This window comes from Roseburia sp. OF03-24, from assembly GCF_003463035.1.
In the GTDB taxonomy this organism is placed as follows: domain Bacteria; phylum Bacillota; class Clostridia; order Lachnospirales; family Lachnospiraceae; genus Roseburia; species Roseburia rectibacter.
The window spans coordinates 1,273-58,943 of record NZ_QSCK01000011.1 but is presented as its reverse complement, the minus strand read 5'-3'; the positions used below and the strand labels follow the sequence as shown (position 1 = coordinate 58,943).

The following is a 57,671-nucleotide window of genomic DNA, read 5'->3' as shown; positions in this document are numbered from 1 at the left end:
TATTACTCAGAATGTCAAAGACCTTTTGAGCAGCCGTGAGGTGGAGAACATCTTTGAAAACTCGGACTTCGTGTATATGCTCAACCAGGCAGGCGGAGACCGTCAGATTTTGGCGAAGCAACTGGGCATTTCCACACACCAGCTTAGCTATGTGACCCACTCCGGTGAGGGCGAGGGCCTGCTGTTCTATGGCTCCACAATTCTGCCTTTCGTGGACCACTTCCCGAAGAATACCGAGCTGTACCGCATTATGACCACCAAACCCCAGGAACTGAAAAAGAAGGAGGATGAATGATGATGAACCCCAACATTTTGAATCAAAACCCGTTGATGTTTTTTGACAGGGCGGTAAATGCCCAGCGCAGCCAGCTGCTTACAGTCATGGCCGATGCGGTAAGTGAGTGCCGCACGGCGGCAGATCAGGCAGCCGAACTGAATGAGACCGGTCAGGTGGGGCTGCTCCGTCTGGCAGAGGTCTGGAGCACCATCCGTGCCAAGGAAGGTATGGGTGGTCTGGTTCTGGAAGGAACCGAAGCGAAAATCCTGTCCGATGTGGTGGCACAGTTTTACGCCTACCTGTCCGGTTGTATGTTCAACGATCCTGTGGGAATGGCCATTTATGCAGAGCTGCACTACATGATGTCCTCCCTCATGCTGGGAGAATGGTTTGAATAAGGAGCCGCGCCTGCGCTTTACTGATGAGGAACGGTCTGACCCTGCACTAGAAAAGCCGATCCGTAAAGCGGAGAAAGCTGCGGCCAGAGCAGATAAGGCGCAGGCCAATATCCCAAAGAAAAAGGTCAGGCAGACGGTCATTGACCCGGATACCGGAAAAAAGACCTCGAAGCTGACCTTTGAGGACAAGAAAAAGCCACCTTCCAAAGTTTCTCAAGGAGTCAGGGAAGCTCCCGTCCATCTGGTCGCAGGCAAGCTCCACAAAGAGATCCGGGAAACAGAGCAGGACAATGTGGGCGTGGAAAGCGCCCACAAGTCCGAGGAAGCGGTGGAGACCGGCGCTTATCTGGTGCGGGAGGGCTATCGCAGCCACAAGCTGAAGTCGTACCGCAAAGCAGCCCAGGCAGAGCGTCAACTGGAAAAGGCAAATGTAAATGTTCTGTACCAGAAATCTTTGCAGGAAAATCCCCAGTTTGCCAGCAACCCTCTTTCCTGCTGGCAGCAAAAGCAGGCCATCAAAAAGCAGTATGCCGCCGCCAAACACGCCGGTCAGACTGCCGGAAATACCGCCCAGGCTGCATCCAAAACCGGAAAAGCCGCAAGGACGGTAAAAGAAAAGGTACAGCAGGCAGGGGCATTCGTCATGCGCCACAAGAAGGGTTTCCTGATGGCAGGGGTTTTGTTCCTCATTACCTGTATGCTGATGAATACCATGTCCTCCTGCTCCATGATGGCGCAGAGCATCGGTTCCGTTCTCTCCGGCACCACCTATCCGTCAGATGACTCGGAAATGCTGGCGGTGGAGGCAGATTATGCAGCCAGAGAAGCCCAGTTGCAGGAGGAAATCGACAACATCGAAAGCAGTCACCCAGGGTATGACGAATATCGCTATGACCTGGATATGATTGGTCATGACCCCCATGAGCTTGCGGCCTTTCTCTCTGCTGTCTTGCAGGGCTATACACGCCACAGCGCACAGGCAGAGCTGGATCGTGTGTTTGATGCACAGTATCAGCTGACGCTTACTGAGGAAGTGGAGATTCGTTACCGCACGGAGACCTCCACCGACCCGGAGACCGGTGAGACCACCTCAGAAGAAGTTCCCTATGAGTATTACATTTTGAATGTGAAACTCGCCAGCAAGCCCATTTCCGCTGTGGTGTCGGAGCTTCTGACCCCGGAGCAGATGGAAATGTATCAGGTCTACCGACAGACCATGGGCAATAAGCCGTTGTTGTTTGGCGGCGGTTCCCCTGATACCAGCGGCTCGGAAGATCTGTCCGGTGTGCAGTTCATTAACGGTACCCGCCCCGGCAATCCTCAGCTGGTGGAGCTGGCCAAGCGTCAGGTAGGCAATGTGGGCGGTTATCCCTACTGGAGCTGGTACGGCTTTGACTCCCGTGTGGAATGGTGCGCCTGCTTCGTATCCTGGTGCTATAACCAGGCAGGAAAAAGTGAACCGCGCTTTGCAGGCTGTGAGTGGCAGGGCGTTCCGTGGTTCCAGTCTCATGGACAATGGGGTGCAAGAGGCTATAACAATCTGGCTCCCGGAGATGCAATTTTCTTTGATTGGGATTTGGATGGGACAGCAGACCATGTGGGTATCGTGATCGGTACGGATGGCAGCCGTGTTTATACCGTGGAGGGAAATTCCGGCGATGCCTGCAAGATTAAAAGTTATGACCTGAATTATCAAAGCATTAAGGGCTACGGCCTGATGAACTGGTAACAGAGATTTTTAAGAAGGAGTGATAGACGATGGCAAAGAACAAAATTGAGCGCATTGACCAGGAGATTACAAAGGTCCGCGAGAAGATCGCAGAGTATCAGGAAAAGCTCAAGGCGCTGGAAGCACAGAAAACCGAGGCAGAAAATCTGGAGATCGTCCAGATGGTGCGCGCCTTGCGTATGACCCCGACCCAGTTGAGCGCCATGCTGTCCGGCGGCACAGTCCCCGGCAGTTTGGCTGATGACAACAACGAACAGGAGGAAAACAGCTATGAGGAATAAACGATTGCTCCGAACACTTTCCGCCCTTTGCCTGACAATGGTTGTGGCATTTGGCTTTACGATCCCTGCTTTTGCACAGGGGTCAGAACAGGCTCCGGCGGCACCGGCAGAGGATTCTACCAATGACAGCAACGTGATTGTGGAAGAAACAGAACCAGCACCGGCACTTACACCGGAGGGGAATGCGGCACTGGTGGATGATTTTGGAGGCAATAAGCAGCTCATTACCGTTACCACCAAGGCTGGCAACTATTTTTACATTTTGATCGACAGGGCGAATGAGGATAAAAAGACTGCTGTTCATTTTCTGAACCAGGTGGATGAAGCGGATTTGATGGCACTGATGGAAGATGAAAATGTCAAAGAGAAGCCGGCTGCGGTATGCAGATGCACGACAAAATGTGAAGCAGGGGCAGTCAATACGGCTTGTCCGGTCTGTGCAACTGATAAGAGTAAATGTACGGGCAAAGCACCGGAACCTCCGGCAGAAACACCGGAGCCGGAAAAAGAGAAGCCTGCCGGACTGAACCCGGCTGCGATAGTCCTTTTGCTGGCTCTGCTTGGTGGCGGTGGCGTATTTGCCTATTTGAAGCTCGTTAAGAACAAGCCTAAGACCAAGGGCAATGACAGTCTGGGCGATTATGATTATGGCGAGGAAGATTCCGAGGAATGGGAAACCGAGGATGAGGAGTCGGACGAGCCGGACGCTGATGGGGGCAGCACAGAAGAAGATGATGAGGACAGTGTGAAATGACCCGTTTCACAGACAGTCCCTATGAACGCATGATGACACGCAGGCCGGAGGGCGGGAAGGAAACTTCCCGTCCTCCTTCTTTACCCCACAACCACCCCTGCTATGGCTGCGGGAATTATGGAAGTCCCTGCGTAGGTATCTGCCATCGTGAGATGGAACGCTGGCTCAAAGAAAGGAAACGAAAAAAATGAGTGTTCTGATTATATTTATCAAGCTGATTGCTGTTTTTGACCTGCTGGTGATCGCCGTGTATTTTGGCGGCGACATTCTTTCTACCATGTTAAACAAACTTCGGAGAAAGCCAAAGCAAGATGACCCCTTTGATTTCTCCTTAGATACCGTGACAGTTTCATTGTCCATAGATTCTATCCGTCAGCTTTATTCCGGTGACGCGGCAGAGTTTGTGGAAGAAAAGATCCTGCCAAATGCGGAGAAAACAATGGCCGTTTTGACGGAACAAGAACAGACGGCGACTCGTCTGCTCTTATCTGCTCTGATCGGTTTTCTTGCTGCAGAAGCTCCTATGGATGAACAGAGCTTTCCTTTGATGATGGAACTTCTGAACTGCATGGAAGGGGAAAAAGAAGATGGTTGCCAGGATGCAGTAGATAGTTTACTTGAAGATGCCGCCTGCAATACCCGCCGTCACGAAGAATATTACAGCAATTATCAACGCTACCAGCTGATGCAGGTGGATAAAACCCGTGTCATTTTGGCTTGTCGTATCATCATTAATGACCTGCTGGGGAAACTGTACCGCTATGACTACCGGTTTGGTTATAACCTGCTACTGGATGAGGAAAACAGCATAGAGAAAAAACTGCACACGCCTGTGCGGGAAAAATGGGAGGCTGAAGATTATGAATTTAGTGATTGCTGAAAAACCATCGGTTGCACAAAGTCTGGCCACGGTAATCGGTGCAACTGCTCGTAAGGATGGGTATCTGGAGGGTAACGGCTGGCGTGTCAGCTGGTGCGTGGGCCATCTGGCCGGTCTTGCAGATGCAGACAGCTATGATCCCAAGTATGCCAAGTGGCGATATGATGACCTGCCTATCCTGCCGGAACATTGGCAGATGGTAGTGGGAAAGGATAAGAAAAAGCAGTTTGATATTCTGAAAAAGCTGATGAACGCCCCGGATGTGACGGAGGTGGTAAATGCCTGCGATGCCGGACGCGAGGGTGAGCTGATCTTCCGCAGCGTCTATGAGCTGGCAGGTTGCAAGAAGCCGATGAAAAGGCTCTGGATTTCTTCGATGGAGGACTCCGCCATAAGGGAAGGCTTTGCAAATCTGCGCCCCGGTGCGGATTATGACGGACTTCGGGATGCTGCCCTCTGCCGTGCCAAGGCCGACTGGCTGGTGGGAATCAATGCCACAAGGCTTTTTTCCGTGCTGTATCACCGAACCCTCAACATCGGGCGCGTGATGTCCCCGACGTTGGCGCTTATTGTCCAGCGAGAAGCTGAGATCGACACCTTTCAGCCGATTCCCTTTTATACCGTGGCGCTGGAGCTGCCCGGTCTTACCGTATCCGGGGAGCGCATGGCGGATAAGGTTGCTGCTGAGCAGCTGAAAGAAGCCTGTCAGGGTGCAAATGTCACAATCAAAAAGGTGGAGTGCAAGGAAAAGTCCGAAAAGCCGCCTGCCCTCTATGACCTGACTACCCTGCAAAGAGATGCCAACCGCCTGCTTGGATTTACAGCCCAGCAGACCCTGGACTATCTGCAAAGCCTGTATGAAAAGAAGCTCTGCACCTATCCCCGTACTGACAGCCGCTATCTGACCGGTGATATGGCAGACAGCCTGCCGGTGCTGGTGAATCTGGTTGCCAATGCTATGCCGTTTCGCAAAGGAATCGCCATTACCTGTGATCCGCAGACGGTAATCAACGATAAGAAAGTAACCGACCACCACGCAGTAATCCCTACCAGAAATCTCAAGGATGCAGACCTTTCTGCCCTTCCTGCGGGAGAAAAAGCGGTGCTGGAGCTGGTGGCCCTGCGTCTGCTGTGCGCCGTAGCCCAGCCCCATATCTATTCGGAAACCGTTGTGATTGCAGCGTGTGCCGATGGGGAGTTTACCACAAAAGGAAAAACAGTGAAGCACCCCGGATGGAAAGCACTGGAGGACGCTTATCGTGCCAAAATGAAGGATACAGAGCCGAAAAAAGAGGGCGTAGAGAAAGCCCTGCCGGAGCTGACCGAAGGACAGACACTTTCGGTTTCTGCGGCAATCGTCAAAGAAGGCAAAAGCAGTCCGCCTCAGCACTTTACGGAGGACACCCTATTGTCCGCAATGGAGACTGCCGGGAAAGATGATATGCCAGAGGATGCTGAGAGAAAAGGTCTGGGGACACCGGCCACCCGTGCCGGTATTTTGGAAAAGCTGGTATCTGCCGGTTTTCTGGAGCGAAAAAAGAACAGAAAAACGGTGCAGCTTCTTCCTTCCCACGATGCAGTATCCCTGATCACGGTGCTGCCGGAACAACTGCAATCGCCGCTTCTGACTGCCGAGTGGGAGTATCGCCTGGGCGAGATCGAGCGCGGGCAGCTTGCTCCAGAGGAGTTTCTGGACGGGATCAGCACCATGCTGAAAGATCTGGTGGGGACTTATCAGGTCATCAAGGGAACCGAGTACCTGTTCTCCCCGCCCCGTGATGTGGTAGGCAAATGCCCTCGCTGCGGCGGTGAAGTTGCAGAACTGCAAAAAGGCTTCTTCTGTCAGAATGATTCTTGCAAATTTGCAATCTGGAAAAATAACAAATGGTGGGCTGCCAAGAAAAAACAGCCGACCAAGGCTGTGGTGTCTGCACTGCTGAAAGATGGCCGTGTCCGTGTGACGGGCCTATATTCTGAGAAAACTGGCAAGACCTACGATGCCACTGTGGTTTTGGAGGACGATGGACAGTACGCCAACTTTAAGCTGGAATTTGACCAGCGGAAAGGAGGCAGCCGATGAAGCTCTCTTTAGTGGAACGGGAAACCATTTTCCTCTATAACCAGGCAGAACCAATGGCTGAGGTCTACACCCACGATCCCCGTCTGATGGAGAAGCTGGAACTGCTGGCAAAAAAGCACCCCGACCAGATCACCCGAAAGGACGCCCATAACTTTACCGTCCCCAAGCGGTGTGTATCAGTCAGGGAGCCATACAGCGCAGAACGCCGCAAAGCTGCCAGTGAGCGTGCGAAAGCTGCCGGATACCAGCCCCCTGTGAGAAAGTCCAGCAGTTAAAGGCACATGGCAGAGAATGTATTTGAAGCAGTCAAGCAGTCGGTCAGCACCAGAGAAGCAGCAGCGTTTTATGGGATCGAGGTCAAACGAAACGGTATGGCCTGCTGTCCCTTTCACGATGATAAGAACCCCAGTATGAAGGTAGACCAGCGGTTCCACTGCTTTGGCTGCGGTGCAGATGGGGATGTGATCGACTTTACCGCAAAGCTCTTTGACCTCTCCCCAAAAGAAGCGGCGGAGAAACTGTCACAGGACTTTGGCCTGATCTATGACAGTCAGGCCCCTCCCCGCAGGAGGTATGTCCGGCAGAAAACCGAGGCACAAAAGTTTCGGGAGGACCGGCAGAGGTGTTATCGCATACTGTCCGACTACTACTATCTGCTGAAAAAATGGGAGGCCGACAATTCTCCCCAGACACCGGAGGAAGAACCGCACCCCCGTTTTGTGGAAGCGATCCAGAAGAAAACCTATGTAGAGTACCTGCTGGATCTTTTTCTTTATGAAAGTGAAGAAGAACAAAAGGCATGGATTACAGAACACACAGCAGAAATCACACACTTGGAAAGGAGATTGAAAATCATGGCTGAGAACAAACCCACCAACCGAGAGCGGCTAAGGGAAATCACAGATGGCATCGAGCAGGGCATCAAGGAACTGTTCGAGAGCGAAAAGTATATGCGCTATCTGTCCGTCATGTCCCGCTTCCACCGCTATTCGGTAAACAATACCATGCTCATCTATATGCAGAAGCCGGACGCCACATTGGTAGCCGGATACAATAAGTGGAAAGACCAGTTTGAGCGTCATGTAAAAAAGGGCGAGCATGGTATTACCATCATCGCCCCCACACCGTATAAGAAGAAAATCGAGGAGCAGAAACTGGACCCGGATACCAAGGCTCCGATTCTGGATAAAGACGGAAAGATCGTCACAGAGGAAAAAGAAATCGAGATCCCCATGTTCCGCCCGGTCAAGGTCTTTGATGTGAGCCAGACTGATGGGAAACCTTTGCCGGAGCTTGCGTCCTCCCTTTCCGGCAATGTGCCAAATTATGAGGCATTCATGGAGGCCCTGCGCCGCAGTGCGCCGGTGCCGATCACTATTGAAGCAATGGCCGCCGATACGGACGGCTATTTTTCTGCCGATCATCAGAAAATCGCCGTTCGTCAGGGCATGAGCGAGGTGCAGACGGTTTCGGCCACGGTCCATGAGATTGCCCACAGCAAGCTCCATGACCCTAAAAAATATGAAGTGCTACCGTCATGGAAGGTTGTGCTGGAGAGTGAAGGTGGAACCAAGCATGATTTCAAGCTGGATTTTGCCACAGAAAGAGAAGCTGAACAGTTTGCTTCTGATATGGATTGGCGCTATGTGGACGAAAATCAGTTTGAATGGCGTCTTGCAGTTGAGGAAGATCCAACCGCAGAAAAACAGGCAATCAAAAATCGCCACACGGAGGAAGTGGAGGCTGAAAGCATCTCCTATGCGGTCTGCAAGTATTTTGGCATTGAGACCGGAGAAAACAGCTTCGGCTATATTGCAAGCTGGAGTCAGGGCAAGGAACTGAAAGAGCTGAGAGCCAGTTTGGAGACCATCAATAAGACCTCCGGCACTTTGATCTCTGACATTGAACGCCACTATAAGGAAATCTGCAAAGAGCGTGGAATTGACCCCAATGCAAAGGCAGAGCCGGAAACCGCCCCGATAGAGCAGCCGACCGGCAATCTAACCTACTATGTAGCAGAGTGCATGGAGTTTCCAAACCTCGGAGAATACCACGATAACCTGTCTTTGGAGGAAGCTGTCTGCATTTATCAGGAGATTCCGGCAGAGCGAATGAACGGGATCAAAGGCATTGGCTTTGAGTTGAAAGATGGAAGCGACTATGAAGGCCCTTTTCCGATTTTGACTGGGCAGACCATTGACCTGGATACCATCCAGGCAATCGACTATTATCGTGACAATCCGCTGGTACAGAAAGCGGTAAAGGAACTGGCTGCGGCCATGCCGGAAATGGAGGTGCTGGGGGCGGACGCCAACCAGCAGGAGGCTTTGTTTCTGATCGACGATGCCACCTATCTTCATATCCAGCCCTGTGACAACGGATGGGACTATACCCTTTATGATGCCGCGTCCATGAAAGAGATGGATGGCGGTCAGCTGGATATGCCGGAACTTTCCCGCATGAAGGCAGTTCTTCAGATTTGTGATGACAACGATCTGGACAGCACTTCGCTTAGACACGCTCCCCTGTCTATGATCGAGACCTTGCAGGAAGCTGCTTATGAGCAGATGCAGGCAGAGGCCAGTCAGATGGCTGCTTCTTCCCAGCTGCCGGAAGCACAGGAGCAGGCACTGGATGAATACCCCATGCCGGATGAGCAGGTCTCCACACCGGATATGCAGGAATATGGCTACTCCTATGATGGGATGCTCCCTGTTACCAGAGAACGGGCGCTGGAACTGGATGCCGCCGGTTTGACCGTCTATGTGCTGTATGAGGACAATACGGAGAGCATGGTGTTTGACCCGCAGGAAATCATGGATCATGGCGGCCTTTTCGGTGTGGACCATGAGGAATGGGAGAAAAGCCCTCAGTTCCACGAAAAGGTCATGGAGCGTCAGGAACATCAGCAGGAACGCGAACAGGCATTTCTCTCCCAGAACAGAGATTGCTTTGCCATCTATCAGGTAAGTCGTGACGATCCGCAGAATGTGCGCTTTATGAATCTGGACTGGTTAAAGTCCCATAACATTTCCATAGACCGCAGCAATTATGACCTCATTTACACAGCTCCTCTGAGGGAGTCTGGCACTGTGCCGGAGCAGCTGGAAAAACTCTATCAGCAATTCAATCTGGAAAAGCCCGTGGACTTTCACAGTCCCTCCATGAGCGTCAGCGACATCGTTGCGATCAGACAGGACGGTAAGGTATCCTGTCATTACTGTGACAGTGTTGGTTTTACCCAGATCCCCGGATTCCTGCCAGAAAACCCGCTGAAAAATGCGGAAATGATGCTGGAGGACGATTACGGCATGATCGACGGTATCATCAACAATGGCGCAAAAGAACCCACGGTGGCAGAGCTGGAACAGCAGGCCCGAAGCGGTCAGCCTATCTCCCTCATGGACTTGGCTGACGCCGTTCATCGGGAGGAACGGGAAAAGAAGAAATCCGTTGTGGACCAGCTGAAAAGCCAGCCCAAAGCAGAACACAAAAAGACAGCACCCAAAAAGAGTGCGGAAAGGGAGATTTGATATGGGAAACTTTACTTTTGAGGAAATGAACCTGATGTGCATTTACAATACCGGCAGCCGCACCGGGCTGATCGACAGCCTGCGTGAAATGCACGGCGAGCTTTCGCCGGAGGAAACGGAACTGAGGGAGCTGACCGACAGTGCCCTTACGAAGCTCTGTGCGATGACCGATGAGGACTTCTCTCAGCTGGAGCTGTACCCGGATTTTGACCAGTAAATTTATCGTGTCAGGATGACATAGTGAGAGAAACTGTCCGATGGAAAGGCGGTTTCTTTTGTTTTTTACAAAAGCCCACTATACTTTTAAGGTTGAGGAAATTATAATGAATGATGGATAAACATAGAAATTATGGAGGATTACTATCGTGGATAAAGCAGTTATTTATATACATGGAAAAGGAGGAGATGCTGAAGAAGCTCTCCATTACAAGTCGCTCTTTAGTGATTGTGATGTAATTGGTCTTGACTATACTGCACAGTTTCCATGGGAAGCAAAAGAAGAATTTCCATTACTTTTTAATTCGATTTATAGAAACTACAAGACTGTTGAAATAATCGCCAATAGCATTGGAGCGTATTTTGCTATCAATGCCTTATCAAATCAGCAAATAGAGAAAGCATATTTTATTTCGCCCATTGTAGATATGGAAAGGCTTATTGCTGATATGATGATTTGGGCAAATGTTACAGAAGATGAACTCAAAGAGAAAAAAGAAATTCAGACAACCTTTGGAGAGACCCTTTCATGGGATTATCTTTGCTATGTAAGAGAAAATCCTATTATATGGAAAATCCCAACGCACATTTTGTATGGTGAAAAAGATAATCTTACCGCTTATGGAACGATATTTGAATTTGCCCAAAGAACCCATTCAACACTTTCTGTCATGAGAAATGGAGAACACTGGTTTCATACAGAAGAACAGATGAAGTTTTTGGACGAATGGATTGTTGAAAATTCTAAACACAATGACAGGTTTTCAAGAGCAACTTGTGTGCGTTGATGAATATCTTGAACTTAGGAGGTGTTTAATGAAAACGGTTCTTTTACATGGGTTGGGACAAACTGCACAGGATTGGAAAGAAGTAGTCCAACAACTATCAATTTCCGATGTCGATTGCCCAGAACTTTTTTCTTCAACAGAAGATGAAATATCATATTCGCAGATTTTAGGCGATTTAGAACAGCGGTATTCTGAAGAAAAAGAGCCGCTTCGTATCTGTGGTCTTTCGTTAGGTGCGCTTCTTGCGATTGATTTTGCTATTCAGCATGAAGAAAAAGTGGCTTCGCTGGTTTTGATTGGCGCACAATATAAAGTTCCAAGCTTACTGATAGATTTTCAAAATCTTATCTTCCGTTGTATGCCAAACAAGGTTTTTGAAAGTATGGGACTATCAAAAAGCAGCACCATAAAATTGGCTCACTCTATGCGATCATTGGATTTTACTGCGCAATTAAATAATATTTGTTGTCCAGTGACAATTTTGTGTGGCAAAAAGGATACTGCCAATCTAAAGGCTTCTAAAAGGCTAAAAGAATTGCTACCCCAAGCTACTTTGCACATCGTTCCAAATGCAGGACATGAACTCAATAAATATGCACCAAACACGATTGCAGAGATATTAAACAACTAAACACTCAAAACCTTACTCCTAAACTGGGGTTGTATCCAGATGTTGACCAGTAAATTTATTGAACCAAGATGAGGTGGTGAGAGAAGTTATGCAATATATGATACGAGAAATGAAAAGCCAAGAATACAGATTGTTAAGCGATTTTTTATACGAAGCGATTTATATTCCGGAAGGTGTTGAAGCACCACCTAGATCAGTCATAGACTTTCCAGAATTACAAGAATATATCATTGAGTTTGGGAATCGAAAACACGATAAAGCCTTAGTTGCAGAAATTCAAGGAGATATAGTAGGAGCTATTTGGGTAAGAATTATGAATGATTATGGACACATTGATAATGATACACCATCTCTTGCTATGTCTGTCTGCCCTCGATATAGAGGATTAGGCATTGGAACTTCATTATTGAAACAACTATTACAAGTAGAAAGATTGGCTGGATATTCAAAAATATCCCTGTCCGTTCAGAAAAGTAATTATGCAGTGAAAATGTATGAGAAAGTGGGATTTACTGTTGTTGACGAAAATGATGAGGAGTATATTATGATTGTAAATCTATAAAAAATACAGTTTGCATAACAAATAACCTAACCCCAATTTAATATTCACAGTTTTACCCAGCAGGAAATTATTTAGGTTTCCTGCTTTTCTTTTATCCAAAAACCGAAAGGAGGACAGAACACTATGCCAACCAAAGCTGAACTATATGCGCAGATGGCGGACAAGGTGGCAACACAGCTCACGGGGAGCTGGCAGGAATGGGCAGGGTTTCTCACTACTGCTTCCCGCCTTTACAAGTACCCGTTCCATGAGCAGCTGATGATCTATGCCCAGCGACCGGACGCCACCGCCTGTGCGGAGTACGATTTGTGGAATGAAAAGATGGGCCGTTATGTAAGGCGCGGTTCCAAGGGAATCGCTCTGGTGGATGATTCCGGGGACAGACCTCGCCTGCGTTATGTCTTTGACATTTCCGACACCGGAACCCGTGAACATTCCCGCACTCCCTGGCTGTGGCAGTTGGAGGAGCGCCATCTGGATTCCGTGCAGGCCATGCTGGAGCGCACCTATGATGTTTCCGGTGATGACCTTGCCGGACAGCTCACGGAGGTAGCCGGAAAACTGGCCGAGGAATACTGGACGGAGCATCAGCAGGACTTCTTCTATATCGTTGACGGTTCCTTTTTGGAGGAATATGATGAGTATAACATCGGAGTGCAGTTCAAGGCAGCCGCCACCGTCAGCATCACTTACGCTTTGATGTCCCGCTGCGGACTGGAGCCGGAACGCTACTTCGACCACGAAGATTTCATGGCAATCTTTGATTTCAATACCCCGTCCACCATCGGGGCGCTGGGAACAGCGGTCAGCCAGATCAACCAGCAGGTGCTGCGGCAGATCGGCGTTACCGTCCGAAATGCAGAGCGCGAAGCCAACCAAGAAAGGAGCAAGCAAGATGAACAATCCCATGACCTACATCCAGAACGGAGACTATCTGATTCCCAACCTGAAGCTGAGCCAGCAGCGGTCGAAACCCCTGGGCAAGTACGGAAGGATGAGGAAAACCTATCTGAAGGAGCACCGTCCCATCCTCTACAACCAGATGTTGCTGAGCGAGAAGCTGTACCCGCACCTCATCGAGATCGACGAGACCGCCCAGAGCAGACTGGAACAGATGATGCCCCAGCTGGCGAAGGAAGCGGGAGCCACCGAGGAACTGAAAGCCAGCGATCCCATGAAGTGGGTGGGCCTGATGAACACCTGCAAAGCCCAGGCAGAGGAGATCCTGATGGCGGAGCTTATCAACAGCTGACCCTAAACCTGTTCCTCTCCGAAGCGGAGCAGATCCAATCCATAGATGAAGCAGAGAATGTAGCGCATACATCCTCTGCTTTTTCTTTTGCCCAAAATGATATTGACCATGTGCTGCGTTTGGGAGGCAATACAGATCGTCAGAGGGAGCGTGTGGTTGCAGCATTTGAAAAGCAGAAAACCACCGCTGAGATTGCCGAGATACTGAAAACGCTGTACCACGGCGGCAACGGCCTTGGCAGCGTGAGCGTATGGTATGCCGAGGATGGCATCCATCTTTCCCACGGGAAGTCTGTCCGTTATGACAAGTCTGCCCAGGTCATTTCCTGGGAGAGCGCCGCAGAGCGTATCGGGGAGCTTTTGGAGAGCGGCCAGTTTACCTCCAATGTGGAGCTTGCAGAAGCGGCAGGCTATGAACGCTCCCTCCTTGCCACAAAGTTCTGGAACCTATATCACGATCTCAGTGAGTACGCCAGAGAAGCCGGATATTTGTCTTGCCTGTCAGAGATCAAAGGCAATGGGTTCCCGGAGGAGACCCGCCGCCTGACGGAGCAGCTGAGTGACCCTGCTTTCCGCCAGACCCTCAAGGAAGAATACGCTGCTTTCTGGACTGCCTATCAGCAGGACCGTGACCTTTTACGTTTTCACTATCATAAACCAAGGGAGATATGGGAGAACCTGAAGGATCTTGACCTACCACGCAGGACCTTTTCTTCTGACCTTTCCCAAGTGCCAACTGTTCAGCACTTCATTACCGAGGATGAGATTGACGCCGCCATGACCGGCGGCAGCAGTTTTGCCGGAGGAAAAGGCCGTATCTATGCGTTCTTCATGGAAAACCATACGGATAAGGAGAAAGTAAGATTCCTCAAAGATGAGTATGGTATTGGCGGACGCTCTCATGCCCTGTCCGGCGCAACACACAGCGGCGAAGATCACGATGGGAAAGGACTGCACTATAAAAAGCAGGACTGCCCGGATGTTCACTTGAACTGGGAAAAGGTTGCCAAGCGCATTACCTCACTTGTCCAGAAAGACCGCTATCTTACCGAACAGGAACAGGCGCAGTATGACAAAATCCAGTCTGAACAGGAACTGGCCGAAGAAGATGCCATTCAAGCCCAGCAGCCGGAGATGGAAGAAGAAGCGCCAAAGCCTATCCTTCGGGAGCAGTTTGAGCAGTATAAGCCTGTGGTGACTGCCGCTATTTCCGAGGATGCCGCATACCGCAATGCCTGCGGGCATTCTGACCGTGAAAATGCTGTCATCGAGGGCAATGCCGCTGTGCGCCGTGCGGTTCTTGGTTCTAAGGATATGGAGCTGATCCGACTCTATTCGGATGTGCCGGAGTTCCGTCAGCGTTTACACCGGGAAGTGATCGACGAAACCTATCCAAAGCTCCATGAGCGTCTGCGCCCTCTTTCTCAGGAGGATATTGACAAAGCTCTCTGTGTTTGGAACGGCAATATCGAGAGTAAACACGCTGTCGTCCGCTATATGAAAGACCATGCAAGAGAGAAGGATACCGCTGCATGGCTGGCTCAGGAATACGGTGGCGGCAACAGCCCGTTCGTTGTCCGTGCCGGAAGCCCGGAGGAAACACAGCTGCCCTGGCCGAAGGTACAGCGCAGGCTTGCCCAGCTTATTCAGGAGGACCGGTTCTATACCGAAGAAGAACAGGATCGTTTTGACAATATCGACCCAATCGCCATCCGGGAAGCTCTGGAGGAAAGAGGGATCGTCAACGGACAGGTGGCAGACCCGGAAAAACTGGACAATGACCCGTTTATCCAACAGGTGATGTCGGATGCCGAGCAGATTGCAGCTGCCGAGACAGAACAGACTTCCGAAGTTTCCATTTCCGATGAGGAATATGATGCAGTTCGCCGCCCAATTCCGCAAAGAACCTCCTATGACCCTGCTGCCCCGGTCTATGCCGTGGGCGATACCGTGTATATCGAGGATGACGCCTATCAGATCACCGAGCTGCGGGAGGACACCGTACAGCTTCTGCCCACCGGCATGGTATATCCCATCTATCGGGCAGAGCGCAAAGAACAGTTCGAGCAGCTGCTTCGGGCAGACCGCCGCAATGCTTACTATACCGGGTTTCTTCCCATTGACCCGGACAAGGCAGATCAAGACTTGCGGGATGTATTGGCCCATGGACTCATGGATGAAGCGGATAAACAGCAGCTTTCCACGCTGCTGCAATCCGGCAGGAGCAACAGTGAGATCGCCTACTGGCTGAGTAGAGCTTATCCTCATGAGATTGAGACGCTGGATTTGGAGAACGGCGATATTGCCGATTACCGTACCACGACACAAGGCATGGAGCTGGAAGTCCTGGACGCAGAGGAAAAGCGTCTGGCTGTGCTGTATTTCCGCTGGGATGAGGTTGCGCCTTTGCTGCGCGGGATGTATGCCCGTCAGCTGGATGGCTTTGGACAAGAACAGCCCCAACCGTCTGCCGAATCCCCAGCCTTTCATTCCGAGACCGTGGCCGTCTATCCGGGCGATAAGAACCATCTACCTTATGATGTGGTGGTGGAACGGTTGCATATTGAGGAGCCGGAGCCGCCAGCCCCTGTAACAGAGCCGGAGAAAACCTTTGAGGAAGTGTTGGATGAACACCCGGTTTCCATTCAGGTCAACGGCCAGTGGCAGACCTTCCCCAATGCCAAAGCTGCCGAGGAAGCCTCCTATGAGGAATACAAGGCTAACCTGCGCCGCAATGCACAGAACTTCCGCATTACCGATGAGCATTTGGGCGAAGGCGGTCCAAAAGCCAAGTTCCAGGCAAATGTTAATGCCATTCGTTTGCTGAAAGAGCTGGAATCTGCCGGACAGCAGGCAAGCCCCGAACAACAGGAGATTCTTTCCCGTTATGTGGGCTGGGGCGGTATTCCTGATGCTTTTGACCCAGAGAAACCGGCATGGGCTTCCGAGTATACCCAGCTGAAAGAGCTGCTGACCCCGGAGGAATATGCCGCCGCCAGAAGCTCCACCCTCAACGCTCATTACACCAGCCCTATGGTCATCAAAGCGATTTATGATGCTGTGGGCCGTATGGGATTTGAGACCGGAAATATTCTGGAGCCATCTATGGGTGTGGGCAACTTCTTCGGTATGCTGCCGGAGGAAATGCGAAACAGCCGTCTATATGGTGTGGAGCTTGACCCGGTTTCCGGGCGTATCGCAAAGCAGCTCTATCCCAAGGAGGACATCACAGTAGGCGGCTTTGAGACCACTGACAGGCGGGACTTCTTTGACCTTGCCATCGGCAATGTGCCTTTTGGTCAGTATCAGGTCAATGACAAAGCCTACAACAAGCTGAATTTCAACATTCATAATTACTTTTTCGCCAAAGCATTGGATCAGGTGCGTCCCGGCGGTGTGGTAGCTTTTGTGACCTCCCGCTATACCATGGATGCCAAGGATTCCACCGTGCGCCGCTATCTTGCCCAGCGTGCCGAGCTGCTGGGAGCGATCCGTCTGCCTAATGACGCGTTCAAAAAGAATGCCGGTGCCGAGGTTGTATCGGACATCATCTTTCTCCAAAAGCGGGACCGTCCGCTGGACATTGCACCAGAGTGGACGCAGACCGGACAAACGGAGGATGGGTTTGCCATCAACCGGTATTTTATCGACCACCCGGAAATGGTGCTGGGCAGACAGGAGCCGGTAAGCACTGCTCATGGTATGGATTACACCGTGAACCCTATCGAGGGACTGGAGCTTTCCGACCAGCTGCATGATGCTGTGAAGTACATTCATGGCACTTATCAGGAGGCAGAGCTGCCGGAGCTGGGCGAAGGCGAAGCCATTGACACCTCCATTCCTGCCGACCCAAATGTGAAGAACTATTCCTATGCCATTGTAGACGGGCAGGTGTACTATCGGGAAAACAGCCGCATGGTGCGCCCTGACCTCAACGCCACCGCCGAAGCCCGTGTGAAAGGTCTTGTGGGACTGCGTGATTGTGTGCAGGAACTGATCGACCTTCAGATGGATGCAGCGGTTCCAGACAGCACCATTACCCAAAAGCAGGCGGAACTGAACAGCCTCTATGACAGCTTTTCTGCAAAATATGGCCTTATCAATGACCGTGCAAACCGCCTGGCCTATGCAGATGATTCTTCCTATTACCTGCTCTGTGCGCTGGAAGTCATCGACGAGGACGGGAAACTGGAACGTAAGGCGGATATGTTCACCAAACGAACCATCAAGCCCCATCAGGCAGTGGCTACTGTGGATACGGCAAGCGAAGCACTGGCGGTGTCCATCTCGGAAAAAGCCTGCGTAGATATGAGCTATATGAGTCGGCTTACCGGAAAAACAAAAGAAGCACTGGCCGGAGAACTGCAAGGCGTGATCTTCCGTGTGCCGGGACAGCTGGAACAGGACGGCACACCCCATTATGTGACTGCTGATGAATACCTTTCCGGCAATGTACGCCGCAAACTGCGTCAGGCGCAGCGGGCGGCACAGCAGGACCCTTCTTTTGCAGTCAATGTGGAAGCTCTTACCGCCGCCCAGCCCAAAGACCTGGATGCGTCGGAAATTGAGGTGCGTCTGGGCGCTACCTGGATTGACAAGGAGTACATCCAGCAGTTTATGTACGAGACCTTCAACACCCCGTTTTATCTCCAGCGCAGCATTGAGGTCAACTATTCCTCCTTTACTGCTGAATGGCAGATCAAGGGGAAATCTTCTGTATCCTACAACGATGTGGCAGCTTATACCACCTACGGAACCAGCCGCGCCAACGCCTACAAGATTCTGGAGGATTCCTTAAACCTGCGGGATGTCCGTATCTATGACACCATAGAGGACGCAGACGGAAAAGAGCGCCGCGTGCTGAATGCCAAGGAGACCACCCTGGCGGCTCAAAAACAGCAGGCGATCCGGGAAGCCTTTAGGGACTGGATCTGGAGAGACCCGGAGCGCCGCCAGACTTTGGTGAGCCAGTACAACGAGGAAATGAACTCTACCCGCCCCCGTGAATATGATGGCAGCCACATCACTTTTGGAGGCATGAACCCGGCCATTACCCTGCGGGAACACCAGAAAAGCGCCATTGCCCATGTGCTGTATGGAGGAAATACCTTATTGGCACATGAAGTAGGCGCAGGCAAAACTTTTGAGATGGTAGCTGCTTCAATGGAAGCCAAACGCCTGGGACTGTGCCAGAAATCTCTCTTTGTGGTTCCAAACCATCTGACCGAGCAGTGGGCGTCGGAGTTTCTGCGTCTCTATCCCTCCGCCAATATCTTAGTCACCACAAAAAAGGACTTTGAGACCCATAACCGAAAGAAGTTCTGCGCTCGTATTGCGACGGGTGATTATGATGCCATTATCATGGGACACAGCCAGTTTGAGCGTATCCCCATCAGCCGGGAGCGTCAGGAACGGCTTCTCTATGAGCAGATCGACGAGATCACGGAAGGGATTGCCGAGGTACAGGCCAGCGGCGGCGAGCGTTTTACCGTCAAGCAGCTGGAGCGTACCAGAAAGTCTCTGGAAGCCAGACTGGAAAAGCTGCAAGCCGAGGGGCGAAAAGATGATGTGGTAACTTTTGAGCAGCTGGGTGTGGACCGGCTGTTTGTGGACGAGGCCCACAACTACAAGAACCTGTTTTTATACACAAAAATGCGGAATGTGGCTGGTCTTTCCACATCGGACGCGCAGAAATCCTCCGATATGTTTGCCAAGTGCCGCTATATGGATGAGATTACCGGAAACCGTGGCGTGATCTTTGCCACCGGCACACCGGTCAGCAACTCCATGACCGAGCTTTACACCATGCAGCGTTATCTTCAGTATGAACGCCTGCAAGAACTGAACATGACCCACTTCGACTGCTGGGCTTCCCGATTTGGGGAGACCGTCACAGCATTGGAGCTGGCACCGGAAGGCACCGGCTACCGGGCAAGAACGAGATTCAGCAAGTTCTTTAATCTGCCGGAGCTGATGAACCTGTTCAAAGAAGTGGCCGACATCAAGACTGCCGATCAGTTAAATCTCCCTACCCCGGAAGTGGAGTACCACAACATCGTGGCGCAGCCTACCGAACATCAGCAGGAAATGGTCAAAGCTCTTTCGGAGCGTGCATCGCTGGTACACAGCGGAACTGTTGACCCGTCCCAGGATAACATGCTCAAGATTACCTCGGATGGCCGCAAGCTGGGGCTTGACCAGAGGATCGTCAACCAGATGCTGCCGGACGAACCTGGCACAAAGGTCAATCAGTGTGTGGACAACATCATGCAGATCTGGCGAGACGGCAAAGCTGACAAGCTGACCCAGCTGGTGTTCTGCGACATTTCTACACCACAGGCCAAAGCTCCTGCAAGCAAGGCGGCGAAAACGCTGGATAATCCACTGCTTCACGCATTGGAAGGCGCTGTGCCTCTGCCGGAACAGGAACCGACTTTTACGGTATATGACGATATTCGTCAGAAACTCATTGCCCAGGGGATGCCTGCCGACCAGATCGCTTTTATCCATGAAGCCAATACCGAAGTGCGGAAAAAGGAGTTGTTCTCTAAGGTCCGTACCGGTCAGGTGCGCGTTCTTTTGGGCAGCACCGCCAAGATGGGCGCTGGCACCAATGTGCAGGACCGTCTGGTGGCACTTCATGATCTGGATTGCCCGTGGAGACCGGGAGACCTTGCCCAGAGAAAGGGGCGTATCGAGCGCCAGGGCAACCAGAATCCCCTTGTTCATGTGTACCGCTATGTGACCGAAGGAACCTTTGACGCATACCTCTGGCAGACGGTGGAGAATAAGCAGAAATTCATTTCCCAGATCATGACTTCTAAATCGCCGGTGCGCTCCTGCGATGATGTGGATGAAACGGCGCTTTCCTTTGCCGAGATCAAGGCTCTGTGTGCCGGAGATCCCCGCATCAAGGAGCGTATGGATTTGGATGTGGAGGTATCCCGCCTGAAGCTGATGAAAGCTGACCACCAGAGCAAGCAGTACCGTCTGGAGGACCAGCTGCTCAAATACTTCCCAGAGGAGATTGAAAAGCACAAGGGTTTTATCAAGGGCTTTGAATCTGACCTGGAGGTTTTGGCAGCTCACCCGCACCCGGAGGACGGCTTTGCCGGTATGGAGATTCGTGGAGACCTGCTGACCGATAAGGAGAACGCCGGTGCAGCCCTTTTGGATGCCTGCAAGGAGGTTAAAACCTCCGATCCGGTGCAGATCGGCAACTACCGGGGTTATGCCATGTCCGTGGAATTTTCCGCTTGGAAACAGGAGTATACGCTCCTGCTGAAAGGACAGATGACCCACCGGGCAACCCTTGGTACAGACCCTCGCGGAAATCTTACCCGTATCGACAATGCCCTTGCTCAGATGCCCCAGCGTCTGGAGTCGGCAAAGGCACAGCTGGATAACCTTTGTCAGCAGCAAGCTGCGGCAAAGGAGGAAGTCGGAAAGCCATTCCTTTATGAAGAAGAACTGAGAAGCAAAAATGCCCGTCTGGTGGAGTTGGATACCCTGCTCAACATCGACGGAAAGGGGCAGGCACACACCGAGTCTGTTGTTGCCAAAAGCACACGGACTTCGGTGCTGGATAACCTAAAACGCCCGGCGCAACCCCGCAGTACAGACAAGAAACCAAAACAGCATGAGGAGGTGCGATAACATGAATACTAACGATCTGAATACAGCCCTTTATGAAAAGATGGCTGCCGAACAGGAAAAATACAGGGACTGGTTGAAAAGCCAGCCCCCGGAAGAAGTCTTAAACCATGCCTATGAGTACACCATCCGCGAGGACATTGTGATGGCGATGGAGGAGCTGGAGCTGACCGACGCCCAGGCCAAGGCACTTTTGGAATCTCCCTCTCCATTGGCGGATGTGTACCGCTATTTTGAAAAGCTGGAGACCGGCTATATGGATGTGATCCGGGACAGTATTGAGAACCGTGCCGACGATGTGTGCAGAGCTAAAGAGGAACTGCGAACAACACCGATCTATCCCCATTCAGCTGCCTATGCGAGAGAACATGGGGAGCTGGAGCAGTACCGAGCTTCCAACAATGTAAATCGCCAATGCAAAGAGTCTATTGAAGCGGCGGTGCGGGAGCACTTCGACGGAATGTATCTCAGCCACGATGCGGCAAAGGGTGTGATCGAGACCTATGGCATGGAGCGTGTGTCCATGGTTCTGTCTAACACGGTCCAGCTTCAGGACTGGGATGGGCGTTACTCCCGACGCAACAAAGAATGGGCCAAGACCATTCCCAACGATAATCCAGAAACCGTCCGTTGTGGTTATGCCTTAAACAGCCACCCTGCTGTGCTGGATGGTTTTATTGATCTGGTGCGTGAAGAACAGCAGCGCAGCCGTACCCAGAGAGAAAAACTGGAACCGTCCCGTCCCTCAGTACGGGATAAGCTCAAACAGGAGCTGCCCGCCCATAAGTCTGCCGCCCCGAAAAAACGGGAGCCGGAGCGATAACCCTGGCAAAGCGCAAGCGGGATGTGCCGGTTTTGTTTTGGGTGTCCGCAGAAGAACTGGAACTGATCCATCAAAAGATGCAGCAATACGGGACAGAGAATTTGAGCGCTTATCTGCGGAAAATGGCGCTGGATGGTTATGTGGTCAAGCTGGAACTGCCAGAGATGAAGGAGTTGGTCTCCCTGATGCGCCGAAGCAGCAACAACTTGAACCAGCTGACCCGCAAAGTGCATGAGACCGGGCGGGTTTATAATGCTGACTTGGAGGATATATCCCAGCGGCAGGAACAACTGTGGGAGGGTGTGAAGGAAATCCTTACCCAACTCTCCAAACTTTCATAACAGGGATAGATACTCCATTTGCGGAGGGAGGAACGGCGTTTCTTCGCCGCACCTTCCTCCGCTTTTTCTTTTTGTCTGTATCCTTGTCTTTTGCCTGTCTGTACCGGATAATATGAGTAGAATAAGAAGCGTAGCAAAGGAGTGAAAACAGATGCTGACCTTTGAAAAGGTGCTGGAGATTTTTGCGGATTACCTAACCGCAGACGAGACCATAGAAGTTTATATCAGCCGCCATGGATGTGTAAGAGTTGAATTTGACCAAGATTTTCACTATTGCTCTGGCGAGGTGTGCCATACTCCCAAGGAACTGTTCGACCTCTTAGCCGATGATTACCGGACTTATCTGGAGATTGAACTGACCAAAGGAAAACGGGAAGTGACGGAAGATGATGAGAGAGAAGCGGATGCCCTATGCAAACAGTATCTGGAGCGTTGGAAGGAGGAACAGGAATGAAGATTTTGAAATGTCTGCTGATGATCGTAACTGCACCGGTCGTTTTGGTGTTGACGCTTTTTGTCTGGCTCTGCACGGGGCTGATCTACATATCCGGTCTGGTGCTTGGTCTACTAAGCACGATAATTGCTCTGCTTGGTGTGGCTGTGCTGATTACCTATTCCCCGCAGAATGGTGTGATTTTGCTGGTTATGGCATTTTTGATTAGCCCGATGGGGCTGCCGCTGGCTGCGATCTGGCTGCTGGGCAAGGTACAGAGTTTGAAATTTGCAATCCAGGATTGGGTGTATGGGTAAATGATGTGAATATAATTTAGAATGAAAAGTAGCAGGACAATGGGAGATGAGACCCAATGCCCTGCTTCTCTGTTTATTCGGAACGAACTGTAATATATTTTTGTTTTCGACTGTTTGGCTTATCTGGAATAGTCATTTTAAGCTGGCCACTTGCCAGTAGAGGATTCAAATATTTTCTTGTAAAATAAGTGAGATTTCGATAACCAATAAACGAGCAAATTTCTTGTTTGCTTTTTTCTGTTATACAAAAATCCAAGACTGCGTGTAGGATGTCCTGTGATTTATCTTGATCACTAACTTGGTCACAATCTTGGTCACTGACTAAGTCTTTCTGACTAAGATGGTAATTCACATTTTTCAAAATAACTCTGAAATCTGTCGCTGTTGAGGAAAATTCAGGCTTATATGCCGCTGTGTATCCAGGCAGCTTTTCGGTTTCACTGACGATTTTGCGCAGGCCACTTCCACGGCGTTCCATGTACTTCATGCGGTGGAACAGGTCAGCAATCACAGGGTTTCGTCGCATGGAACGGATACTGTAAATATCATATTCTTGAATTGATCCACCGCCAAACATACCGCCCGGAGATGTGATTTCCACCCGATCATCAAACATATCAATATGGATTTCGCTGCCAAGCACAATATAATCACGATGGATAAGCGCATTGACAAGAGCCTCTGTCACAGCTCGTTCAGCATAATCCGGCTTGTCTACACGATACTGTGCCTCTTTGACAAAACGGACTTTGGAATTATTGCGAATAAATTCACTGCCGCTTTTCAGTAGATAAATCAGATTCCCTTCGTATTCTTTATCGTCCAGCGCATCATCAAAGATAGAGCCTTTTTCCAAGCCATTCCACCGGGTACAGAACATACGGGAGTTATAAACTGTGTGCTGATCGGTCATGAGCTTTCCGGCATTGGTCAAGAACCCATTTTTGTCAGCCAAACCAAAGGAGACATAATCGGAAGGCTCAAAGCGGAGACCGGTTCGTTCCAGATAGGTTGCCTCCAGGAGTGTGAAGCTGTAATCCTTTTTCACAGCTTCTGTTGTTAAGGTGTCAAAGGACTGATTGGTTCCCTTTAAGATCAGTTCATTCACAATGTAATCCGGTGCAATTACGCTTTCATTTCCAACACGGATATATGCTTCCATCACTCCGTCTGCCTTGTAATAGTATGGGGTGCTGCGGCCAGGAGAAACCTCCAGAGCCAACAGGTTTTTACCATCTTCCTGCAATGGCTTTAAGATAAACTGCGGTAATGGTGTGATACGTTCTTTGATTAAGCGGCTGATCGCTTCAGCATCCTTTTGAACATCGGACAAGCCGATAGGCTCCCGGTCATCAGAGACTCCGAAAAACAGAGTGCCGCCGATTCCATTGGAAAAGGCACTGACACTTTTTAACCAGCTTTTTGGCTTTTTTGTTTCGAGAGCAACTTTGAAATCACATTCCGTTGCTTCGGCAATGAGCTGTTCTATCATAAAATCCCTCCTTTGAGGTTGTAGAATATCTTTTATTATTATACCCAGCGGAGAAAGCTATTGCAACGATAGAAGCAAAGAGTTCAGCGAAAACAAAAATATTTATGAGAGGAGGGCCTTCTATTATGGCAACTACAAGAATCATGCCGCTTCATGTTGGCAAGGGTCGCACAGAGAGTCGGGCAATCAGTGACATCATCGACTATGTGGCAAACCCAAAGAAAACAGATAACGGCAAACTCATTACCGGTTATGCGTGTGACAGCAGAACGGTTGATGCGGAGTTTCTTTTAGCAAAGCGGCAGTATATTGTTGCTACCGGACGAGTGCGCGGAGCGGATGATGTGATTGCCTATCATGTGCGCCAGTCCTTCCGCCCCGGTGAGATTACCCCGGAAGAAGCCAACCGTCTGGGCGTAGAATTTGCAAGGCGTTTTACCAAAGGCAATCATGCCTTTGTGGTTTGCACTCACATAGACAAGTCGCACATTCATAATCACATTATCTGGTCATCGGTCAGCTTAGAATATGACCGGAAGTTCCGAAACTTTTGGGGCAGCACCAAGGCGGTTCGTCGGCTAAGTGACACCATCTGTATTGAGAATGGACTGTCCATTGTAGAGAATCCGAAACCTCACGGAAAGAGCTATAACAAATGGCTGGGCGATCAGGCAAAGCCCTCTCACCGAGAGCTGCTTCGTGTGGCGATTGACAACGCATTATCACAAAGTCCTGCTGACTTTGAAGAACTGCTGAAGCTGTTGCAAGAGTATGGTTGTGAAGTTTCAAAACGCGGAAAATCGTATCGACTGAAGCTCTCTGGTTGGGAGAAAGCCGCCCGCATGGACAGTCTGGGCGAAGGATATGGATTGGAAGATTTGCGGGCAGTTCTCTCCGGGAAGAAAGCACATACCCCGCGAAAGAAAACAGTCGCACAGGCAGAGCCGCCGAAGGTCAATCTGCTGGTGGACATTCAGGCAAAATTGCAGGCAGGAAAAGGTGCTGGCTATACGCGATGGGCTAAAGTTTTCAATCTGAAGCAAATGGCGCAGACCATGAATTACCTGTCAGAGAACGATCTGCTGGAGTATGCGGTTTTGGAAGAAAAGGCTACGGCTGCCACGGCACATCACAATGAACTTTCGGCGCAGATCAAAGCGGCTGAAAAGCGCATGGCAGAGATCGCTGTTCTGCGTACTCACATCGTAAATTATGCTAAAACCCGTGAGGTCTATGTGGCATACCGCAAGGCGGGTTACTCTAAGAAATTCAGGGAAGAACATGAGGAAGAAATTCTGCTCCACCAGGCTGCTAAGAATGCCTTTGATGAGATGGGCGTGAAGAAGCTGCCCAAGGTCAAAGACCTGCAAGCCGAGTATGCAAAGCTGCTGGAGGAAAAGAAGAAAACTTACGCCGAGTACCGGCGCTCCCGTGAAGAAATGCGGGAGCTTTTAACGGCAAAGGCCAATGTGGATCGGGTGCTGAAAATGGAGGTAGAACAGGATGTTGAAAAAGAAAAAGACCACGGCCAGCGGTAAGCTGGTTCTGGTCAAAAGCGTTCGCAGAACGCGCAGCCACAGAATGAAATTCTGTGTTCAAAGGGGCTTGGGGGCGCTGCCCTCAACAAGCAAGCGGAGAGGAAAATCACGGAGGGATTTTCTTCTCTGCGGGCCTGTGTGTATTAACACAGGCATTGCTTGCCTCTTTTCTCCGAAAATGAAAAGAACCAGTGAGAGAATCGTTAAATTTCACTCACTGGCTCAATTCGTTTCAAATTTCTCGGACAACTCTGTCAGTTCTTTCACCGTTTCCTGGGTGTGATGCAACAGGGTGTCACGCATTTCTGGCGGACAGCTGGAATAAAGCATTTTCATCTGATTGACACCCTCATCCTCCAGAGAAATATCTGGATTTATAAGCGTATCTAAAGAGATGTGTAGGACTTTTGCCAATGCTCTCAAAATCAAATAGGAAGGATTCATTTTCCCTTTTTCAATGTTGGCGATTTGCTTTACAGAAACATGGCTCAGATCAGATAGCTCCTGTTGTGTTAGCTCTTTATTCTTTCGGGCTTCTCGCATTTTTAGCCCTAAAGCAGTTAAATCATCAATCGGCATAATCATTCACCTCAAATATATTCTATCGTGCCGATTTGCACAAAGGAATAACCTTATTATGCCGGTTGATAGGAATGATTATACTGATTTTTGGTAGAACGAGAGCCAAAGACTATTTTTAATATTTGTTTTTCAAGTATAATTACAGTATAATAAATGACCCATCTGAATTTAGAGAGGATTTTCAAAATTCGCAATAATTATTAAAACAATCTTTTTTGATTTTGTTATTATGCTTGATGGAAAGGAGGGAACATAAATGGGCAATCAATCAGTCATCAGCATAGAGGCAGTCATTGACTATATCGAAAGTCATCTTGACGGAAAGCTGGAATTAGAAACGGTTGCGGAGGCTGTTCACTATTCAAAATATCACTTACACCGACTATTTACCGAAACCGTAGGAATGACAATTCATGATTATGTGCAACGCCGCCAGCTTACAGAGGCGGCAAAGCTTCTGGTCTTTTCGGATAAACCTATTATCGAAATTGCTTTTATCTGCGGATACGAGAGCCAGCAATCGTTTTCATTAGCTTTTAAGGCTATGTATAAATCGCCGCCTGCGGAGTATCGTGAAGAACGGAGCTTTTATCCTTTGCAGTTGCGGTTCATTTTACATCGAAGAACGACGGCTATGGAATTTACAATACAGGATATTCGGTTAGCAGAAAAGAAAGATATTGTCGATTGGATGAACTTAATGCGGCTTGTTATTGATGGGTATCCTGTAATGGATGAAGATGACTACTTAGCTAAGCTGGAAGAAAGTATTGACGAAAAGCGTGCGCTTGTGCTAAGGGAGGGAGATATTCTCATTGGAGCGATGGCATTTACCTATTCTCCAGGCAGTATAGAATTTCTTGGCGTACATCCGCAATATCGAAATCGCGGACTTCAAAAGTTATTCTTGGATGCCTTATTGGAAACATATCTTCCAGGGCAGGAAATCAGCACAACAACCTTTCGAGAACAGGACAAGGCCGATACAGGGCATCGAGATATGCTATTGCAACTTGGTTTTGCCGAAAAAGAATTGCTGACAGAGTTTGGCTATCCCACGCAGCGCTTTGTGCTCCCTCCTAAAAAACAGGAGGATATACAACATGGATGACACGCAACGCACCGGCTGGCAGAAAAGAATACTCCTTTTCTTAACCAGTCAATGTATCACACTCTTTGGCTCTACGCTTGTTCAAATGGCGCTCGTTTGGTATGCAACCATGCAAACATCCAGCGGCGTGTGGGTGGCTGCATTTACAGTCTGTTCCTATCTGCCGCAATTTCTCATTTCATTTATAGGCGGCGTATGGGCAGACCGATACCACAGGAAAAAATTGATTATAGGCGCAGATCTGCTGATTGCATTGGTCACTTTCGTAATGGTATTGGCAATTCCGCATATTTCATCGGAGCCTGCTTTGCTCGGCGGTTTGCTTGTTATGTCGGTCATACGATCCTTGGGGGCAGGAATACAAACTCCAGCAGTCAATGCCGTTATCCCACAGCTTGTCCCGGAAGATCAGCTTATGCGGTACAACGGCATCAATGCAACAATGCAGTCTATTGTTAATTTTGCGGCTCCAGCGGCGGCAGGTGCAGTTTTTGCAATCAGCACATTGAGAATGACGCTTATGATAGACATTGTAACGGCGATCTTGGGAACGGGCCTATTGTCCTGCTTGGCACTTCCGAAACAAAATACTTCCATTGAGAAGGCCAGCGTCTTTTCTGACATGAAAATTGGCGTCAAATACGCTTTTGCAGACAAACTAATTGGAAAGCTTTTAATCATCTACGGACTATTCACTTTCTTTTGTGTTCCAGCAGGCTATCTTGCAGGACTTCTTGTTCGGCGAGTATTCGGTGATACTTACTGGTATCTTACCGCAGTGGAAGTAGTAGGGTTCGCAGGTATGATGGCAGGCGGAGTTATTATGAGTACATGGGGAGGTTTTAAGCACCGAGGAAAAACTTTGTCAGTTGGACTTTTTGCGTTTGGCTCTTTTGCAATCGGAATGGGCTTTTCAAAGAATTTTATTTTTTACCTTGGCCTAATGGTATGTTATGGAGTCGCATTAACAATGGTGCAAACAGCAATTACCACTATGTTACAAGAAAAAACGGACACCTCTATGCAGGGGCGTGTATTTGGATTACTTGGCACGATGTATGCTGGCTTTTTACCGATTGGTATGGCTATGTTTGGCCCTTTGGCTGATATTCTTCCCTTGCAGTGGATTATGATTGGATCAGGTATAGCCCTTATTGTAATTGCAGGTATAGCTTATTATAGTCGGGAACTCAAAACAATCTAAAAGAAAAAAGTCGCCCAACGGGAATAAAAAAAACCGTTGTTTCGGCGGCTGGGTATTTATGCGCCAAAACAAAATACAGTGGCCTTACGGCGGTTTTGAAATAACATATTTCAGAGCCGCCGTTTCTTTTTCGACGATGCTCATGCGATCAGGAGGGCGGTATATAGGAGGATACCGCCATGTCAATTTTCGTCATTCATAGCACTCATGAGCTGCACCAATTAAAAAAAGTCTTGCTCCTCCTCCGGGGAGATATGACTACTTATCGGCATTATCATTCCTACTAAAGCAGAAGAATCATAGTCATTTTTGTTGCGCCAGTTTCCCATTGCGGGGAGCTGGCGCTTTTTATTGTCGATTTTTCGGGAAAGCTCCCGAAGTATGTCGTTGTCGATCCCCTCCTCCTTTCGATTCACTCGTCAATCGCCCGTGAATCGAAATGGAGGTACATAATGAAGAAAGTCAATCTTAAGGACTTATATCCCGATGTTTACAAAAACGATCACTTTGTAGAAGTAACCGAAGATGTGCTGGAGACGATCCGAGCTGCCGAGCGTGCAGAAGCTGCCTATGACCGGAGGATGTATCGCTATAAAGCGCATTACTCCTTGGACTGTGACAATGGCATTGAAAATGCGATTCTGACGAAGCCCCAGACACCGGAAATGCTTCTGGAGGAAAAGCAGCTGCGGGAGAAGCTTTATGCCGCAGTGATGGCTCTGCCGGAGAAGCAGGCCAAGCGGATCTATGCCCGATACTATCTGGGAATGACGGTAAATGAAATTGCCGAAGTAGAAGGTGTAGATCCAAGCCGTATCCGTGACAGCATCCGGCGTGGTCTGAAGCAGCTGGCAAAGTATTTTTAGGGTAGAATAACAGAGGGCGCAAGGTCTCAAAGTGCTTCTGCATAAGACCTTGCGCCCTACCTATTGTAGTAGCCTTAGAGGTGTATTTTGTAAAGCTATCTTTGAGTGAAGAAAACATCGGTGTACAAGGGGTACAAACAAGATAAAATAGAAATGAGGGGCGATAGAGCAGAAATGTCAGATTTTCCACTCTATCTGAACACGGTCGCTGGTGGCCTTGATCGTAGAGATCAAACCATCGGCGGCTTTTCTTTTGTCGTCAAAATCTATGCTGTCCCAGTTGTCGAGATAATAGGATAACTTCTTTATCTGCTGGGGAGATATGATTTCAACGCTCAATTCAGCGATTGCCTTTGAAATGGTCTGGCGTCGGGTGTCCAGTTCTTCAATTTTTTTGTTAGCGTAGGCAATGTAATATGATTTGATATTACATGATATATTATTTCATAAGATTGACAAAGAAGAATGTTTGTGCTATTCTATATAAAAATATATCTCCAAAGGGGAGCAAGATATGAACTTTCATTTAACCGATCAGCGTAAAAAGAAAATCAACTCTGTACAATCCAAACCGATGAAACATTGTGCAGAGTATAGCGTATAAATGACGCATTTCGATTTCATCGGGAAGCCATAAAGGGGATTTTATACCCATTTTGAGAAAATGGCTTTCCATGCAGTTATAATGTGTACGAGGCTATGGACAATGTTTTGTCCATAGCCTTTTGTTTTTGGCGTTGCTATGCCAAAGGCAGAAGGCGGATACACTTGTGTATCTCTGCTTTCTGCCTTTTCTTTTTTCCAAATATATTAAGAAAGGTTTTTTTAAAATGAGCTTATTAGAAATTGAAGGACTAACACATTCTTTTGGTGAAAACCTGCTTTACAAAAATGCAGGCTTCACACTCAATAAAGGAGAACATATTGGCATTGTCGGGCAGAACGGAACCGGCAAAAGCACTTTAATCAAAATCTGTACAGAGCAGATCATACCAGACAGCGGGCGCATTGTCTGGCAACCGAATACTACGATTGGCTATTTAGACCAATATGCGGAAATCGACCATACCTTAACGATGAAAGAATTTCTCAAATCCGCTTTCACAAAGTTATTTGAAATGGAGGCACAGGCGTTGCAGCTCTATGAAAAAGCTGCTGACGGTGATATGAAAAGCCTTGAACTGGCCGCCCGTTATCAGGAACAGCTTGAAGCCCATGACTTTTATTCGATAGATACCGCTATTGATCGTGTCGCCAATGGGTTAGGACTTCTTGCGATTGGCCTTGACCGTCCGATTGCTGAAATGAGTGGCGGCCAGCGAGCAAAAGTGATTTTGGCAAAGCTACTGCTTGAAAAACCAGATGTATTGCTATTAGATGAGCCGACAAATTTTCTTGATAAAGATCATGTTGCATGGCTGGCGGAATACCTATCCTCTTTGGAAAATGCTTTTTTAGTTGTTTCCCATGATTTTGACTTTTTGGATAAAATCGCAAATCGTATCTGCGATATAGATAATGACACAATAACAAAGTATTATGGCACTTATTCTGAATTTCTGCGAAAAAAGACACTGTTGCGGGAAGATTACATTCGTCAATACTCAGCGCAACAAAAGGAGATCAAAAAAACAGAGGAGTTTATTAGGAAAAATATTGCTGGACGAAAAGCAAAAATGGCGAGAGGGCGACAAAAACAGCTTGATCGAATGGACAAAATGGAGGCTTTGGAACAGAAAGAGATTATTCCTCATTTTCATTTTCCTGTTTTACCGCTGACAAATACGGAGCATCTGCTGGTCAAACATCTGGCAGTTGGTTATCACTATCCAGTTCTATCAGATATTGATTTTAGCATAAAAGGCGGGCAAAAAGTTGTTATCACTGGCTTTAATGGAATTGGGAAATCTACTTTGCTCAAGACATTAATTGGACAAATCCCGTCCATGCAAGGTCATTTCAAATTTTCCGATCAAGTTACCCTTGGATATTTTGAGCAGGACTTAATATGGGACGAACCTGAACAGACACCAATTCAAATTGTTTCCAATGTCCATCCTGATATGGTCATAAAAGATGTTCGCAAACATTTAGCCCGGTGTGGAATTTCCAGTAAGCACGCAATGCAAGCGATTGGAACATTAAGTGGAGGTGAGCAGGCGAAAGTAAAAATGTGTTTGCTAACACTGATTCCCTGCAATTTTCTAATTATGGACGAACCCACAAATCATCTGGATGTTCAGGCAAAGGAAGCATTGAAATCAGCTCTTATGGATTTTGCGGGTACTGTATTGCTCGTATCACATGAAGAAGCATTTTATCGTGAGTGGGCACAGAGAGTTATTAGTGTCGAGAAATAGAAAATAGAATTAAGTATAGTATGAGGTCTATGATTTTCTGCTGAAGAATTGGCATAAATTGAAATTCAGTCCCCCGATCCAGATCGAAGTAGTCATAGAGCGAAAAATCAATCCCAAACGAATGCAGCGCGAAATTCAAAGTCAACTGCAAGATAAAGGCATTGGCACAAAGGCACAGCAGGCGTTGAAACTCCAGCATGAGCAATGTAAGCTGGAACGGAAAACCAAGAGCCGTGAGCAGAAAGAGGCTGAGAAAGACCGTCAGTTTGCCATACGGCAGGAAAAGAAGAAAGCCAAGCACAGAGGAAGATAACATGAAGATAGAATGGATTTTATGCCCCTTTTGCGGCAGCAAAACGCGATTGAAAATCCGCGATGATACAGTACTGGAAAACTTTCCGTTATATTGTCCTAAATGCAAACATGAAACCCTGATTACGGTAAGAAAACTAAATTTATCCATCGTTCAAGAGCCAGACGCACAGACGCAGAGCCGATAATACACAAGGTAAATTCACTTGTGGTTATCGGTCCTTTTTTATTTCAATATACGACGAGAGCCTGCCCCGCCCAATGGGGAAAGAAAAAAACCGTAGCTGGGCAGGTTGATTTTGTGCGCTTACTCTACTTACTTTGGCGGCGGTTTTGAGAAATCAGAGCCGCCGTTTCTTTGCGTTTACACAAACCTATAACGACTTGCAGGGACACGGTAGCCGATTGGAGGTTATTTTGCCGTGTCTCGTTTGCTTTTTCAAAGCTCACATGATCTACATCAGTTAAAAAAAGCATTGCTCCTCCTCCGGGCAAGTATAACATTGCATCGGCATTATCGTTCCATGTAATTCAGTATAATAATGGCTGTTCTTGGCGCGCCAGTTTTCCCTCACGGAAATCTGGCGTTTTTTGTTGCCATTTTTTCGGAGATGACCCGGTTGTCTGCCGGTGTCGGTCTCCGCCTCCATTCGATTCACCCGTCAATCACCCGTGAATCGAAATGGAGGTACATAATGAAGAAAATTAACCTTCGGGAACTTTATCCTAATGTTTATACAACAGACTTTTTTGTAGATGTGACAGAGGAAGTAATGGAGACTATTCGAGCAGCTGAACGTGCGGAAGCTGCTTATGACCGGAGGATGTATCGCTATAAGGCGTACTACTCCCTGGACTGCGACAACGGCATTGAAAATGCGATTCTGATGAAGCACCAGACACCGGAGATGCTTCTGGAGGAAAAACAGTTTCAGGAGCAGGTCTATGCCGCTGTGATGAAGCTGCCGGAGAAACAGGCAAAGCGAATTTATGCCCGATACTATCTGGGAATGACGGTAAATGAAATTGCCGAAGTAGAAGGTGTAGACCCAAGCCGTGTCCGAGACAGTATCCGCCGTGGATTAAAGCAGCTTGTAAAATATTTTTGATAAAATTTCATTTGATGCGCCTGTTTTTTGCCTTTTTTGTCAGTGTTAATAAGAAGGACAAGTTTTCCTCCTTCATCAGTACATTGACAATCGAATAGACAGCACAACAGGTACATAACCCATGTACGAGCGAATATGAAACGCCGCGAAGATGGAGCAGTCAGGGAGGTGATGAAAGAACTGCTTCGGAGCGATCTACGATTTCATAAAACGGATTGTGGCAGATTTGGCGCGATGACTGCATGGGGGCTTAAAGATACTTCCTCACGGCCCGCCAAAGACTTGGGGGGAACCCTGCGGCACACGATACGAACGATGCTGCGGAGTTATGACAGCCGCGCCAGCGGAGACCTGTTGTGTTCCCATCGTCAGGGGGCGTGGCAAATATGACGAGTAATCCGAACAGAATAACAGTAGCCGCACCAGGTTTTTATCCGAAGATTTCTTTCAGACTGGTGCGGCTATTTAAGTATTAAGATATTAAGGAGGCGAGAGTGATGTTTGAAAAATTCCATCGAGGTGACATATATTCGGCTGATTTAAGCCCTGGTATCGGATCTGAACAAAGTGGCTCTCGTCCTGTACTCATTCTTCAAAATAATGTGGGAAATTGTTTCAGTCCTACGATTATTATTGCAGCAATTACCAGTGTAAGCAAAAAAAGCAGAAAGTTCCCCACGCATTACCACTTAAATGACAGATGCGGTTTGGTGAAACCATCTGTTGTTATGCTAGAACAGATCAGAACAATCGACAAGTCGAGGTTAAAAAACTATATTGGTCATCTAAACAAGGATGACATGGAAAACATAAACAAGACGCTCTTGTGCAGTCTGGGGATTACATAAAAGTGCCGAAAGGCCGTATCATTTTCAGGCTGTGCAAGTAGAGTTATAATTTCGTTAGGAATTGCGGAGGTGATTCTGAATGGAGAATATCCAGAATAAAAGCGCATTGATTCCTTCAGATGAAATCCGGTCAGAAGAACTTCTGGCGGAACAAAAATTTGAAGCGTTTATCACTTCGCTGGCACATATCATCGAGAAATATGGTATGAGAGTGCTGGGCGAGGTTGACGGAGCTGCGTGAGAATCGCAGCTTTACATAGGATATTTTCCAAAAGTAAATTTTGGAGGTATGAATTATGAACCGATATGGAAAACGCTGTGTTTTGTATCCGAGGGTCAGCACAGAGATGCAAGTGGACGGATACAGCCTGGAAGGTCAAAAAAATATGCTGACACGATTTGCGGATCGTGAGGAAATGATCGTTGTTGATACTTATGAAGATGCCGGTAAATCCGGTAAATCCATTGAGGGACGGCCTGCCTTTCAAAAAATGCTCAGAGATATTGAGGATGGCTTGGACATTGACTATATTTTAGTGTATAAGCTGTCACGGTTTGGTCGTAATGCAGCAGATATACTTAACTCTTTGGAGTTGGTTCAATCTTATGGTGTAAATCTGATTTGCATAGAAGAAGGGATTGATTCCTCTCAGACAAGCGGAAAACTTTTGATTTCTGTACTATCTGCTGTGGCTGAGATTGAGCGTGAGAATATTATCGAGCAGACGATGAACGGGCGGCGCGAAAAGGCACGGCAGGGTGGATGGAATGGTGGCTTTGCTCCCTACGGATATACACTGGAAGATAACAAGCTGATGATTGAAGAAACAGAGGCTGTGGCAATACGGAAGATTTTTGAATTATATACTTCATCGGAAATCGGTTTGGGTGGTATTGCGAATCAGTTGAACTTACAAGGTATACGGAAAATTCCGAGGCAGAATGGCACATTAGAGGATTGGACAGGACATTTTATTAAACTGATATTGGATAACCCGGTTTATTGCGGTAAAATTGCTTATGGACGGAGAACGAAGGAAAAAGTCAAAGGCACAAAAAACGATTACCAGATGAAAAGAAATGACGATTACATTCTGACAGAGGGACAGCATAAAGGAATCGTTAGTGAGGAGGTATGGGAAAAGGCTCATGCCAAGCGTCTTAGAACCGGAGTAAAGCAACCGTCAAAAATTGGGCGGGATCGAGTTCATTTGTTATCCGGTCTGCTGAAATGCCCGGTTTGTGGAAGTCCCATGTATACGAATAAACACGCATGGACAAATAAAGATGGCACTTACAAAGAAATTTACTATTATGTATGTAGCCGGAATAGGATGGTTCGGGGTAAGCATTGTGAATATAAGGCAATGCTGAAAAAGACCGATATTGAACCGATGGTCATTGAGGCAATTCGTGAGATCGTAAGGAATGAGGAATATGCCCAAGCCATTAAAAAACGGATTGGCGTTCAGATTGACACGAAAGCAGTGGATAAAGAATTGGAGGGTTATCAGATAAAGCTGAAGGAAGTTGATCTGAATAAAACAAGATTGGAACGGGAAATTGACAGTCTCCCTGCTGATGCAAAATACCGGGAACGAAAGCTCCATGATATGACCTTGCGGTTAGATTCCCTATATGATGTCATTGTTGAGCTGGAGGAAAAAATCGAAGATGCCAGACTTCGGCGAGATGCAATTAAGCAGCAGGCAATTACTCTTGAGAATATTTACAAAATCATGGTGAATTTCGACTGCGTTTATAATATAATAAATGACGAAGAAAAGAGAAATGTGGTCACAGCCTTGATTAAGGAAATTGAAATTTACAGGAATGACGAGTCTGAATATCCGCTAAAGCGGATTGGTCTGAACTTTCCGGTGTTCAAGGATGGCGGGGAAGTTACGGAGCTTTTGTGGGACAAAGGGAATACCGTTGAAACGGTAGTTCTTTTGTCCCGACAAAAGCTGGATGACACCATAGAGATCGACCTGGACCTGGATGAGCTGGATGCCACCAGTGCCGAGTTGAAAGCAACCTATCAGGAAATCAAAGATTATGTGCTGAAAGAATTTGGCTTGAAGGTTTCAAGTTTATATATTTCTCAGGTAAAACGCAAATGTGGAATTGAAGTGGGAGAAAACTATAATCTTCCAAAATCGGAAAATGCAAGAGTTCCACAATGCCCGAAAGAGAAAGAAGATGCTATCAAGGCTGCCCTGAAATATTATGCGATGATCTAAGGACATCGCTGATTTCAAGGAGGAATAACACATGAAAAGCACATTTGAAAAAATGGGTGGAACCTACACACTTGGCGCAGACGGAATTTACTATCCGAATCTTGTCAGTACAAATGAAGAACCGCATTATGGGAAATACGGAATGTTGCGGAAAACATATCTGAAAGAGCATCGTCCGGCAATGTATTCACTGTATATGTTGGAAGACAGATTGACAGAACATCTGAATGCGGTGGACGATGAAGTGCAGGAGAGAATGGATATTCTGGTGCGTCAGATGATGGAGAGGCAGGGCATTACAGAAGAATTGAAAGCTTGTGATCAGATGGAATGGGTCAGAGCGGTAAATAATATCCGAAATGCAGCAGAAGAGATTGTGTTAAAAGAATTAGTGTATATTTAAAGCGTGGAAAGCTCCTTCGGGAGCTTTTCAGTGTTTGTAAGAGCTTATATAGAAAATGGGGTAAGAAGATGGTATGATATTGATAATAAGGGAAGAATTGAAAAGTTAATTTACTTAGTGTTAAGGTGAGGAGGTCATTAAATGCAGAGTCCAATCCATGAAGGATATGAATATCAGGATTATTTTACTGTTTCGATAATCCTACAACTAATGCTTAAACAGACAGATGCTGAAATAATTATTGATCGTAAGGATTTTAGTGGAGATAAATTTGATGATCTAAAGGTGAAGACACCTAATGGTACTACTGAATTTCAGATTAAGTATTCTGATGATGAATATTCCCATAAACTTGCTAAAGATGACTTCGCAAATGGAAATGGACATGATACGGCATTATGCGATCTTTTTGCTTCTTGGAAAACGAGAAAAGAATCTGAAAATGATACTCAGATAAAATTGTGCCTTGCGTGGAATAGGCCCGATGATGATGATCCGATTGTAGAGTTTTTGAAACCTATTCAAGAACAGGCTTTGCCTTTTTCAATTGTTGCATATTCGTTTGATGGCGAGGGGTTTTGGCCAGTGGGAAATCTACCGCCAAAAACATGGAGAAAGTTTAATTTGGCGGTTAAGTCAGGGCTCATCGATAGAGAAGCCTTTTTATCATTTTGCAATGAACTTACGATTATTCTGGAAATGCCAAAGGCAAGTCTTGATTTAAAAAATCCTGGCGGAATAGAAAATGTAATTATTCGGCAAGCTGAGAAATTGGGCGTAGGAATATATCCAAATGATAATCTAAACTTAGAAGAAGTTATTTATAAGCTTGCTACGGAAGTGAAGCGTTCCAGAGCGATGGGGAATAGACTTTATATCAATACGTTAATGGGACGCCTTGGATTTATAAGGGATTATGGGAAATTCGACCAGAGATTTCCGGTAGATTCAGCGCATAAGGTTATGCTTGACGATGAGATTGAAAGTCTGCACAGAGCAATTCGTGATTCAAAACGTGTTATTATTACTGGTAATCCTGGTTCTGGAAAGTCTTGGCTTGTCGATGAATACATAGATAAACTTGAGAATGATGACAGTAAAGTTATTCATTATAATTGCTTTCAGTCATTGCAGGACACAAATAGTCTAGAGAGAATACGTGTAACTTCTTTATATGGTAATCTAGTTTCACAGATTGTGGAACAATATCCAGAATTAGTAGAGCATAAGAATACAATGTTGGGTGCTGATAAAGCAGAGCTTGAAAATCTGCTTCGACTTATTGGAGGGGAATTTTATTTAGTAGTAGATGGTCTAGATCATATCTCCAGAGAATATGATCTGCATAAAGATCTTATTTCACGTTCAGAAACTGAAATTATTTCGGAATTGTTGGAAATTCATTTTCCTGATAACTGCTATGTCACAATAGCATCGCAACCAATAGACGCACTGGATGAATTCAAAGCCAATAGTTACTGTATATTTAAAATTGAACCATGGGGTATTAAGCAAGTGAAATCCTTGATGGCGACCTTTCAGATTGCTGATGATACTATTAAAGGAGATGATTCATCAATAAGTGAATATCTACTTAAGAAATCTCAGGGAAATGCGCTTTACCTCAATTATATCTTGCGTCAGTTACGAAACTCAAATGTAAATAAAGAATTAATTGACGGAATACCAGATTACGATATCAGTTTATCTGAGTATTATTCCTATTTGTATAAAAAGATTCATAATAATCGCACAGTTAATGCACTTTGCGGGGCAGATTTTTATCTTAGTCTAAATGATTTAATGGAGATTACTGGAGATGGAGAGTTTGTAGAGCAAGATATATCGATGCTTCATCCATTATTGGCGGAAAACGTGTTAAGTGGTGGTTTTTCAATTTATCATGAAAGTTTTCGCCGGTTTGTATTATCTTCATTAGAAAATAGAAAAGTTGATATAGAGAAAAATGTTTATGGTATTCTTACTGATTGGCTACAGGAGAAACCGTTTTTTAAATTTGACAAGTCGTTTTATTATCTTTCGGAACTATTGTATAAGATCAAGAAGGATGCTGAAAATATTGCCTTGATTGACAAAAAATTTGTTCTTAATGCAGTTGCAGAGGGGTATTCTAGAAAACGCATAAGAATGAATCTGAATTGTATTATTCGAAGTGCGGCTAGAATCAGAAATTTAGTTGCGTTGATAACAGCGGGTGAATTATTGGCAATGCTCGATGATATGAACGAATTCGAAAGTACTGGGGAAGAATATTTTCAGGCACTCTGTGATATTAAGGGTGCTTCTAAACTAAATCAGTTAATGCAGATTGATGGAAAACCTAGCTTTGATATGAATACAGGCAAAATTGCGTGTTATATTTCTTCGAAAGCTGGTATTACACCTTGGTGGAAATTGTATTTAGATATAGAGGCTAAGCAGTACAAGATTGAGGAACTTAAATATTATTATAGATATTATCTTGATGAACAAGGAGTTAGTATCATTCCTAAACTTATGGAGGCAATAGAAAAAGAAAAAGCTTCAATAAGAAACCAATGTATTGAGATTGCGTATGGTGAGCTAAAGGACTATATAGAATTTGATGAAATTGCTTCAATTGCGGAAGAGCAACAACTAATTTATTGGAAAAACTATCTTTCATATATTGAGACAGGATATTATCCGCAAAGTGAAATTTCCTTTGAGGTTGCAATTGGAAAATGGGAAAAAATCAAAACATTGAGGATGCCAGGAGAAAAAGATATAAGAATTTTTATAGAATTATTCTCACAAATATATTATCTCGCTGAGAAGGGGGATAGGAAAGTTATAGAGACAGTCTGTTCGGATTGCGAAAATATTAACTGGTTCTATAATTGGATCATCTATTCTGTAAAGATGGCAGAATTATGTGCACACACAGAACAAATGAATTCTAAAATAATCTGTGAATCAGTGATTACTAATTTGGAATTATTGTTACAGGATACGGAAGTTTTCAAGGGAGAACCACGTACTTGTGATTTGTATTTTCTTCAGAATGAGTTAACAAGGTCATATGAACAGGCAATAGAACTGATTGTTCAAAATGGTACTGTTGGTGATCTGGAAAAAGCATTGAGTATTCTCGAACGGCTTGATGATGAAACGGGAACAAGTTTGGATCATACTATGGGAGGTCCATTAACTGATGCTGAATTTTTGGGGGTAATATCTCGCTTTTTGACTATTAATAATTATGAAATTGTAAAACCTTATTTATTAAGGACTCAAGAGAAAATAGAAAAAAATGAGGTATATGATTGCATAGCTGCGGCAAAGTTGCGTTTTGTTAGTCTTATTTCAAAGTATAATCAAACTGAGGCGTTAGAATGTTTTGATATTTCTACACGTTATCTTGTTGCATATGGATATCATAAAGATATAATTCTGTTACAGATTATGGATTCTTATAACGTTTTTTTTGAATCTGTTTCAGGAAATCCAGAGGAGGAACGGGATACAATAACAAAAATGACAATAGCTCTTTGGAATCATACTGATGGAAGAGAAACAAAGCACTTCTTAAACCGCTGGTTTGATAAATTGCTCAAAACAGATTCGAGGTATGCACTTGCATTTCTGTTTGAGTTACAAATTAAGTTTGGAAAAAGCTGGGTTGTGGAAGGTATGTTGCGTTCTGCTATAGAAAAATATTGCAATGATTTGGGCTTTTTGGATATTGTAATTGGACTGATTGAGTCGCTTCCAAATGATACAAGTCCGAGAATAATTGATGCATCCACATCTATATTCAGAACATTAGAGCAGATGTGCACAGGAGCAGATGTTGATGAAAGATTACTAATCAAGTCTCGGATGAAAGAATTTGTTATCAATATCGTTTCAAGATACAATATCCTTGATAATCCTTGGCCGGACAATGATTCGTGGAAAGATGGAAGCATTAAAGAATTTTTATTAACAGTTGAGGCAGCAGGATTTGATGTTTCACAGTATATAGAATATTTCCATATAAAGAAAACTAACGATATGGAAAACAAAGAAGATAAGAAAACAATTGATGTTTTTGAAGCCACTCAAACATGTTTTGAAGCCTTAACTCCAGAGGACGCAAAGAAATGGTTTGAAACACATGATTTAATTGAACGAGACGTACAAGATATCTGTGGATTCCTTAAAAATTATCAGAATGATAAAGGCACTTTACTTGAATTACTAAGATTCATAATTACTAAATCTGGTGGCTGGAGTTATAGTCAGAAGCGTAAGGATATTATTCTGCAAATCATTGGGCGGCTGGAACTGGACGATGAAGAAATGTCAGAAGTTCATATGTTGATGTACCTTTACTCATATGAATGGGGAAGTTCGTTAATTGATAAGGATGAATTTCTCAATAGTATACGACTAAGTTCTGATGTGGGGCGTAATACGTTTTATAGTGAATTACCTGAAGTTATTATTTCACATTCGGGCAGAATTACAAAAGGCCTTTTGGACGCACTTTTTGCATTTGAGTATGATAAAGATATTATTGTCGAGATTTGGAGAAATGTATTTGATATTATGAAACTTCGTTTTCCGAATCTTGATCAGTATACTAGTGATAATATTTTTGAAGAAACGGATGAACTGTTAGAGCTACGAAATTGCTTATTAATGCGGTTTATTGATGGAGGTAAGGAATCGTTTCTGGCAACGTATGCTTATTTGGCGAATGCTGCTGAAAAAGAGAAATTTTCAGAATTTACAGAATCAATAGTGTTTTGTCTAGAACATTATGAACAATATAATCTTGTGACACAAATAGCAATTGCAGATTTAGTAAGGTGTTACGGTTGGTGTCTGAAGGATATGAATATAGATCGGATGATAAGTGCAATTAATGTTGTTTATCCAACTGGAAATTTGCTTCTAGACGTCATATTTTCCGAATTTACAGTGTATAATAGTTATCTTTTGGTGTGTTCTGATAAACATGCACCTGATTATATGGAACAGGAAGATGTTGAGTTTTACTTGGCAGAACAACTATATGATCTTGAAAAAGAAGAGGTTCAAGAAGGAACCGATGAATATGCTGAGAATTCAGTATATAGAGATCCAATTATGCAGGTACTTGATACTTCTGGTATTAATTATATAGAAATTTATAAAAAATTGCATGCGTCAAGGAGATTGAACGATAAAATGCAAGATTTTGTTGGAGGGGCAAGTAAGATTCTTGAAACCAATACTGTGTACAAGTCATATGTAATTCAATATGCGCTCCATGCAATTATTGAAAAAGCTTTTATTGACAGAGAACCCGAGTTGCTTCCACAGACTTTGTTCCGATTGATACCTGATTATCAGGGAATGTATAAATTATTTAAGTGTCGAGATATGCAACCACAAAATCATCTATATGACAAGAATAATTCATGCGAGCCTTTTCTCATAAATAATAAAGATGAATATATTCTAATTGGATGCTCTGAGATAAAAAAACATATCGATTATCACCAGACATCTTTGATATTTGCATATCAAGGAATAGTAGGAGAAGCTGGTGATGAACATCAAATTCCATTCCAACAATATTTAGCCACAGCGGTTGAGGAAGGAGAAATTTATACGATTTTAGATAATCCGGAATCATTGATTGATTTTATTAGAACGCTAGATCGAGAACTAGAAGATGAAGACTATCTATGGCCTGGAACGTCGGTTTCTAAATTACTTGATGTTCATATTGAATTTGATTTTTTAAATGGAAGATATATTGCAATCAATCAGGAAAAGGATGTTGTCTTTATTATGAAAAAATGGTCATCGAGTTACAAAGGTGACAGCGAGTATCATGGAAATGCCATTCCATTATATAGTGGTACTAAGTTGTATATAAAAAAGGAGTATATTGGGATATTGGAGCAACAATTTGGAACACTGATGATGAAAACTTGTGTGCAATCATATACGCAGGATTATTGATTGAAACTGGGCGTATGGAATTGATGAATCCATACGCCGTTTTGAAATGAAATACAGACTTTAGAAAATGCTTTATTTTGGGAAAATGTTTTGCAAGATTATAGTTGTTTAAAGTGATTATAATTCCATACCATGTGCCCTTTCCTTAGTCCGAACAGGCTGATTTTGTCGCATCTCCTGTTTCCTCTGATATTCAAGTTCCCATGCACGATGGGAGAAAACATCAGGATCCTCCACATTGAGATAATCCACCTTATTGGCGGCAATATCACGGCGGTGATAGTCATAATACTTACCAAAAGTACCTTTGAGCTGCTCGATCAGCTTATCCCGGAAATCAGGACGTATCTGGATTCTGGTGTCCAGCAATTCTGTATACTGTTCAGGTTCAGGACGAAATTTTTCTTCCCGGAAAGCGGCGGCATCTTTTTCAAGCTGTTTTTTGAGCGAGATGTCCTGAGAATCTAGGATATCAAGATTGTTATTCATCTGGTCGTATTTCTTGGATAGATTCGTCATATCTTTATCGGTAGAGCATTCTGCCTGGAAGATTAGCTGCTCTTTCCTTGATTTCAGTTCTTCGATTTCTTCGGTAATAGTGGTAAGCTGCTGATTTAATTTTATATGCTGGATGGGATTCAAAATACTGGTTTTACCCTTTTGTACATTCAGTTCTTTCCGTTCCGTAACTTTAGCTTTGAGTTTCTTTTTAACGGTGTTGTATTTATTCAGTATTGGATTAAAATGATTCATCCAGTCATGGATCACTTCTTTTTGCATCTCATTATGAAGTAAATGATACTGTGTAAAAATCATATGATTGCGGATTGCTTCTAACGTTTCAGCTATTATTGGAATAGACTTTTCTACAGCTTCAGCCAGTTTTGCTACCTTTGCTTTTAATTCTCGGAGCATTTTGTTATCCGCACGAATCTGACGGTTGATTTCACAGCGGTCTGCTATCATGCCTTTCTTTTCCATATTCTGGGCAATGTAGCCTTCATGGATGGTTGGCTGTTCGGTGATTCCCTGATCTGCAAAGCTGCGGTGATCAATGGTAGCATTTATCTGATTACGTGCAAGCATTTTATTTACGGCATCTGCCCAGTTTGCCCGCCAGATGCAAAGTTGTTCATCACTGTTCCATTGTTCAGAAATAGGATTCTGTCTGCCATATCGGCTGCTCTTGGAGTGTTTATCAATCCGTTCATATCCTTTTTCCTGTGCAACAGAGGAAGTCAGATATTCTTTCTTTTTCCCAACTTTATAGTGATATTGCTTTTCCCATCCCTGTTTCTGAGCAGTTTTAAATTCAGAAGCAGTAAAGCCTTTTTCTTGCCCGTCTTTTATACAGAGATATTCTTTTTCCGTTTTATACTGCCATGTTCCATTTTCATTTAGTGGTCGGACAGTAAGAAGAATGTGAGCATGGGGATTGTGACCATCTGTATCGTGAATGGCAAAATCAGCACACATCCCCATATTTACAAAGTTCTTTTTAATAAAATCTTGAAGAAGAGAAATATTGCTGTCTTTATCCAACTCAACGGGGAGTGCGACAACAAATTCTCTTGCAAGTCGGCTGTCTTTGGTCTTTTCGTTTTCTTCCACAGCATTCCAGAGTTGTTCCCGGTCATTCCATTTCGATGGAGCCATTGGAGGAAGCATCACTTCCTGATAGATCAGACCCTGCTTTCTGGTATAGTCATGCTGAATGCCGTCATAATCATTGTACATGCGGCTACAGCTCATATAAGCAGAAGCAGCAACAGCAGACCGACCGGAACCACGGCTGACGACTTTGGCTTGCATATGATAAATTGCCATATCTGGCACCTCCTTTCGATGTTGCCTGCAACAGCGGATAAAACCCTCGGCAGAGCGCACGAGCCCCGAAGGAGATACCACTGCCTGATTTATCAGGTGGTGAATAAGTGCGCCCTTCGGGAGTAGAACTTGTGCGTTTACATTCCCCGTAGCCGGATCATCAGCTCCCTTTTCAGGGAATCTAAATCCATTTCTTTAATATGGGGAACAATACTTTCCAGAATGGCTCCTTCCTGGACTAATCGGTGTGTTCTGGCATCACGTTCTTTTTTGCGATTTCTTGCTTCGGCTTCTTCCTGGCGGTGTTTTGCCTGTAAAAGTGCTTTTTCTTCCGGTGTCATGATTCTTTTATCTGCCATATCTGGCACCTCCTTTTTATGCCCGTATCCGGGCGGTTTTAGTTTTAAAATCTTATGCTTTGGTACTATGGTTTTAGATAACTGACAGTGATATATTTCTGGTAATAAATGAGGAAAGAAAGTAGTACCACTGTCAGTGAAAAGTAATCATTGTGTTATACTTCTTCGAGTCAATTCTGGTTCGGAGCATGATTGTTCAACAGGATTTTTTTCGCCTGCTTTAAATTAGCTGTTGCATTGTCCTGACGGATATTCCGGTTATTGATACGGACAGGAATACATCTTTCCAGAATACGGTCATAAATTCGTTTGTGTGCGATATCAGCGGCGTTATTCAGTTCTGATATAGTGGATGGTTTCTTTTGGGAGTTTTACATAAATTCGATTGGGCTGTCCGGGTCCCTGCCGTTTTCGGAAGATAAGCTCCTGTTTTTCCAGTACTGCCAGAGCAGTTTTAATCGTCATCTGGCTTTTGTGGAGAACTTCTGCCAGTGCTTCAATTGTAAAGTAAATGAACACATGACCATCGATATCTGACCAGCCCTCATTTTTCTGGGAAAGCCTTGCCCGGTCGAGCTGGATAATATAAAGCATTTTGGCAGTTTCGTTTATTTCCATGTCCAGAAGGAAACGGGGAAACATCATATAAGATGGCAGGTTGGTGTCTGCTGTCAGAAAGTCCGTCATGTGTTCAACTCCGATCAGTTATTCTCCAAGAAAATCCCAGTCTACATCATTATCCGGCTGTGAATTTTCAGGTGTTGGAAAGGACGCCCTGATTTGGGGCTCCCTTTGCGCCATGCCTACAGTCAGTCCGGAAAGAAAAAGTGGCAATTCCTGTTTCAGACTGTTTTCCACTGCATCTACAATCTGTTTCACAAAAAGTTCTTCCCGTTCTCTTGTTTCCAGATAAGGATCAGCCTGTGTGCGGTAGTAGCGGTCAAAATAATCTACCAGTGCAAGAGAGATTACCTGACTGTAAGATTTAAAATCCTGCCTGTCCATCGTCTGTAAATATTCCCAGGCTCTCCGCTGTTGTTCTTTGTCCAGATTAAAGCGCAGGTTTGTGTTGCGGATATTGTTCTGCATGGTTTATCCCCTCCTTTTCAGGCTCATATAAGCCAGAGATTCGTAACCTTTGGCAGTGGCGCAGATGTCATCAATGATTGTGACTCGTGATTTGTCATACGTTCCGAAGTTACGGATCAGGCATCCACCGCCGCCAACCACATGCAGGCGCATCAGGTCAGGATTATATTCATATTTGCGGAGCGTGGAAAAAAGTTCTGCCACATACTGTCTGGCAATAGAACTGATACAATCCAGATATGGTGCTGAAATGTCAGCTGTTCCAAACCGCAGAATCTGTTCTACTGTGGATTCTTCAATTTTCACTCCGAATTTGTCCAGAACAGCGTTCTTTGCGGCAATCATGCACTGGTTTACACCAAGTTTTTCTGTCCAGCATCGGCTTTCTTGTGCTTTCTTATTGTTAATATACAGAATGTTCATGGTTCCGTTTCCGATATCTGCAAGGAGATTAGTTCTCTTGAAATTTCCAAGGTGGTTTACAATAGCCGGATATCCCTGTGGGTAAAGGCTACATCCCGCAAAGTGGAGATGATATTCTTTGCCGTTGAAACGGTAATGGACTTCTGGATTCTGGAGCAGATAGGAACGAAAAGCTTCTCTTTGATTTCTGATCCATGTAAGAGGAAGTCCGGCAGCCAGATGAACATCTGCTTCACGGATGGAAAAGACATTCAGTTCCCTTGCAATAGCCATTAGCGTCAGAAGATAATATTCTTCGTCCATAGCTTTATCCGGGATAAATTCTTTGTGTCCTTCGCCAATCCGGTAGTAAATGCCGTTATATTCCAGGATATTTCCAGTGAAGATTGGTTCTGTTTCATAGGCTTTGATTCCGGTTGGCGTGACGGTGTTTGCTGTTTTCATATTGCCATAGCCATGATCTACAGCGATGATTTTTGTGTTTTTGAGTTCTCGCATAAAAAATACCTCCGTTTTCGTATTGATTGATTCAGCAGGTCATACCGGTGTGGTACTGCTTTGCTGTGAGATAAGCATACGAAAATCGGAGGTAAAAGACATTGAGTGGAAATTGAGCTGGAATTGAGAAAAAAGATATATTGTGCGTACGTTCTTCATGTACTCTTGTTGTGATTTCATTGTTTTTTATCGTATAATATGGATACTGGAGGTGGTTTGGATGAAATACAAGATTTTAGTTGTCGATGATGATAAAGAATTGGTGAAAATGCTTTGTAGCTATTTTAATATGAAACAATATGAAACCATTACGGCTGCAGATGGAATGGAAGCATTAAATAAAATAAAAATGAAACCGGATATTATTTTATTGGATATCAACATGCCACGTATGGATGGGATTGAAGTATGTCGTCTGATACGCAGTAAAGTGTTATGTCCGATTTTGTTTCTAACAGCAAGAGTTGATGAAGATGATAAAATTAATGGGTTGCTTTCGGGTGGGGATGATTATATTACGAAACCATTTAGTCTTCGGGAGTTGGAAGCAAGGATTGTCACAAACATAAAGAGAGAAGAAAGGCATCAACAAAAAACGGAATACCGTTTCATGGATGAAATGCTGATTGATTATTCTGAAAAAATAGTAGCTATAGCTGGACACAGGATGGAGTTCACAAAAATTGAATATCAAATTATTGAATTCTTATCCATGCATCCAGGGCAGGTGTTTGATAAAGAACGTATATATGCACAAGTCTGTGGATATGATGCGGAAGGGGACAGTAGAACGATAACGGAATTAGTACGCCGTATAAGGAAAAAAATAGCGGATTATTCAGAAAAAGAATACATAGAAACTGTATGGGGGATTGGATACCGATGGAAAAAATAAGAAACTTGTCACTGAAAAAAACAATTCTGCTTTATTTTGTGATCACCTTAACGGCAGCATTTCTGTTATCTGGATTTACAGTTCATTTTGCAAGAAATATGCAGAATAAAATATGGGAAAAATATATTGATTATGCAGATTATACGGACGTGTTTCAGCAATATGGAAAGAAATACGAGATTGAGATATCAAGACCTAATCAATCGCAGATGAACCGTTTGGACCATCATCTTTCGGAAATGTGTGACTTTATGGAAACATATTCGGTACTGATTTTTTCGATTGTTGGGAGTGTTGCTGCGGTATTCTTTTTTTATAAAAATAAGTTAAAGACACCTCTACAGGAACTAAAAGATGCCTCACAAATGATTGCAGATAATGAACTGGATTTTCATGTGTCCTATGAAAATAAAGATGAGATGGGAACTTTGTGTAAAGAATTTGAAATGATGCGAAGTGCTTTAGCAGATAACAACAGAAAGATGTGGCGAATGATTGATGACGAGAAGGCTTTGCGGAATGCAATTGCACATGATATACGTTCTCCACTTTCCATATTGCGTGGGTATCAGGAAATGCTCTTAGAGTTTGTTTCTGCTGAGAGTATAAAAACAGAGGATGTTATTGATATCTTACAAACAGGCATGTATCAGATTGACCGTATAGAGCATTTCACGGAAAACATGAGAAAAATGTCCCATTTAGAACAGAGGGAACTGCAATGCTCAGAGATAGAATTATCGGAACTGGCAAAAAAGATTGAGGCAGAAGCTGCCATGCTGTCCAAGAAGGAAAGTAAATTATGTAAGGTAGAAAGAGTGCAGGAACAAAACATTGTGAAAGTGGATGAGGAACTTGTCATGGAAGTGACAGACAACTTACTGGAAAATGCGGTTCGATATGCACAAAAAAGTATTGCTTTGCAGATAAAGAAAAAGGATGGTTTTCTTATAATTTCTGTTGAAGATGATGGAATAGGATTTGTGGATACTGAGGAAAAAGTAACAGAGCCATTTTATCATAAGAATCCACAAGATGATTTAAAGCATTTTGGCCTTGGTATGTATATTTCTCGTATTTCCTGTGAAAAGCATGGAGGAAATTTGAAAATATATAATGCCAGACAAGGCGGTGCTCATGTAGAAGCTCTTTTCAAAGCTGAATAAAAATACTTTATAAGGCTGAAATCACAAATAAAGTGGTTTTAGTCTTTTTTGTTGTGAATTTATTGAGAATTGATTTGTATGATGTTGTTAAAGAAATAAAGAAAGGAAGAGATACAATGAAAACAATCATAAAAAGAAGTATACTTGATTATTTAAAGAACCCTGTTTTGTGGATTGGCTTGATTATTATAGTTGCCAGTATGTATCAATGTCTGTCATCGTATTTGCAAATTCATTATATCAAACAGAATGAACAGATCACACAAAATGACGTAGCATTGGAAGATGCTGATGTCATGGATGGGTACATTCCCACATCTGATGATAAAGAAAGAAGAAGGGAGTGGGAAGATACGATCAAAGAGACATTAATGGACACCTCCCAAAATGGTTTTGGATTTAGCAGGCAGGAAGCAGATCATGTAATGAAAGAAATTCAGAATATGGATGTAAAGACTGCTTCTGATTTTTTGGAATCCCAATATGGCTATTATAATGCAATATATGCTTATGAGGACCTTGAAATTCATAAGGGGACAGCAGAAGAAATCAATCATTATATCGAGCGGAAATTATCCGAACATTCTTTTTCCTGGTACTTTGCCCAAAAATTTACGGATTTTGCAGGATTGCATATGGCCTTTTTGGCAACAGTCTTGCTATCATTTTTATTTATTCAGGATACACGAAAAAGTACCTATGAATTATTACATACAAAGCCTGTTACGGCAGTCCAATATATATGTGGGAAAGTAATAAGCGGATTCATTAGTATGCTGGGAGTATTAGTGATTTTGAATGTTATATTCTTTATGCTGTGTTTGAAAACGTCTTTAGAATCGGGCTTTTCAGTAACATCAATTGATTTTTGCGTGAATTCTCTGATCTATATTATTCCGAATCTTTTGATGATATGTTGTGTCTATACAATTACAGCGGTAATATTTAAAAATCCGCTTCCGGCAGCACCAATCTTGTTTTTACACATTATATATTCAAATATGCTGACCATGAAGAATGATATTTATTATATGAGACCGTTCTCTATTATGGTGCGATTCCCTGGCAGATTTTTTGAAACACATGTAGCCAAAATGTCAAACATAAATCAGATTATTCTTGTAATTTCATCAGTTATATTAGTATGTATTTCTGTTACAATCTGGAAAAGGAGGAGGGTTCATTGAAAACGGAACTAAAAAACTGCCTGTCGTTATATAAGATTTTTTATTCATGTGCATTTATACTGATATTGTGTGTTATTCATCCGATTATATACTATGAAGAAATCGGTTCAGCAATTCAGTCTCCAATAGCATTTTTAACAATTATTTTTTGTAGTGACACATATTTGATGGAAGTAAAAAGTAAGCGTGCCGATGTATTTCATTTGTATGATCAAAAAAAGCAGTTAAAAGTAATATTGCAGAGAGTGGGCGTTCAAATATTATATTTATTAATACTTTCTTGTGTTGGATATGTTTTGTTTTTCTGGCAAAAACCGGGCAGTGTAAACGAAGGCATTTCGGGTATTCAGATATTTCTTTTATATTTTATTGCAATGTTTGGAACTATCTGGCTTTGGAGTATATGCTCTGTGATTTTGTGTACATTGCTTCGAAATATGTGGGCAGGTATTGGATGTTTATTTGGAATTGTCATTGGACTTATATCAAAAGCGGGAAGTTCATTTTTCGGAAATCTGGGATTGTTTTCTTTCAGCTTTTGTGAACCTACTCAATTAATGTCCGAGAGTTGGATTTATGGAACGCTTGTGTCTTTTATAGCGGGGCTGTTTTTATTTGCAGTATTACCAATGGCTTTAAAGAAAAGAGGATAGATTATGAGTATTAGAATAAATGATTTAACAGTTAGATTTAAAAATGGTGTAGTTGCAGTAAATAAGGCATCTCTTGAAATACCTAAGGGAATTTACGGACTTTTGGGAGAGAATGGTGCGGGAAAAACCACGCTGATGAGGGTTCTTACAACCGTTTTAAAACAAACGGAAGGATTGGTTTCGCTTGATGGAATTCTGTATAACGAGGGAAATTATGAAAAAATACAGAAAAAGATTGGTTATCTTCCACAGGAAATCGACTTATATCCGAATCTTACGGTGAAAGAATGCCTTGTATATATGGGTGGACTATCAGGAGTATCCACAAATGACCTCAAACAAAGAATTACCTATTATTTGGAAAAGACTTCTCTTACAGAGCATCAGAATAAAAAAATGCGGCAATTATCTGGTGGTATGAAGAGACGTGTCGGACTCATACAGGCACTTCTTAATAATCCGGATTTTTTGATTATTGATGAACCTACCACCGGGTTAGATCCGGAAGAAAGAATCAGGATCCGCAATCTTTTGGTTGATTTTTCAAAGGATAGAACTGTGCTGTTTTCCACTCATGTAGTAGAAGATTTAGCAGCAACCTGTACACAGCTTGCCATTATGAAAAAGGGAAGTTTTTTATATTCTGGAAGCGTGAGTGGGTTGCTGGAAAATGCAAAGGGCTGTGTTTGGAATTGTACGGTACAAAATGCAGAAGAAGCCCGTTTGTTAGAAGCCAATTATTCTATATCATCTAAGCAGTATGTAGAAAATGGAATTCATATGAAAGTATTAAGCAAAGGAAAGCCAAATGAGAATTGTGTCCTGGATAATGATATCACTTTGGAAGATGCATATATTTATTTGACGAATAGTTGAATATAACGGCGGGCAAGTTGCCCGCCGTAAATTATGCTTATTTTGTTAAAAGACCGGATAGATTTTTTCCAATGAAAAATCCAATCTGTGGATATAACTCCTGAATTTCCTGATATTTTGCTTCAATCATTTCTGGTTCATCAGCCCAGATCTTTTCATATATTTTGAAAGCTCTTTTAAAATGTGTTTTGGCTTGCGGAAGATTGGCAGTCATCAGATAAATGGTTCCAAGGGTTTCCTGAACTTTGGCATAATCCAGACAGTCATCGGAATGGTATTCCTTGATGATGCCGGATAATTTTTGCAATTCAGAGATTCCTCTTTCGGGTTCCTGCTGTTCTGTCAGGAACATTGCATAATTGGCAATCTGAGGTATGCTGTCATTTATATGAAGCAGGTTAAATTGGTCAAGCAGTGAGATACTTTTTTCCATGTGTTCTCTTGCAAGATCGGGATGACCGTTCATGCGGTAAAGTCCACCGAGATTGGCATGAAGGTTGGAAACAAGGCGAGCATTGTCAGCAGTGATATTTTCTATCTGGGCAAGTGCATCCTTTTCCAGTTTTATTGCTTTTTCTGGCTTGATTTCAAGAGTAGCCTGAAAATCCAGTAACAATGCCCGGTCAGAATCGGTGCCAATGTTTTTTGTCTTTAACAGCCCCGTTAGTTCCTGAATGATTCCATTCATACCTTTGTGGTAGTTATAGTTATCCATGTATGGAAATGCATTTTCCAGAAAAAGCAGATACTTTGGTATATCATCCTTTTCAATCAATTCTATGATATTTCCGATTGTTTGAAATAGCTTTTTGTAATAAGCTACTTCCATTCCATGCATTAAACATATGTGCTGTAAAGAATCCAGTAATATGTGGCAACGAGTTACAGATGGTTTTGTCTCTGAAAGGGTGATTTCCTGAATCATCGGATGCAGAGAGATAGTGCGACGTTTTGTTGTTTGGACAAAACCAGTCTCAATTAAATCGTTGATCTCATTTAGTGTGGGCAATTCCAGCCATTTGGCAAATATACGGGCAGAAATACCGGTGGAAGGAAGAAAGCACATATTACACAGGATATCCTGCTGTTTAAGAGATAAAGTGTATAACGAAAACAGCGTATGGATATGACTGTAATAGGTGGCTTTGCTGCTTTGTCCATCTTTGATTATTTTAATTTTATCTTCGTTATGGAAAGATGCTTTTTCCACCTGAAGTCTTGTTAATAACTGGTCTGGAGTTGAGATTCCATTTTCCAGAAGTTTTGCTGCCAGTTCCACGGCAAAAGTATGAGAGTGAACAGTTTCGATGATCTTTTCAACTGTTGGCCGGTACGTGTCTGCCTCTGAATAAAATACTGATGCCAGCTGGAAGAGAGCGTTCATATCCTCTATTTCTTTTAATGGCAGAGTACAGTATTCATCCAGTTTGCTTCTGGTTGTAAACAAAATCTGACAGCGATATTTTAATACTACTGACAGAAAGCTGTCCTGTGTGGCAGTGACATTAAAATTATCTATGATAAGCAGAGTATCAGATTTCAGGGAACGCAGAAAACGGTTATGTCTTTGAAACCGTTCCTGGTCAGTGCTTTCCGGCGGATCGTCAATAAAATCCATGTCAGTAATATCCTGATGAAGATTGCCGGTATATTCTACATAAAGGATATTGGTGTATTGCTTTATGTACCGCTTTGCGTAGGCTTTGGCAAGTTCACTTTTTCCGATTCCAGCAATTCCGCAAAGAAAAATATGACGGTTTTCCTCAAGCATGGTATATAATTCTTCCAGTTCTTTATCTCTTCCGATAAAATGACGGCATGGTTTCGGAACCTCACTGTCCATAATATAATCCAGCACAATGGGGGATAAAGCTCCTCCGGCGAGTAGCTTCTGATTTTTGGTATTACGTTTGATGAATTGGCGTTCCATGCCAAAAGAAATCAGTTTTGCAAAAACAGCAGTCTTGAACTGGCTGGTTTATATAAGGGAGTCAGATTTTTCTTTTTCGCATCTGAGATGCTGTCATCCTGAATGAATAAAGTGTAAATATCTTGTATAGCCATATTACAGTCAGACATCAGTGGAAGAAGATTCTGGTGGATGGTATGGGCTAACTTTTCCTGATTGGATGGCTTGGAATAGTAAGCGGATATTTTAGGACTGATTTTAGCCTGACCAGTCATCCAGCGGCAAACCAGACCGTTATCCATTGAAAAATCCTGATTTGCCGGATCATCCATAAAATCTTCAAATAATTCGTATAAAAAATCAGGCTGACTCATTTGATTACTTTCGCTGATATGATTTTTTAAGCAAGTGCTAATAGAAGAAAAATCGCATCGATTCAATAGAAATTCCCCTTTCGTAGTTAAGATTGAGTATATCTATCATAGCACGAACATACATTCGATTCAAGAAAATGCGGATATTTTTAAAGTGATTGTGTCAATTTACAATCAATTTCTATTCAATGTGGTTTTCAGGCAGGTTCTGTAAAATAAGCTCAGAACAAACAATAACGGGAGGAGCTTATGCAACAGAATATTGAATTTGAGCGGTGCATTGATTTTCTGGTACGGATGATTGATAAGTACGGCGAAGAAGTCCTCCGGGAGTTGGAGGAAGAAAAACAGAATAAGGAAGAAAAAGAAGCGGCAGTTTCCTGAAATACAAAATGTAAATCAGACTGTCGCTTTTTCATGTACTTTTAAATCAAATAAATTTTAAAAGCTGATGCAGAGTGTGTGGCTCATTATTCTGAGAAACGGTAATACGAGTATCAAATGGCTTGAAATGATTCTGCGTATAAAAGCTCAGAAGAAATTCATTATCTTCGCATTCAAGAAACTCCATAACGCCACCTACGGAATATTTGAGACTGGATATGGTTTCCAGTGCAAATCCCAGTAGAATATTTCCAGGAATTCGTTTTTCCTTTGGAAGAGAATAGTTCTTTCCCAACTGGGCGATCAGGTAAGCTGCGGTAGTATAGGATTGTGTTTCTTCATCCAAAATACTGACACGGGACAGCTTTTTTGCCATTGTCTTGCTGATATTTGAAGCACGGACAGAGATGGGTTTTACTGTAAGTGAAAAATAACCAACCAGTGAAGCATCTTCAGCATCAAATACCAGATAAGTGATAGATTGATCTTTTTTGGTAAACTCAATCGCATTATGTAATAAAAAGTATTCCACATCGGGATTTTTGGGACAAGAAAAATCGGAGAGTAAGTCGTAAAGACTTTCCTCTCCGATATATGTCGGTTCGTCTTTATCCAAATATGCCCGAATATTAACGGTAAAATATTTATCAGACATGTTTTTTCTTCCTTTTTGACATTAAAGCTAAGATTTCCTGTGGGTTCGTTAACTGACGTCCGGGAAGTGTCTGCTTTGGTGTGCGGTCACGGTCAGCTTCGTCAATTGCTGCGACAAAACGCTTTATGCTATTTGGATTGGATACGACAAAATTATGAGTAATACTTGAAGTAGCCATACTAACACCTCCTCTTTTTTGGCTTTTTTGTGTATTTATAGTATATGCAATGTGTGATAAAAACACAATATCGAAAACAAAAATAATTTCTAAATAATTTTCAAGCCGGACATTTATTAGACGCTTCCGGTAAGCGAACAATATTTTCGAGCCAATCATTTATAAGTCGCCAATGGTGGGCGGGCAATATTTTGATAACAGAAATGCTCTGTATCTAATTTAATTATACGATTGGCGAAGAAATGCGTCAATACGGAAAATAAGTATTGAAAATAGTTGGAACAAGTACTAAAATAAGGTTGGGACAATAAAACAGAGTTATACTGCGAGGAAGATTATGAAGAATAAAAAGATTAAATGCGATATATATACCAGAGTATCCACAACCATGCAGGTAGATGGCTACAGTCTGGATGCTCAGAAAGAAAAACTCAAGAGATATGCGGAATTTCAGAATATGGAAATCGTAAATGAGTATTCCGATGAAGGTAAATCTGGAAAGAGCATAGAGGGCAGACCGGAATTCCAGAGAATGTTGGATAATATTGAGAATGGAACAGATGAGGTTCAGTTTGTACTGGTGTTCAAGCTTTCCAGATTTGGTCGTAATGCGGCAGATGTTTTAAATTCTTTGCAGAGGATGCAGGATTTTGGAGTGAATCTGATCTGTGTAGAAGATGGAATTGACAGCTCAAAAGATAGTGGAAAGCTGATGATTTCTGTTCTGTCTGCGGTGGCAGAGATTGAACGAGAGAATATCCTTGTTCAGACAATGGAGGGACGTAAGCAGAAAGCAAGGGAAGGAAAATGGAACGGTGGGTTTGCTCCATATGGCTATGAATTAGTAAATGGAGAATTGCAGATTGCAGAGGATGAAGCGGAAATTATTCGTCTGATCTATGATAAATTTATTCATACCAATATGGGAATCTCTGCGATTGCTGCATGGCTGAACCAGCATGGATATAAAAAGAAAAAACGACAGAATAATACACTGGACGCATTTGCCGCATCATTTATAAAAGGCGTTCTGGATAATCCGGTATACTGTGGAAAGCTGGCTTATGGACGAAGGAAAAACGAGAAAGTTTCTGGTACAAGAAATGAATACCGTATTGTAAAGCAGGAAAATTATATGCTGCACGATGGTATCCATGAAGGGATTGTTTCAGAAACAGACTGGGAGCTGGCTCATCAAAAACGGGAAAAAACAGGTGTGAAATATGAAAAGACACATAGTCTCGATCATGAGCATATTTTATCCGGAATATTGAGATGCCCGTTATGTGGAAGCGGTATGTATGGAAACGTGAATCGAAAGAAAAAGAAAGACGGAACTTTATATAAGGATTATTTCTATTATGCCTGCAAACATCGTCGCCTGGTAGATGGTCATAAATGTGGATATCGTAAACAATGGAGCGAGGAGAAGATTAACAATGCAGTGGAAGAAGTTATTCGGAAGCTGGTGAAGAATCCTAAATTCGAAGAAGCAATTCTGAATAAAATCGGTTCAAGAATAGATACAGAAGAAATAGAAAAAGAGATTGAAGGACTGGAAAAACAGCACAGGCAGCTGACCGGAGCAAAAGCAAGACTTGGACAGCAGATGGATAGTCTGGACATCATGGATAAATTTTATGAAAAGAAATATCAGGATATGGAGACAAGGTTATACCGTTTGTATGATGAGATTGAAGGCGTGGAGAACAGTATAGAAGAAGTCAAGAACCGCCTGTTGAATATCCGGCAACAGAAAATATCAGAAGAAAACGTCTATCAATTTCTTTTATATTTTGATAAACTATATGATAAGTTCACCGACCTGGAGAAGAAAGAATTTCTTAACAGCTTTGTAGAACAGGTGGACATTTACGAGCAGGAGCAGCCAGATGGCAGATTCCTGAAGCACATAAAGTTCCGTTTTCCGGTGTATTTTGGAGACAGGGAAACACAGGAACTTTGTTGGGACAACGAAAGTACCGTTGAGACGGTAGTTTTGATGTCAAAGGTGAACCCTGACAGGTAAATAGAGTGTAGCAGATAAAGGACTTTCTCAGAGGCTATCGTTAAAAGGTATATGAAGTCTTGCGGAAAGTCCTTTTTTGATGCTTGCAAATAGCCAAGTGGGAATTGGTCTACTCGGCAGGGTTGACACTAGTATAGCTGTCAGTAATTAACTCGACTTTTTGACTGGCAACGTA

Annotated in this window: 49 protein-coding genes and 4 pseudogenes (1 of these 53 running past the window's edge); 40 read left to right on the top strand and 13 right to left on the bottom strand. The window is 44.2% G+C overall.

Annotation, left to right across the window (positions count from 1 at the left end; translation table 11 throughout):
- The 14 genes from DXA60_RS07240 to DXA60_RS07175 form a co-directional block, all read left to right on the top strand.
- On the top strand, nt 1-295 hold the final stretch of the coding sequence (locus DXA60_RS07240) for a VirB4-like conjugal transfer ATPase, CD1110 family (RefSeq protein ID WP_117920646.1). It extends 2,108 nt beyond the left edge of the window; the window shows 295 of its 2,403 coding nt (coding positions 2,109-2,403); its start codon lies beyond the left edge, outside the window; it ends in the stop codon at nt 293-295.
- Entirely contained in the window at nt 295-675 is a 381-nt protein-coding gene (locus tag DXA60_RS07235) for a DUF3851 domain-containing protein (RefSeq protein ID WP_429835015.1), read from the top strand. The genes DXA60_RS07240 and DXA60_RS07235 overlap by 1 nt, the downstream gene beginning before the upstream one ends.
- Nucleotides 668-2,404: a C40 family peptidase gene (locus DXA60_RS07230; protein ID WP_117920645.1), complete on the top strand. Its 1,737-nt coding sequence runs from the start codon at nt 668-670 to the stop codon at nt 2,402-2,404. The genes DXA60_RS07235 and DXA60_RS07230 overlap by 8 nt, the downstream gene beginning before the upstream one ends.
- 29 nt (nt 2,405-2,433) lie before the next feature.
- Nucleotides 2,434-2,685, top strand: a complete 252-nt coding sequence (locus tag DXA60_RS07225) for a DUF4315 family protein (protein WP_006777886.1) — start codon at nt 2,434-2,436, stop codon at nt 2,683-2,685.
- Nucleotides 2,675-3,439, top strand: coding sequence for a DUF4366 domain-containing protein (locus tag DXA60_RS07220; RefSeq protein ID WP_117920644.1), 765 nt, complete (start codon nt 2,675-2,677; stop codon nt 3,437-3,439). The genes DXA60_RS07225 and DXA60_RS07220 overlap by 11 nt, the downstream gene beginning before the upstream one ends.
- Entirely contained in the window at nt 3,436-3,630 is a 195-nt protein-coding gene (locus DXA60_RS07215) for a hypothetical protein (RefSeq protein ID WP_117698258.1), read from the top strand. The genes DXA60_RS07220 and DXA60_RS07215 overlap by 4 nt, the downstream gene beginning before the upstream one ends.
- Entirely contained in the window at nt 3,627-4,319 is a 693-nt protein-coding gene (locus DXA60_RS07210) for a conjugal transfer protein TraG (protein ID WP_117920643.1), read from the top strand. Before DXA60_RS07215 ends, DXA60_RS07210 begins: the two co-directional genes overlap by 4 nt.
- Nucleotides 4,300-6,399, top strand: coding sequence for a type IA DNA topoisomerase (locus tag DXA60_RS07205; RefSeq protein WP_117920642.1), 2,100 nt, complete (start codon nt 4,300-4,302; stop codon nt 6,397-6,399). The genes DXA60_RS07210 and DXA60_RS07205 overlap by 20 nt, the downstream gene beginning before the upstream one ends.
- Nucleotides 6,396-6,674 carry a hypothetical protein gene (locus DXA60_RS07200; RefSeq protein WP_003526253.1) on the top strand — a complete coding sequence of 93 codons (279 nt, stop codon included), beginning with the start codon at nt 6,396-6,398 and terminating at the stop codon, nt 6,672-6,674. Before DXA60_RS07205 ends, DXA60_RS07200 begins: the two co-directional genes overlap by 4 nt.
- A gap of 6 nt (nt 6,675-6,680) precedes the next feature.
- Nucleotides 6,681-9,932 carry a YodL domain-containing protein gene (locus DXA60_RS07195; RefSeq protein WP_117920641.1) on the top strand — a complete coding sequence of 1,084 codons (3,252 nt, stop codon included), beginning with the start codon at nt 6,681-6,683 and terminating at the stop codon, nt 9,930-9,932.
- Nucleotide 9,933: 1 nt separating this feature from the next.
- A complete protein-coding gene (locus DXA60_RS07190; protein WP_007045780.1) occupies nt 9,934-10,149 on the top strand; it encodes a transposon-transfer assisting family protein in 216 nt (71 codons plus the stop codon).
- 148 nt (nt 10,150-10,297) lie between these two features.
- On the top strand, nt 10,298-10,936 hold the full coding sequence (locus tag DXA60_RS07185) for an alpha/beta fold hydrolase (protein WP_007045781.1): 639 nt from the start codon (nt 10,298-10,300) through the stop codon (nt 10,934-10,936).
- Between the two features lie 28 nt (nt 10,937-10,964).
- Nucleotides 10,965-11,567 (top strand): alpha/beta fold hydrolase, encoded by a 603-nt coding sequence (locus DXA60_RS07180; RefSeq protein ID WP_117920640.1) that lies wholly within the window; start codon nt 10,965-10,967, stop codon nt 11,565-11,567.
- 88 nt (nt 11,568-11,655) lie between these two features.
- Nucleotides 11,656-12,129 (top strand): GNAT family N-acetyltransferase, encoded by a 474-nt coding sequence (locus tag DXA60_RS07175; RefSeq protein WP_084759067.1) that lies wholly within the window; start codon nt 11,656-11,658, stop codon nt 12,127-12,129.
- 141 nt (nt 12,130-12,270) lie between these two features.
- Here the strand turns inward: DXA60_RS07175 and DXA60_RS19195 are convergent, their stop codons facing one another.
- Nucleotides 12,271-13,038 carry a hypothetical protein gene (locus DXA60_RS19195; protein ID WP_243006805.1) on the bottom strand — a complete coding sequence of 256 codons (768 nt, stop codon included), beginning with the start codon at nt 13,036-13,038 and terminating at the stop codon, nt 12,271-12,273.
- On the opposite strand from DXA60_RS19195, the gene DXA60_RS19190 reads away from it, so the two are divergent.
- The 6 genes from DXA60_RS19190 to DXA60_RS07145 all read left to right on the top strand — a co-directional run bounded on the left by DXA60_RS19190 (nt 13,037) and on the right by DXA60_RS07145 (nt 22,947).
- Complete coding sequence (locus tag DXA60_RS19190) at nt 13,037-13,381, top strand: TnpV protein (protein ID WP_442969713.1); 345 nt, start codon at nt 13,037-13,039, stop codon at nt 13,379-13,381. The two genes, DXA60_RS19195 and DXA60_RS19190, sit on opposite strands and share 2 nt — an antisense overlap.
- 1,496 nt (nt 13,382-14,877) lie before the next feature.
- Complete coding sequence (locus DXA60_RS07170) at nt 14,878-21,036, top strand: SNF2-related protein (protein WP_442969712.1); 6,159 nt, start codon at nt 14,878-14,880, stop codon at nt 21,034-21,036.
- 1 nt (nt 21,037) lies between these two features.
- The gene (locus DXA60_RS07165) at nt 21,038-21,856 is read left to right on the top strand and encodes a DUF3849 domain-containing protein (RefSeq protein WP_117920638.1); all 819 of its coding nucleotides are present in this window, start codon (nt 21,038-21,040) and stop codon (nt 21,854-21,856) included.
- Entirely contained in the window at nt 21,853-22,197 is a 345-nt protein-coding gene (locus DXA60_RS07160) for a plasmid mobilization protein (protein ID WP_442969711.1), read from the top strand. The genes DXA60_RS07165 and DXA60_RS07160 overlap by 4 nt, the downstream gene beginning before the upstream one ends.
- Before the next feature lie 151 nt (nt 22,198-22,348).
- Nucleotides 22,349-22,651, top strand: coding sequence for a hypothetical protein (locus DXA60_RS07150; RefSeq protein WP_117920637.1), 303 nt, complete (start codon nt 22,349-22,351; stop codon nt 22,649-22,651).
- Nucleotides 22,648-22,947, top strand: coding sequence for a CD1845 family protein (locus tag DXA60_RS07145; RefSeq protein WP_117920636.1), 300 nt, complete (start codon nt 22,648-22,650; stop codon nt 22,945-22,947). Before DXA60_RS07150 ends, DXA60_RS07145 begins: the two co-directional genes overlap by 4 nt.
- A gap of 73 nt (nt 22,948-23,020) precedes the next feature.
- Here DXA60_RS07145 and DXA60_RS07140 read toward each other — a convergent pair whose 3' ends face one another.
- The gene (locus tag DXA60_RS07140) at nt 23,021-24,439 is read right to left on the bottom strand and encodes an ATP-binding protein (RefSeq protein ID WP_117920635.1); all 1,419 of its coding nucleotides are present in this window, start codon (nt 24,437-24,439) and stop codon (nt 23,021-23,023) included.
- Nucleotides 24,440-24,564: 125 nt separating this feature from the next.
- Between DXA60_RS07140 and DXA60_RS07130 the strand changes: the two genes are divergently transcribed.
- Nucleotides 24,565-25,977: a relaxase/mobilization nuclease domain-containing protein gene (locus tag DXA60_RS07130; RefSeq protein WP_117920633.1), complete on the top strand. Its 1,413-nt coding sequence runs from the start codon at nt 24,565-24,567 to the stop codon at nt 25,975-25,977.
- Between the two features lie 222 nt (nt 25,978-26,199).
- Here the strand turns inward: DXA60_RS07130 and DXA60_RS07120 are convergent, their stop codons facing one another.
- Nucleotides 26,200-26,556: a helix-turn-helix domain-containing protein gene (locus tag DXA60_RS07120; protein WP_117920631.1), complete on the bottom strand. Its 357-nt coding sequence runs from the start codon at nt 26,554-26,556 to the stop codon at nt 26,200-26,202.
- A gap of 259 nt (nt 26,557-26,815) precedes the next feature.
- Here DXA60_RS07120 and DXA60_RS07115 point away from each other — a divergent pair, with 259 nt between their 5' ends.
- Nucleotides 26,816-27,670, top strand: coding sequence for a GNAT family N-acetyltransferase (locus DXA60_RS07115; protein WP_117552926.1), 855 nt, complete (start codon nt 26,816-26,818; stop codon nt 27,668-27,670).
- Nucleotides 27,663-28,874 carry an MFS transporter gene (locus tag DXA60_RS07110; protein WP_117639753.1) on the top strand — a complete coding sequence of 404 codons (1,212 nt, stop codon included), beginning with the start codon at nt 27,663-27,665 and terminating at the stop codon, nt 28,872-28,874. The genes DXA60_RS07115 and DXA60_RS07110 overlap by 8 nt, the downstream gene beginning before the upstream one ends.
- Nucleotides 28,875-29,095: 221 nt before the next feature.
- Here the strand turns inward: DXA60_RS07110 and DXA60_RS18980 are convergent, their stop codons facing one another.
- Nucleotides 29,096-29,290: a hypothetical protein gene (locus DXA60_RS18980; RefSeq protein ID WP_117920630.1), complete on the bottom strand. Its 195-nt coding sequence runs from the start codon at nt 29,288-29,290 to the stop codon at nt 29,096-29,098.
- Between the two features lie 36 nt (nt 29,291-29,326).
- Between DXA60_RS18980 and DXA60_RS07100 the strand changes: the two genes are divergently transcribed.
- The 10 genes and pseudogenes from DXA60_RS07100 (at nt 29,327) to DXA60_RS07045 (ending at nt 42,994) form a co-directional block, all read left to right on the top strand.
- Complete coding sequence (locus tag DXA60_RS07100) at nt 29,327-29,740, top strand: sigma-70 family RNA polymerase sigma factor (RefSeq protein WP_025580923.1); 414 nt, start codon at nt 29,327-29,329, stop codon at nt 29,738-29,740.
- An 830-nt stretch (nt 29,741-30,570) separates the two neighbouring features.
- Nucleotides 30,571-32,100 carry an ABC-F family ATP-binding cassette domain-containing protein gene (locus DXA60_RS07090; RefSeq protein ID WP_005342725.1) on the top strand — a complete coding sequence of 510 codons (1,530 nt, stop codon included), beginning with the start codon at nt 30,571-30,573 and terminating at the stop codon, nt 32,098-32,100.
- Nucleotides 32,101-32,119: 19 nt separating this feature from the next.
- A pseudogene (locus DXA60_RS07085) lies at nt 32,120-32,413 on the top strand (YjdF family protein); the annotation flags it as partial.
- A 1-nt stretch (nt 32,414) separates the two neighbouring features.
- A complete protein-coding gene (locus DXA60_RS07080; RefSeq protein WP_117510411.1) occupies nt 32,415-32,600 on the top strand; it encodes a cysteine-rich KTR domain-containing protein in 186 nt (61 codons plus the stop codon).
- A 507-nt stretch (nt 32,601-33,107) separates the two neighbouring features.
- Entirely contained in the window at nt 33,108-33,521 is a 414-nt protein-coding gene (locus DXA60_RS07070; RefSeq protein WP_117920629.1) for a sigma-70 family RNA polymerase sigma factor, read from the top strand.
- 497 nt (nt 33,522-34,018) lie between these two features.
- Complete coding sequence (locus tag DXA60_RS07060) at nt 34,019-34,369, top strand: type II toxin-antitoxin system PemK/MazF family toxin (RefSeq protein WP_002576184.1); 351 nt, start codon at nt 34,019-34,021, stop codon at nt 34,367-34,369.
- Nucleotides 34,370-34,448: 79 nt separating this feature from the next.
- The gene (locus DXA60_RS18860) at nt 34,449-34,610 is read left to right on the top strand and encodes a hypothetical protein (protein ID WP_004797315.1); all 162 of its coding nucleotides are present in this window, start codon (nt 34,449-34,451) and stop codon (nt 34,608-34,610) included.
- Between the two features lie 55 nt (nt 34,611-34,665).
- On the top strand, nt 34,666-36,612 hold the full coding sequence (locus DXA60_RS07055) for a recombinase family protein (protein ID WP_117920627.1): 1,947 nt from the start codon (nt 34,666-34,668) through the stop codon (nt 36,610-36,612).
- A gap of 31 nt (nt 36,613-36,643) precedes the next feature.
- Nucleotides 36,644-37,015: a TnpV protein gene (locus DXA60_RS07050; RefSeq protein ID WP_117920626.1), complete on the top strand. Its 372-nt coding sequence runs from the start codon at nt 36,644-36,646 to the stop codon at nt 37,013-37,015.
- Between the two features lie 141 nt (nt 37,016-37,156).
- Nucleotides 37,157-42,994, top strand: coding sequence for an ATP-binding protein (locus tag DXA60_RS07045; RefSeq protein WP_117920625.1), 5,838 nt, complete (start codon nt 37,157-37,159; stop codon nt 42,992-42,994).
- A gap of 117 nt (nt 42,995-43,111) precedes the next feature.
- Here DXA60_RS07045 and mobQ read toward each other — a convergent pair whose 3' ends face one another.
- The 6 genes and pseudogenes from mobQ to DXA60_RS07015 form a co-directional block, all read right to left on the bottom strand.
- On the bottom strand, nt 43,112-44,821 hold the full coding sequence (gene mobQ, locus DXA60_RS07040; protein ID WP_117920624.1) for a MobQ family relaxase: 1,710 nt from the start codon (nt 44,819-44,821) through the stop codon (nt 43,112-43,114).
- A gap of 137 nt (nt 44,822-44,958) precedes the next feature.
- The gene (locus tag DXA60_RS07035) at nt 44,959-45,180 is read right to left on the bottom strand and encodes a DUF3847 domain-containing protein (RefSeq protein WP_117767619.1); all 222 of its coding nucleotides are present in this window, start codon (nt 45,178-45,180) and stop codon (nt 44,959-44,961) included.
- Nucleotides 45,181-45,350: 170 nt separating this feature from the next.
- Nucleotides 45,351-45,530 (bottom strand): annotated as a pseudogene (locus DXA60_RS19740) (ATP-binding protein); the annotation flags it as partial.
- Nucleotides 45,526-45,867, bottom strand: a pseudogene (locus DXA60_RS07025) (replication initiator protein A); the annotation flags it as partial. The pseudogenes DXA60_RS19740 and DXA60_RS07025, both read right to left, overlap by 5 nt.
- An 18-nt stretch (nt 45,868-45,885) precedes the next feature.
- Complete coding sequence (locus tag DXA60_RS07020; protein WP_015560111.1) at nt 45,886-46,269, bottom strand: hypothetical protein; 384 nt, start codon at nt 46,267-46,269, stop codon at nt 45,886-45,888.
- Between the two features lie 3 nt (nt 46,270-46,272).
- Complete coding sequence (locus DXA60_RS07015) at nt 46,273-47,190, bottom strand: ParM/StbA family protein (protein WP_117920623.1); 918 nt, start codon at nt 47,188-47,190, stop codon at nt 46,273-46,275.
- Between the two features lie 220 nt (nt 47,191-47,410).
- Between DXA60_RS07015 and DXA60_RS07010 the strand changes: the two genes are divergently transcribed.
- From DXA60_RS07010 to DXA60_RS06990, 5 genes are all read left to right on the top strand, one after another.
- On the top strand, nt 47,411-48,085 hold the full coding sequence (locus DXA60_RS07010; RefSeq protein ID WP_117920622.1) for a response regulator transcription factor: 675 nt from the start codon (nt 47,411-47,413) through the stop codon (nt 48,083-48,085).
- Nucleotides 48,073-49,251, top strand: coding sequence for a sensor histidine kinase (locus DXA60_RS07005; protein WP_117920621.1), 1,179 nt, complete (start codon nt 48,073-48,075; stop codon nt 49,249-49,251). The genes DXA60_RS07010 and DXA60_RS07005 overlap by 13 nt, the downstream gene beginning before the upstream one ends.
- Nucleotides 49,252-49,367: 116 nt before the next feature.
- Nucleotides 49,368-50,438 (top strand): ABC transporter permease subunit, encoded by a 1,071-nt coding sequence (locus tag DXA60_RS07000; protein WP_117920688.1) that lies wholly within the window; start codon nt 49,368-49,370, stop codon nt 50,436-50,438.
- Entirely contained in the window at nt 50,435-51,091 is a 657-nt protein-coding gene (locus DXA60_RS06995; RefSeq protein WP_243006803.1) for a transporter, read from the top strand. The genes DXA60_RS07000 and DXA60_RS06995 overlap by 4 nt, the downstream gene beginning before the upstream one ends.
- 3 nt (nt 51,092-51,094) lie before the next feature.
- Entirely contained in the window at nt 51,095-51,967 is an 873-nt protein-coding gene (locus tag DXA60_RS06990) for an ATP-binding cassette domain-containing protein (protein ID WP_015540931.1), read from the top strand.
- 37 nt (nt 51,968-52,004) lie between these two features.
- On the opposite strand, the pseudogene DXA60_RS06985 reads toward DXA60_RS06990, so the two are convergent.
- A pseudogene (locus DXA60_RS06985) lies at nt 52,005-54,250 on the bottom strand (tetratricopeptide repeat protein).
- 249 nt (nt 54,251-54,499) lie between these two features.
- On the opposite strand from DXA60_RS06985, the gene DXA60_RS19445 reads away from it, so the two are divergent.
- Entirely contained in the window at nt 54,500-54,634 is a 135-nt protein-coding gene (locus DXA60_RS19445) for a hypothetical protein (RefSeq protein ID WP_004844681.1), read from the top strand.
- Nucleotides 54,635-54,680: 46 nt separating this feature from the next.
- Here the strand turns inward: DXA60_RS19445 and DXA60_RS06980 are convergent, their stop codons facing one another.
- Both DXA60_RS06980 and DXA60_RS19175 read right to left on the bottom strand, forming a co-directional pair.
- Nucleotides 54,681-55,289 carry a GNAT family acetyltransferase gene (locus DXA60_RS06980; RefSeq protein WP_117767773.1) on the bottom strand — a complete coding sequence of 203 codons (609 nt, stop codon included), beginning with the start codon at nt 55,287-55,289 and terminating at the stop codon, nt 54,681-54,683.
- Complete coding sequence (locus tag DXA60_RS19175; protein ID WP_009245306.1) at nt 55,282-55,467, bottom strand: hypothetical protein; 186 nt, start codon at nt 55,465-55,467, stop codon at nt 55,282-55,284. Before DXA60_RS19175 ends, DXA60_RS06980 begins: the two co-directional genes overlap by 8 nt.
- 337 nt (nt 55,468-55,804) lie before the next feature.
- On the opposite strand from DXA60_RS19175, the gene DXA60_RS06970 reads away from it, so the two are divergent.
- On the top strand, nt 55,805-57,496 hold the full coding sequence (locus DXA60_RS06970; RefSeq protein ID WP_117920620.1) for a recombinase family protein: 1,692 nt from the start codon (nt 55,805-55,807) through the stop codon (nt 57,494-57,496).
- Nucleotides 57,497-57,671: the final 175 nt, after the last annotated feature.

What these genes read in the sequence shown, in the direction of transcription:
- DXA60_RS07235 (WP_429835015.1), top strand. Translation starts at nt 295, where the DNA reads ATGATGAACCCCAACATTTTGAATCAAAACCCGTTGATGTTTTTTGAC.
- DXA60_RS07225 (WP_006777886.1), top strand. Translation starts at nt 2,434, where the DNA reads ATGGCAAAGAACAAAATTGAGCGCATTGACCAGGAGATTACAAAGGTC.
- DXA60_RS07220 (WP_117920644.1), top strand. Translation starts at nt 2,675, where the DNA reads ATGAGGAATAAACGATTGCTCCGAACACTTTCCGCCCTTTGCCTGACA.
- DXA60_RS07215 (WP_117698258.1), top strand. Translation starts at nt 3,436, where the DNA reads ATGACCCGTTTCACAGACAGTCCCTATGAACGCATGATGACACGCAGG.
- DXA60_RS07210 (WP_117920643.1), top strand. Translation starts at nt 3,627, where the DNA reads ATGAGTGTTCTGATTATATTTATCAAGCTGATTGCTGTTTTTGACCTG.
- DXA60_RS07205 (WP_117920642.1), top strand. Translation starts at nt 4,300, where the DNA reads ATGAATTTAGTGATTGCTGAAAAACCATCGGTTGCACAAAGTCTGGCC.
- DXA60_RS07200 (WP_003526253.1), top strand. Translation starts at nt 6,396, where the DNA reads ATGAAGCTCTCTTTAGTGGAACGGGAAACCATTTTCCTCTATAACCAG.
- DXA60_RS07195 (WP_117920641.1), top strand. Translation starts at nt 6,681, where the DNA reads ATGGCAGAGAATGTATTTGAAGCAGTCAAGCAGTCGGTCAGCACCAGA.
- DXA60_RS07190 (WP_007045780.1), top strand. Translation starts at nt 9,934, where the DNA reads ATGGGAAACTTTACTTTTGAGGAAATGAACCTGATGTGCATTTACAAT.
- DXA60_RS07180 (WP_117920640.1), top strand. Translation starts at nt 10,965, where the DNA reads ATGAAAACGGTTCTTTTACATGGGTTGGGACAAACTGCACAGGATTGG.
- DXA60_RS07175 (WP_084759067.1), top strand. Translation starts at nt 11,656, where the DNA reads ATGCAATATATGATACGAGAAATGAAAAGCCAAGAATACAGATTGTTA.
- DXA60_RS19190 (WP_442969713.1), top strand. Translation starts at nt 13,037, where the DNA reads ATGACCTACATCCAGAACGGAGACTATCTGATTCCCAACCTGAAGCTG.
- DXA60_RS19195 (WP_243006805.1), bottom strand. Translation starts at nt 13,038, where the DNA reads ATGGGATTGTTCATCTTGCTTGCTCCTTTCTTGGTTGGCTTCGCGCTC.
- DXA60_RS07170 (WP_442969712.1), top strand. Translation starts at nt 14,878, where the DNA reads ATGAAAGACCATGCAAGAGAGAAGGATACCGCTGCATGGCTGGCTCAG.
- DXA60_RS07165 (WP_117920638.1), top strand. Translation starts at nt 21,038, where the DNA reads ATGAATACTAACGATCTGAATACAGCCCTTTATGAAAAGATGGCTGCC.
- DXA60_RS07150 (WP_117920637.1), top strand. Translation starts at nt 22,349, where the DNA reads ATGCTGACCTTTGAAAAGGTGCTGGAGATTTTTGCGGATTACCTAACC.
- DXA60_RS07145 (WP_117920636.1), top strand. Translation starts at nt 22,648, where the DNA reads ATGAAGATTTTGAAATGTCTGCTGATGATCGTAACTGCACCGGTCGTT.
- DXA60_RS07140 (WP_117920635.1), bottom strand. Translation starts at nt 24,439, where the DNA reads ATGATAGAACAGCTCATTGCCGAAGCAACGGAATGTGATTTCAAAGTT.
- DXA60_RS07130 (WP_117920633.1), top strand. Translation starts at nt 24,565, where the DNA reads ATGGCAACTACAAGAATCATGCCGCTTCATGTTGGCAAGGGTCGCACA.
- DXA60_RS07120 (WP_117920631.1), bottom strand. Translation starts at nt 26,556, where the DNA reads ATGCCGATTGATGATTTAACTGCTTTAGGGCTAAAAATGCGAGAAGCC.
- DXA60_RS07115 (WP_117552926.1), top strand. Translation starts at nt 26,816, where the DNA reads ATGGGCAATCAATCAGTCATCAGCATAGAGGCAGTCATTGACTATATC.
- DXA60_RS07110 (WP_117639753.1), top strand. Translation starts at nt 27,663, where the DNA reads ATGGATGACACGCAACGCACCGGCTGGCAGAAAAGAATACTCCTTTTC.
- DXA60_RS07100 (WP_025580923.1), top strand. Translation starts at nt 29,327, where the DNA reads ATGAAGAAAGTCAATCTTAAGGACTTATATCCCGATGTTTACAAAAAC.
- DXA60_RS07090 (WP_005342725.1), top strand. Translation starts at nt 30,571, where the DNA reads ATGAGCTTATTAGAAATTGAAGGACTAACACATTCTTTTGGTGAAAAC.
- DXA60_RS07080 (WP_117510411.1), top strand. Translation starts at nt 32,415, where the DNA reads ATGAAGATAGAATGGATTTTATGCCCCTTTTGCGGCAGCAAAACGCGA.
- DXA60_RS07070 (WP_117920629.1), top strand. Translation starts at nt 33,108, where the DNA reads ATGAAGAAAATTAACCTTCGGGAACTTTATCCTAATGTTTATACAACA.
- DXA60_RS07060 (WP_002576184.1), top strand. Translation starts at nt 34,019, where the DNA reads ATGTTTGAAAAATTCCATCGAGGTGACATATATTCGGCTGATTTAAGC.
- DXA60_RS18860 (WP_004797315.1), top strand. Translation starts at nt 34,449, where the DNA reads ATGGAGAATATCCAGAATAAAAGCGCATTGATTCCTTCAGATGAAATC.
- DXA60_RS07055 (WP_117920627.1), top strand. Translation starts at nt 34,666, where the DNA reads ATGAACCGATATGGAAAACGCTGTGTTTTGTATCCGAGGGTCAGCACA.
- DXA60_RS07050 (WP_117920626.1), top strand. Translation starts at nt 36,644, where the DNA reads ATGAAAAGCACATTTGAAAAAATGGGTGGAACCTACACACTTGGCGCA.
- DXA60_RS07045 (WP_117920625.1), top strand. Translation starts at nt 37,157, where the DNA reads ATGCAGAGTCCAATCCATGAAGGATATGAATATCAGGATTATTTTACT.
- mobQ (WP_117920624.1), bottom strand. Translation starts at nt 44,821, where the DNA reads ATGGCAATTTATCATATGCAAGCCAAAGTCGTCAGCCGTGGTTCCGGT.
- DXA60_RS07035 (WP_117767619.1), bottom strand. Translation starts at nt 45,180, where the DNA reads ATGGCAGATAAAAGAATCATGACACCGGAAGAAAAAGCACTTTTACAG.
- DXA60_RS07020 (WP_015560111.1), bottom strand. Translation starts at nt 46,269, where the DNA reads ATGCAGAACAATATCCGCAACACAAACCTGCGCTTTAATCTGGACAAA.
- DXA60_RS07015 (WP_117920623.1), bottom strand. Translation starts at nt 47,190, where the DNA reads ATGCGAGAACTCAAAAACACAAAAATCATCGCTGTAGATCATGGCTAT.
- DXA60_RS07010 (WP_117920622.1), top strand. Translation starts at nt 47,411, where the DNA reads ATGAAATACAAGATTTTAGTTGTCGATGATGATAAAGAATTGGTGAAA.
- DXA60_RS07005 (WP_117920621.1), top strand. Translation starts at nt 48,073, where the DNA reads ATGGAAAAAATAAGAAACTTGTCACTGAAAAAAACAATTCTGCTTTAT.
- DXA60_RS07000 (WP_117920688.1), top strand. Translation starts at nt 49,368, where the DNA reads ATGAAAACAATCATAAAAAGAAGTATACTTGATTATTTAAAGAACCCT.
- DXA60_RS06990 (WP_015540931.1), top strand. Translation starts at nt 51,095, where the DNA reads ATGAGTATTAGAATAAATGATTTAACAGTTAGATTTAAAAATGGTGTA.
- DXA60_RS19445 (WP_004844681.1), top strand. Translation starts at nt 54,500, where the DNA reads ATGCAACAGAATATTGAATTTGAGCGGTGCATTGATTTTCTGGTACGG.
- DXA60_RS06980 (WP_117767773.1), bottom strand. Translation starts at nt 55,289, where the DNA reads ATGTCTGATAAATATTTTACCGTTAATATTCGGGCATATTTGGATAAA.
- DXA60_RS19175 (WP_009245306.1), bottom strand. Translation starts at nt 55,467, where the DNA reads ATGGCTACTTCAAGTATTACTCATAATTTTGTCGTATCCAATCCAAAT.
- DXA60_RS06970 (WP_117920620.1), top strand. Translation starts at nt 55,805, where the DNA reads ATGAAGAATAAAAAGATTAAATGCGATATATATACCAGAGTATCCACA.